General features: G+C 58.2%; 38 protein-coding genes and 2 tRNA genes. 21 read left to right on the forward strand and 19 right to left on the reverse strand.

Features of this window, described 5'->3' with window-relative positions:
• Nucleotides 1-198 (forward strand): hypothetical protein (locus U8U01_RS13680; protein ID WP_322175264.1); only part of this gene is annotated, 198 nt, incomplete at its 5' end.
• 477 nt (nt 199-675) lie between these two features.
• On the opposite strand, the gene U8U01_RS13685 is transcribed toward U8U01_RS13680, so the two are convergent.
• From U8U01_RS13685 to U8U01_RS13710, 6 genes are all read right to left on the reverse strand, one after another.
• Nucleotides 676-2,094: a site-specific integrase gene (locus U8U01_RS13685; protein ID WP_322175267.1), complete on the reverse strand. Its 1,419-nt coding sequence runs from the start codon at nt 2,092-2,094 to the stop codon at nt 676-678.
• A gap of 517 nt (nt 2,095-2,611) precedes the next feature.
• On the reverse strand, nt 2,612-3,658 hold the full coding sequence (locus U8U01_RS13690) for an ABC transporter substrate-binding protein (RefSeq protein ID WP_322175270.1): 1,047 nt from the start codon (nt 3,656-3,658) through the stop codon (nt 2,612-2,614).
• A gap of 43 nt (nt 3,659-3,701) precedes the next feature.
• Nucleotides 3,702-5,153, reverse strand: a complete 1,452-nt coding sequence (locus U8U01_RS13695) for a DUF4340 domain-containing protein (protein ID WP_322175273.1) — start codon at nt 5,151-5,153, stop codon at nt 3,702-3,704.
• Nucleotides 5,154-5,157: 4 nt separating this feature from the next.
• On the reverse strand, nt 5,158-6,783 hold the full coding sequence (locus U8U01_RS13700) for a GldG family protein (RefSeq protein WP_322175276.1): 1,626 nt from the start codon (nt 6,781-6,783) through the stop codon (nt 5,158-5,160).
• 28 nt (nt 6,784-6,811) lie between these two features.
• The gene (locus U8U01_RS13705) at nt 6,812-7,519 is read right to left on the reverse strand and encodes an ABC transporter permease (protein ID WP_322175278.1); all 708 of its coding nucleotides are present in this window, start codon (nt 7,517-7,519) and stop codon (nt 6,812-6,814) included.
• Nucleotides 7,516-8,484 (reverse strand): ABC transporter ATP-binding protein, encoded by a 969-nt coding sequence (locus U8U01_RS13710; protein WP_322175280.1) that lies wholly within the window; start codon nt 8,482-8,484, stop codon nt 7,516-7,518. The genes U8U01_RS13705 and U8U01_RS13710 overlap by 4 nt, the downstream gene beginning before the upstream one ends.
• A gap of 1,096 nt (nt 8,485-9,580) precedes the next feature.
• Between U8U01_RS13710 and U8U01_RS13715 the strand changes: the two genes are divergently transcribed.
• The 3 genes from U8U01_RS13715 to U8U01_RS13725 all read left to right on the forward strand — a co-directional run bounded on the left by U8U01_RS13715 (nt 9,581) and on the right by U8U01_RS13725 (nt 12,224).
• Complete coding sequence (locus U8U01_RS13715) at nt 9,581-10,867, forward strand: DUF1015 domain-containing protein (protein ID WP_322175283.1); 1,287 nt, start codon at nt 9,581-9,583, stop codon at nt 10,865-10,867.
• Nucleotides 10,868-10,966: 99 nt separating this feature from the next.
• Nucleotides 10,967-11,515: an NUDIX hydrolase gene (locus U8U01_RS13720; RefSeq protein ID WP_322175286.1), complete on the forward strand. Its 549-nt coding sequence runs from the start codon at nt 10,967-10,969 to the stop codon at nt 11,513-11,515.
• 49 nt (nt 11,516-11,564) lie between these two features.
• On the forward strand, nt 11,565-12,224 hold the full coding sequence (locus U8U01_RS13725) for a hypothetical protein (protein ID WP_322175289.1): 660 nt from the start codon (nt 11,565-11,567) through the stop codon (nt 12,222-12,224).
• Nucleotides 12,225-12,792: 568 nt separating this feature from the next.
• On the opposite strand, the gene gyrA is transcribed toward U8U01_RS13725, so the two are convergent.
• The 3 genes from gyrA to U8U01_RS13740 form a co-directional block, all read right to left on the reverse strand.
• The gene (gene gyrA, locus U8U01_RS13730) at nt 12,793-15,354 is read right to left on the reverse strand and encodes a DNA gyrase subunit A (RefSeq protein ID WP_322175290.1); all 2,562 of its coding nucleotides are present in this window, start codon (nt 15,352-15,354) and stop codon (nt 12,793-12,795) included.
• A 78-nt stretch (nt 15,355-15,432) separates the two neighbouring features.
• Nucleotides 15,433-17,394 carry a DNA topoisomerase (ATP-hydrolyzing) subunit B gene (gene gyrB / locus U8U01_RS13735; protein WP_322175356.1) on the reverse strand — a complete coding sequence of 654 codons (1,962 nt, stop codon included), beginning with the start codon at nt 17,392-17,394 and terminating at the stop codon, nt 15,433-15,435.
• 287 nt (nt 17,395-17,681) lie between these two features.
• Nucleotides 17,682-18,557, reverse strand: a complete 876-nt coding sequence (locus U8U01_RS13740; RefSeq protein WP_322175292.1) for a hypothetical protein — start codon at nt 18,555-18,557, stop codon at nt 17,682-17,684.
• Between the two features lie 6 nt (nt 18,558-18,563).
• Here U8U01_RS13740 and U8U01_RS13745 point away from each other — a divergent pair, with 6 nt between their 5' ends.
• Nucleotides 18,564-18,719: a hypothetical protein gene (locus U8U01_RS13745; protein ID WP_322175295.1), complete on the forward strand. Its 156-nt coding sequence runs from the start codon at nt 18,564-18,566 to the stop codon at nt 18,717-18,719.
• A 197-nt stretch (nt 18,720-18,916) separates the two neighbouring features.
• On the opposite strand, the gene remB is transcribed toward U8U01_RS13745, so the two are convergent.
• The 5 genes from remB to dnaA form a co-directional block, all read right to left on the reverse strand.
• Nucleotides 18,917-19,171 (reverse strand): extracellular matrix regulator RemB, encoded by a 255-nt coding sequence (remB, locus tag U8U01_RS13750; RefSeq protein WP_322175297.1) that lies wholly within the window; start codon nt 19,169-19,171, stop codon nt 18,917-18,919.
• A 55-nt stretch (nt 19,172-19,226) separates the two neighbouring features.
• Complete coding sequence (gene recF, locus U8U01_RS13755; protein WP_322175300.1) at nt 19,227-20,429, reverse strand: DNA replication/repair protein RecF; 1,203 nt, start codon at nt 20,427-20,429, stop codon at nt 19,227-19,229.
• Nucleotides 20,416-20,646, reverse strand: coding sequence for an RNA-binding S4 domain-containing protein (locus tag U8U01_RS13760; RefSeq protein WP_322175304.1), 231 nt, complete (start codon nt 20,644-20,646; stop codon nt 20,416-20,418). Before U8U01_RS13760 ends, recF begins: the two co-directional genes overlap by 14 nt.
• Nucleotides 20,647-20,695: 49 nt before the next feature.
• Nucleotides 20,696-21,799 carry a DNA polymerase III subunit beta gene (dnaN, locus tag U8U01_RS13765; RefSeq protein WP_322175306.1) on the reverse strand — a complete coding sequence of 368 codons (1,104 nt, stop codon included), beginning with the start codon at nt 21,797-21,799 and terminating at the stop codon, nt 20,696-20,698.
• A 626-nt stretch (nt 21,800-22,425) separates the two neighbouring features.
• Nucleotides 22,426-23,733, reverse strand: coding sequence for a chromosomal replication initiator protein DnaA (gene dnaA / locus U8U01_RS13770; RefSeq protein WP_322175308.1), 1,308 nt, complete (start codon nt 23,731-23,733; stop codon nt 22,426-22,428).
• A 311-nt stretch (nt 23,734-24,044) separates the two neighbouring features.
• On the opposite strand from dnaA, the gene rpmH reads away from it, so the two are divergent.
• The 14 genes from rpmH (at nt 24,045) to U8U01_RS13840 (ending at nt 37,264) form a co-directional block, all read left to right on the forward strand.
• On the forward strand, nt 24,045-24,179 hold the full coding sequence (gene rpmH / locus U8U01_RS13775) for a 50S ribosomal protein L34 (protein WP_009064849.1): 135 nt from the start codon (nt 24,045-24,047) through the stop codon (nt 24,177-24,179).
• Nucleotides 24,180-24,552: 373 nt separating this feature from the next.
• Nucleotides 24,553-24,927: a ribonuclease P protein component gene (gene rnpA / locus U8U01_RS13780; RefSeq protein ID WP_322175312.1), complete on the forward strand. Its 375-nt coding sequence runs from the start codon at nt 24,553-24,555 to the stop codon at nt 24,925-24,927.
• On the forward strand, nt 24,924-25,163 hold the full coding sequence (yidD, locus tag U8U01_RS13785; RefSeq protein ID WP_322175315.1) for a membrane protein insertion efficiency factor YidD: 240 nt from the start codon (nt 24,924-24,926) through the stop codon (nt 25,161-25,163). The genes rnpA and yidD overlap by 4 nt, the downstream gene beginning before the upstream one ends.
• A gap of 276 nt (nt 25,164-25,439) precedes the next feature.
• Nucleotides 25,440-26,540, forward strand: coding sequence for a YidC/Oxa1 family membrane protein insertase (locus U8U01_RS13790; RefSeq protein WP_322175319.1), 1,101 nt, complete (start codon nt 25,440-25,442; stop codon nt 26,538-26,540).
• An 80-nt stretch (nt 26,541-26,620) separates the two neighbouring features.
• Nucleotides 26,621-27,577 carry an RNA-binding cell elongation regulator Jag/EloR gene (jag, locus tag U8U01_RS13795; RefSeq protein WP_322175322.1) on the forward strand — a complete coding sequence of 319 codons (957 nt, stop codon included), beginning with the start codon at nt 26,621-26,623 and terminating at the stop codon, nt 27,575-27,577.
• A 389-nt stretch (nt 27,578-27,966) separates the two neighbouring features.
• Complete coding sequence (gene mnmE / locus U8U01_RS13800; protein WP_322175324.1) at nt 27,967-29,334, forward strand: tRNA uridine-5-carboxymethylaminomethyl(34) synthesis GTPase MnmE; 1,368 nt, start codon at nt 27,967-27,969, stop codon at nt 29,332-29,334.
• Nucleotides 29,335-29,342: 8 nt separating this feature from the next.
• Nucleotides 29,343-31,235 carry a tRNA uridine-5-carboxymethylaminomethyl(34) synthesis enzyme MnmG gene (gene mnmG / locus U8U01_RS13805; protein WP_322175326.1) on the forward strand — a complete coding sequence of 631 codons (1,893 nt, stop codon included), beginning with the start codon at nt 29,343-29,345 and terminating at the stop codon, nt 31,233-31,235.
• A gap of 3 nt (nt 31,236-31,238) precedes the next feature.
• Nucleotides 31,239-31,952, forward strand: coding sequence for a 16S rRNA (guanine(527)-N(7))-methyltransferase RsmG (gene rsmG, locus U8U01_RS13810; RefSeq protein ID WP_322175328.1), 714 nt, complete (start codon nt 31,239-31,241; stop codon nt 31,950-31,952).
• Between the two features lie 290 nt (nt 31,953-32,242).
• Nucleotides 32,243-32,680, forward strand: coding sequence for a GNAT family N-acetyltransferase (locus U8U01_RS13815; RefSeq protein WP_322175330.1), 438 nt, complete (start codon nt 32,243-32,245; stop codon nt 32,678-32,680).
• A gap of 78 nt (nt 32,681-32,758) precedes the next feature.
• On the forward strand, nt 32,759-33,559 hold the full coding sequence (locus tag U8U01_RS13820) for a ParB/RepB/Spo0J family partition protein (RefSeq protein WP_322175333.1): 801 nt from the start codon (nt 32,759-32,761) through the stop codon (nt 33,557-33,559).
• A 370-nt stretch (nt 33,560-33,929) separates the two neighbouring features.
• A complete protein-coding gene (locus U8U01_RS13825) occupies nt 33,930-34,694 on the forward strand; it encodes a ParA family protein (protein WP_322175336.1) in 765 nt (254 codons plus the stop codon).
• A gap of 12 nt (nt 34,695-34,706) precedes the next feature.
• Nucleotides 34,707-35,573 carry a ParB/RepB/Spo0J family partition protein gene (locus U8U01_RS13830; protein ID WP_322175339.1) on the forward strand — a complete coding sequence of 289 codons (867 nt, stop codon included), beginning with the start codon at nt 34,707-34,709 and terminating at the stop codon, nt 35,571-35,573.
• On the forward strand, nt 35,573-36,850 hold the full coding sequence (serS, locus tag U8U01_RS13835; protein WP_322175341.1) for a serine--tRNA ligase: 1,278 nt from the start codon (nt 35,573-35,575) through the stop codon (nt 36,848-36,850). Before U8U01_RS13830 ends, serS begins: the two co-directional genes overlap by 1 nt.
• Before the next feature lie 51 nt (nt 36,851-36,901).
• Nucleotides 36,902-37,264 carry a hypothetical protein gene (locus U8U01_RS13840; RefSeq protein ID WP_322175343.1) on the forward strand — a complete coding sequence of 121 codons (363 nt, stop codon included), beginning with the start codon at nt 36,902-36,904 and terminating at the stop codon, nt 37,262-37,264.
• A 99-nt stretch (nt 37,265-37,363) separates the two neighbouring features.
• Here U8U01_RS13840 and U8U01_RS13845 read toward each other — a convergent pair whose 3' ends face one another.
• The 4 genes from U8U01_RS13845 to guaB all read right to left on the reverse strand — a co-directional run bounded on the left by U8U01_RS13845 (nt 37,364) and on the right by guaB (nt 39,850).
• The gene (locus tag U8U01_RS13845; RefSeq protein ID WP_322175346.1) at nt 37,364-37,867 is read right to left on the reverse strand and encodes a hypothetical protein; all 504 of its coding nucleotides are present in this window, start codon (nt 37,865-37,867) and stop codon (nt 37,364-37,366) included.
• A gap of 118 nt (nt 37,868-37,985) precedes the next feature.
• Nucleotides 37,986-38,060, reverse strand: a tRNA-Glu gene (locus U8U01_RS13850).
• Between the two features lie 3 nt (nt 38,061-38,063).
• Nucleotides 38,064-38,140: transfer RNA gene (locus tag U8U01_RS13855), tRNA-Met, on the reverse strand.
• Between the two features lie 231 nt (nt 38,141-38,371).
• The gene (guaB, locus tag U8U01_RS13860) at nt 38,372-39,850 is read right to left on the reverse strand and encodes an IMP dehydrogenase (RefSeq protein WP_322175358.1); all 1,479 of its coding nucleotides are present in this window, start codon (nt 39,848-39,850) and stop codon (nt 38,372-38,374) included.
• Nucleotides 39,851-40,206: 356 nt separating this feature from the next.
• Here guaB and U8U01_RS13865 point away from each other — a divergent pair, with 356 nt between their 5' ends.
• Together U8U01_RS13865 and U8U01_RS13870 are read left to right on the forward strand one after the other, a co-directional pair.
• Nucleotides 40,207-41,418, forward strand: coding sequence for an MFS transporter (locus U8U01_RS13865; RefSeq protein WP_322175348.1), 1,212 nt, complete (start codon nt 40,207-40,209; stop codon nt 41,416-41,418).
• Nucleotides 41,419-41,673: 255 nt separating this feature from the next.
• Complete coding sequence (locus U8U01_RS13870) at nt 41,674-42,567, forward strand: AraC family transcriptional regulator (RefSeq protein ID WP_322175351.1); 894 nt, start codon at nt 41,674-41,676, stop codon at nt 42,565-42,567.
• A 161-nt stretch (nt 42,568-42,728) separates the two neighbouring features.
• On the opposite strand, the gene sleB is transcribed toward U8U01_RS13870, so the two are convergent.
• A complete protein-coding gene (gene sleB / locus U8U01_RS13875) occupies nt 42,729-43,427 on the reverse strand; it encodes a spore cortex-lytic enzyme (RefSeq protein ID WP_322175354.1) in 699 nt (232 codons plus the stop codon).
• Nucleotides 43,428-43,703 lie beyond the last annotated feature (276 nt).

Consider the following 43,703-nt stretch of genomic DNA (forward strand, 5'->3'; position numbering starts at 1 on the left):
GAGGGAAGGTATGTTGGTGAGGAGAGTATGGAGGGCGTGGAGGACTTGACAAGGAACAGTCGGGGGAAAAGTAGGGAGGTGGGCGTATTGAGGGGAAGGAGAGGAAGGGACGGGGGACATCAGAGGGGAAAAGGAGAAGGAGTGGCGCTTTGGTGGGGGTGGGGTGGGGAGCCTCAAGAGGGAATGGGGGAGGGGTGAGGGACATCAGAAGGAAAAAGGGGGAAGGTGTTTTGGGGGGAGTATTGGGCGGAGAGCATTAAAAGAAAAAATGGGAGAGGAAAAGGACAAGGAATTGGAGAGGGGCGGGGGACACTCAGAAGGAAAAAGGGGGAAGTTGTTTTGGGGGGAGTATTGGGCGGAGAGCATTAAAAGAAAAAATGGGAGAGGAAAAGGACAAGGAAAAGGATTGGGAGAGGGGCGGGGGACACTCAGAAGGAAAAAAGGAGAGAATGCGGGGAAAGAGGAAAGAATTGGGAGAGGGGGATGGATTAAACGGACGAAACATAGAAGTTTCGTCCACCTTTTCAAAGGTGGTGGGGTTTTTAGGGGCAAAGCCCCTAAAACGGTGGGGCATGAGCGAGGGGAGGACAGGGGGAGGGGAATGGAAAAGCGGGCCGGGGAGGGGGACTCCGGGGCTCGCTTTGGGGTGGGGCAGGGTTTGGGGGGTGGGCGGGGTCAGTCGGGCTTTTGGGCGGCGGTGCTTTTGGCGCGGGAGAGGATTTCTTCCATGCGGCCGCTGATTTTATCCTCGGCCTGCTGCATGATGTGGCCGTAGATATTGGTGGTGGTGGCCACGCTGGAGTGGCCCAGCCGGTGGCTGACGCTGATGCTGTCTACCCCGCTGAACAACAGGAGGCTGGTCATGGTGTGGCGGAAGGCGTGGGGGTTCAGGTGGGGCAGGCCGTGGCGCTTTTCAAACCGGGTGAGCCAGTTGCCCAGTTGGGAGGGGTTCATGGGGCCGCCGTGCTCGCCGGTGAACAGGTAGGGGGAGGCTTTCCAGCGCTGGCCCTGGCAGGCGATTTCCTCCTGCTGCCAGAGGCGGTAGCGCCGGAGCAGGGCCATGGTTTCCTCCGGCAGGCGGATGGTGCGCACGGAGTCACGGGTTTTGGGGGGGCCCTCGTACAGGCCCCGGTCCGCGGCGTAGTGCATGGCGCAGTCGATTTTAATGGTGCGGCGTTCCCAATCCACCTTCTCCCATTTCAAGCCCAGCAGTTCCCCCCGGCGGCAGCCGGAGGCCAGGAGCAGGTTGACCGCGGCCTGCCATTTGATGGGCTCGGACTCCAGCGCGTTGAGGATGGCGCCCACCTGCTCCTCTTGAAAATAGTTGGGGTCCATGCCCTCGCCCCGCCGGGGAGGCACGGCTTTGCGGGCCGGGTTGTAGGGGATGAGCAGCTCTTTTTCTGCCTGGCCCAGCACGGTGGACACCAGCAGGTGGCAGTTCATCACTGTGCGGGCGCTGAGGGTGCGCTCTTGCCGGACCGGGGTGAAGAGGGCGCTTACGGGCATATCCAGGGCTTCGGCGATGCGCTGGGCGGTGGCGGGCTTTACCGGGTGGCCCGCCCGAAGCCGGGCCAGGCTGACCCGGCGGCCCCCTTTGGCGGGCAGGTCGCCCATGACCCCGCGCTGCTCCAGGATCTGCCAGAGCAGGGGCTTTTCCTGCTCCATCTCGTTGTCGTTGCGGGCTTCGGGCGCGGAGAGGGCCTGGTAGAGCAGGTTCAGGTGCTGGGGGCGGATGTCGCAGAGTTTCATGGGGCCCAGCACCGGCAGCACCCGCTTGAGGCTTTGGCGGTAGTGGATCTCTGTCAGGTGTTTCATGCCCATGGTGGCTTTGCAGTCCAGCACATACTCGGCGTACTCGGCGAAGGTCTGCCGGCCGTCAGCGGCGCCGCCCTGCCGGCAACGGCGCTCGAACAGGATGGCCTGCTTTTCCGCTTCTTTGCGGGCGCGCTTTTCGCCCCAGCCCTCCGGCACCCGCCAGGTGCAGGTGTAGGGCGTGAGCTGCTTGCCCGTTTGTGGGTCCCGCCCCCGATATACCCGGATGCTGTACGAAATGACTTTCCCTTCTTTGTTCTTCCTTTTTTGTATGTTCGCCATACTGATCGGACTCCCCTTTCCCGCAGGCCGTAGCCCGCCGGTTTTTTTACTAGGATACCAGTTTTTGACGAATTATGTCAAAAGTTGTCACCCTGCTGGGGCGCTGCCCCAGACCCCGCTGGGGGCTGCTCGCCCCCAGGCCCCTCGCTGGGGCGCTGCCCCAGGCCCCGCTGGGGGCTGCTCGCCCCCAGGCCCCTCGCCAGCGCTTAGGCCGCGCTGGACCGGCCTTGCGGGCCCTACCAAGGCTTGGGATATAAGAAAAAGCAGCACCCCTTTTGCGCTTTGGGGGAACTGCTTTTTCTTTTTGTTTTTTTATTTTACTTATTTCTATTTCTTTATTTTTTATTTTCTTTTTTCTTACTTTATTTTTTTACTTTCTTTTTTGGTTTGTTGATTTTTTTGGGGGGCTGTTTTCTTGTTTTTTGCTTTTTTAGGGGGCGAAACCCGGATTTTTGGGGAGTCCGGGTTTCGGAAAAGGGGTAGGGTTGTTGGTGGGGGATTAAGCTAATTAGCCGAATTAGGCTGCGGGGGCCTGGGGCTGGCAGTAGATGGCGGTGCCTAGGATTTCCTCGGGGATTTGGGCGGACAGGGCGGCCATGGTTTCTTGGTTGACGCTGACCTGGCCGGAGCCGAAGGAGTAGACCGGGAGCTCGGAGGCTTTGCGGCCGGCGGCCAGTTGGACGGCCATATCGGCGGCCTTATTACCGGCCTCGGTATAGTCGATGCTGATGCAGGCCATGCCCCCTTGCAGGACGATATCCTGGGTGGAGGCGTACCAGGGCTTGCCGGCATCCCGTGCGGTTTTGGCGGCCTCGGCCGCGGCGGCGGCGACGGTGTTATCCACCGGGGTAAAGACGGCCCCCACCTGGCCGCAGAGATCTGCCATGCACTGGGGGGCCTGGCCGGCGTTGGCGGCCTGGGACTCTACCACAGTGATGTTGCGGCTGGCGCAGTACTCTTTAAAGGCTTTTACATAGGCGGCTCCAAAGGGACAAGCCGGGTCGTAGAGCAGGCCCGCGGCCTTCAGGTTGGGGTCTACTTGCAGGGCCAGATCCACGGCGGCCTGGGCCGCGGTCAGGTCCTCCACGCCGGTCAGGTTGCCCGCGGGCTGCTGGGGGTTTTCCAGGCCCAATTCTGTTTTGGGGTCGCTGACGCCCAGAAAGACCACCTTGGTGTCCCCCCCTGCCGCGGCCTCAACCGCTGCCTTTGCCGCGGGGGTGGAGATGGCCACGATTACATCCACCTTGTTTTTCACGAACTTTTCACAGATACTGGCGGCCTTTTCCGTGCTGCCGCCGGCGTTCTGGTAATCCACCTGCATTTTGCCGTCATCCAGTCCCCACTCGTCCAGACGGCTCATCAGGGCCTGGCGGGCTTCGTCCAGGGGGGCGTACTCGATATACTGGACGATGCCCAGCTTGTAGGGCTGGACCCCCTTGTCCCCCTGTGCCTGGGAACTGGCCTGGGGGGTAGAGGGGCTGTCTGTTTCCTCCTCTTTGGAGCAGCCGGACAGGGCGCCGGCCAGCAGGATAAGCGCCAATAACGCGCAGATAATTTTTTTCATTTTCCTCTCCTTTGCCGAACGGTTTGGGGCCTACCCCATGTGGTTAGGGGACCAGTTCCAGCAGGGCGCTGACCTCGGAGCCGCGCACCTGGCCGTTGAAACCGCCGTTGAGCACGGCCGCGTAACGGTTCTGGTCCTGCATTTTATAGAACTCTACCTGATCCTTGCCGCCGCCGAAATATTCGTACTCCACTTTTATAGCCGGGGTGCCGCTGTAGTCCACCCGGTCCTGCATGAACACGGCCAGGCTGATCAGCTTTTGGTAGAAGGGCTGGTAGGCCTCCTCATAGTCTACGGTCTGGCCGCCGGCATCGGTAATATCCAGGATATACTGGATGTTGTCTTCGGTGGACTTTTCCTCATCTTTGGTGCGGGTGATATGGTACTGGTGCACCTGGTCCCCGTCCAGCGTGAGGGTAAGCTTTTCCACATTTTTGATGTTGGGGATCCAAATATAACTCATGCGCAGGGTGGTGATGGAGGTTTCTGCCCACTTTTCCACCAGGCTGTTACTGACCTGGTAGATCAGGTCCGTGTCGTCGGCGATCAGGTAGCGGTTGCCGTCGGCATCTTTTTTGCTGACAGCCAGGCTGTGCTTGCTGTCGTTCATATCGAATTCCACGGCGGCTTCCGGCTCTTGCAGGCCGTATTCCTCCAGCAGGGCTTCGGTGATGCCCGCCTCTACCACCTTGCCGGCGGTGAGGGTTTTGAGGGAGGTCATCAGCTCCTCGAAGGCGGCATTGCCGGTTTCTACAGTAATGGGGCTGGTCATCAGGTAGCCGCTGATGGTGGAGGAGGTGTAGGTGACCTCCACCGGCTCCGGGAAGTTTTCGCCGGACAGGCGCAGGCTGTAGAGGATATCCAGGGCGGTGGTTTCGCTGGAGGAGCCGTTTTCGTCCTCCGTCACCTCCACCCGGTCGGGGACGGTATAGATGCTGGTGTTGAAGTAATCGAACTTGCTGCCGTACACCTGCTGGGGCACGCTGGACACAATATAGACCTTGCCGTCTTTGCGCACATAGTGGCCCACGGACTCGGGGGCGGTATCGCCCATAAACAGGGTGTCGGTTTGGCCGTCGGTATAGCGGATGGACACCTGGGGGGCGTCGCTGCCCAGGCCGAAGGCGTCCAGGTCCTCCCGCTGGCCCAGGTCTTTGCTATAGAGCAGGCTGAGCAGGGTGTGGGCGGTGGCGGATATCTGGCTGTTGCTGATGTCCCGCTCCTGGTAGCCCTCCAGGGTGAAGTCCTCGCCGGCCGCGCCGCCGGACACGGGCACCAGCGTGAAACTGCCCTGGCTGTTCTCTACCTCAATGGCTTTGACCTGGCCGATGTCCCGGTCCAGCAGGCTTTGGCTGGGGGTGGAGGAGGCCGCGGGCAGGGAGGAGGTATCGTCCCCCTGTGTGGCAGGGGGGGCCTGTAGCAGCAGGAAAGCCGCGCCCCCCAGCACCGCCAGGATGGCGAGCATGATGATGGTATATTTTACGGTCTTTTTCATGGGTTTACAGGTGCCTCCTCTTCAGGAAGATGCACAGGCCGGCTGCCAGGATCAGCAGGGGCAGGCCAATGGTGAACACCCCCAGCCCCAGCATGGTGACGGTGCTTTGGGAGGCGGTTACGTCCATGACGTTGGTCTGGACGCGCTCGGTGCTGACGGTGACTTCGCTGCCGTCGGTATCGGTGGCAAACTGGAGCAGGTCTGTGATGAACCGGCTGTTGTCAAAGGCGGTTTGCAGGAAGGCATCGGTAAACATATAGGAGGAGCCGAACACGATGACGCTGCGGTAGTAGAACTTGTTGCCCTCGAACTGGGCCAGGGTGGAGGACAGGGTGGCCACCGCCTGCTGGGCGGTTTCCGGGTTTTCGGTTTCGCTTTCGGTGGTGGTTTCGGTGACCACGTAGGCACCCTCGGAGGTGGCGAGAAGGGTATCGGTGCTGATATCCCCGTTGCCCTCGAACATACGGGTGAGGGGGACGCTGGCCGGGGCGATAATGCGGCCGTAGGTGTTATCTTTGAGGGAACGGCCGATGTGGTCGACAATCAGGTAGCTGCTGTTGGCGGACACGAACCGGGAGGAGTCGCTTTCTGCCACCACGGCGCCGCTTTGCACGGAGATACCCCATTCCTCCAGGAAACCTGCCAGCTTGGGCAGGGCGGCCTGGCTGGGATGGAAGGTGGCCAGCACGGCGATGGATTCCTCACGGCTTTGGTCGGCCAGCAGGGTGCGCAGCTTGTCCAGCTCGTCGTCGGTGTAGTCGGTGGTGGGGGTGGCCAGCATGAGTAGCTGGGTATTTTCGGGGATATCCCCGGTAAGCAGGTCTACGGTTTGCACCTCGAAGTTCTGGCGCTCCATCATGCTGATAAAGGCGGGCATATTCTCGGCGGTGAGCATTTCCCCGTGGCCAGTGACCAGGGTGAGTACCGGGACTTTATCCATGTTGACCATCTCCAGGGCGGCGGCCAGGGCGCTGTCTACATTGGAGTAGGTTTCGGTGGCACCGGTGGTGGAGTTTTGGGAGCGGGAGAACATATCGTCTACGGTGAGGACCCGGTTGCGCTTTTCGGTATGCACCAGCACCCGGCCGGTGATCAGGGTTTCATCGGCATAATTGCTGATAAACTCCGGGTTGGTGTCCGGGTCGACAAACTCCACGTGGATTTTGCCGTTGGCCTCTGCCAGGCGGTCCGCCAGGTTGGCCACCTGGCTGGACTTGAGGCCGTAGCGGGCATAGGCGTTGTCGTTGCGGAAGGCGTCCTCGGTGCCGATCAGGTAGATGGTGGTTTCCTGCTCCACCTTGCCGGCGACTTCCAGGGCCTGGTCGGACAGGGTGTTCATGCCCTGGGCGGTCAGGTCGATATTCATGGACGGGAACCGCTGGGAGAGCAGGGACACCAGCAGGTTGAGCACCACCACAATGGCGATGAACACAACGGTCATGGCGGTGGCCATGCCCCCGCGCTTGAATTTGCCGCTACGGAAGGGGGAGGGCTTTTTGCCCGGCCGGGGGGCGGCGGGCCCGGTTTCGCCCTGGGGGGCGGGGGACTCTATGGTTTCCAGGTTCTCCGGTTTGCTTTCCTGGTTTTCGGGATTTTCCTGGTTCTCTTGATTCTGCCTGTTTTCATCCATTGCTTAGTACCTCCATTCTCGTTTAGCCTCAGCTCCAGCGTCGGCTTTCGATCCTGCGGGCGGTGAGGAACACGAATACCGCCATAACGCTGAGGAAGAACACCATGCTGGAAACGCTGAAAAGCCCCTGGGTGAAAATATTGTAGCGGCCGCTGAAGGAGAACCAGCTAACCACGGTGGCGATGGCCTGGTTATTGATAGAGGACGCCAGGGCATCCACATACATCAGGAACACGGACACGGCAAAGGTGCCGATGGCGGCGATGATCTGGCTGACGGTCAGGCTGGAGATGAACACGCCGATGGAGATCATGGCCCCGCCGTAGAGCAGGGTGCCGATATAGTTGCCCAGAATCTCGCCCCAACTGGGGCTGGAGAAAAAGCTCATGGCCACTGCCGGCAGCAGCCCGATGGACGTGGCCAGAAGGAACACAAAGAGGCTGGCAAAGAACTTGCCCAGCACAATGGCCGTGACCCCCACCGGGGCGGTGAGCAGGATCTGGTCGGTTTTGTTTTTTTGGTCATCCGTAAGGCAGCGCATGGTGATGATGGGGATGACCAGCATGGAAAAGCTGAACATGGTGCTGTAGACATACCGGGGGATATAGCTGGACGAGCCGGTGGCCATAACCATGAAGTAGAACAGCCCGTAAAGCGCGGCCAGAATGGCCACGCACACATACCCGATGGGCGAGGCGAAATAGGAGCGCAGCTCCCGCTTGAAAATTGCCGTCATTGTTGATCTTCTCCTTTCCCGTGCGCGGTGCCGGCGTCTGTACTGGTAAGCTGTAGGAACAGATCCTCCAGCGTAAGGTCGGTGTTTTTCAGGCCCAGCACCGGCCAGCCGTTACGGGCCATGAGGGCGAACAGGTCCCGGCGCAGGTCTACGTCCGGGGCGGCTTCTACGCTGAAGTCGCAGGCGCCGGGCTCTTTCTCGCCCATGGAGTATACGTCCACCACCCGCTCCATGGCCGCGATGGCGTGGAGGATCTCCCGCTCCGGCCCCTCGGCCCGGAGGATCAGCCGGTGATCTTGCGAGAGGTCGTGGGCCAGGGTGGCGGTGGAACCGTCTGCCACCAGCTTGCCGTTGTTGATGACGATGATGCGCTCGCAGACCGCCTGGACCTCCGGCAGGATGTGAGAACTGAGGATGACGGTGTGGTTGCGGCCCAAGTTTTTGATCAGGGTGCGGATCTCGATGATCTGCTTGGGGTCCAGGCCCACGGTGGGCTCGTCCAGAATGAGCACCGGGGGGTTGCCGATAAGGGCCTGGGCAATGCCTACCCGCTGCTTGTAGCCCTTGGACAGGTTGCCGACCAGCCGGCCGTATACGTTTTCGATTTTGACCAGCCTGCAGATCTCCTCTAGGTGCTGCTGCCGGGGCTGGATGGCTTTTTTCAGCTCGTAGACAAAATTGAGGTATTCTTTTACCGTCATGTCCATGTACAGCGGCGGCTGCTCCGGCAAATAGCCGATTTGCCGCTTTACCTCGTTGGGGTCGTCCAGCGTGTTTTTGCCCGCTACGCTGACCGTGCCCTCGGTGGCCGACAGGTAGCCGGTGATGATGTTCATGGTGGTGGATTTTCCCGCACCATTCGGACCAAGAAAACCTACTATGGAGCCCTCTTCTATCGTAAAGCTCACATGGTCCACCGCCAGGTTCGCACCATAGCGTTTCGTCAGATCCCTGACTTCTACCATTTCCGTGATTCCTCCTGTTTTTTCAAACTCTTTATAGTATGACAAAAAAGCGTCCTTTTGTCAAGCCTATTCCCTGATTTGACGGGCTTTGCCGGGGCACTGCCGGGGCTCCACCGGGGCGCTGCCCCGGACCCCGCTTAAGAACCTTTTTGAAAAAAGGTTCTTAAGAATCTCCAAAAACTTTTAAGGGGGCTGCCGGGGCGTTGCCGGGACTTTGCCGGGGCGCTGCCCCAGACCCCGCTTAAGAACCTTTTTGAAAAAAGGTTCTTAAGGATCTCCAAAAACTTTTAAGGGGGCTGCCGGGGCGTTGCCGGAACTTTGCCGGGGCTCCACCGGGGCGCTGCTCCGGACCCCGCTTAAGAACCTTTTTGAAAAAAGGTTCTTAAGGATCTCCAAAAACTAACTTTTTTCTGTTTTCTTTATTTATGGGCTGAGGGGGAGGGGGATCAAAAAAAGAAAAAGAAGAAAAAGTTTTTTCCCGCGATTGTGACCGGGCGGGGGGCTTTTTTGTAAGAAGGCCCTTGTAGCGGCGTAAAAGTTTTTGGGGGGTCAAGGGGGGATTTTTTCAAAAATCCCCCCTTGGAAAAAGTTTCCTCCAGCGATTGTGACCGGGCGGGGGGCTTTTTTGTAAGAAAGCCCCTGTAGCGGCGTAAAAGTTTTTGGGGGGTCAAGGGGGGATTTTTTCAAAAATCCCCCCTTGGAAAAAGTTTTCTCCGGCGATGGTGACCGGGCCGGGGCTTTTTTGTAAGAAAGCCCCTGTAGCGGCGTAAAAGTTTTTTGGGGGTCAAGGGGGGATTTTTTCAAAAATCCACCCTTGGAAAAAGTTTTCTCCGGCGATGGTGACCGGGCGGGGGCTTTTTTGTAAGAAAGCCCCTGTAGCGGCGTAAAAGTTTTTGGGGGGTCAAGGGGGGATTTTTTCAAAAATCCACCCTTGGCTTACACCCGGCTTGTTTGAACAGTATACAACGGGATTGTGAATATTACGTGAAGACAGGTGAAGAGTTGGTGATTGTTGCTTGACGTAGGGGGGGAATGCGATTACAATAGATGATGCAGGAAAAAGGACGGAGAATTTTGAACATGGAGGAGAAGGCGTATGGCGGATATTCGGGGATTTCGGGGGATGCGGTATGACACCGGGAAGGCGGGGGACATAGAGGCGTTGACCTGCCCGCCCTATGACATTATCAGTGAAGAGCAGCGGGCGGGGTACCTTGCCCGCAACCCCTGCAATGTGATACGCCTGGAACTGCCCAGGGGGGAGGATCCCTACCGGGAGGCCGGGCAGACCCTGGCCCGTTGGTTGGAAGAGGGCATATTGAAGGCCGACATGGATGCGGGGATGTATATTTACGAGCAGGAATTCCTCTCTCAGGTAGACAGGGGGGAGCCCAAGCGTTTGCGGGGGCTGATCTGCCGGGTGCGGCTGGAGGACTTTGACGCGGGGGTTGTTCTGCCCCACGAAGAAACCCTTAGCAAGGCCAAGGCAGACCGGTTGCAGCTTATGCAGGCTACCGGGTGCAACTTCAGCCAGATCTACTCTTTATATGAGGACGAGGGCCATGTGACGCGCCGGCGGCTGGACAACCTGGCCGCCGGGAGCGCCCCCCGGTATGCCTTTTCGGACGGGCTTGTGACCCACCGCCTGTGGGTGGTCAACGACCCGGCGGTTATGGCCGCTTTGCAGGAGGATTTTGCCGGGCGCAAGCTGTACATCGCCGACGGGCATCACCGGTATGAAACGGCCCTGCACTACCGGGACCTTTTGCGGGAACAGGACGCCTGGTGCCCGGGCAGCGACTATGTGATGATGATGCTGGCCGATATGGCCGACCAGGGGCTGGTGGTGTTCCCCACCCACCGGCTGGTGCGGGGGCTGGCAGGCTTTGACAGCGCCGCTTTGCTGGACAACTGCGGGGAGTACTTTGCGGTAGCGGCCCAGCCGGACCGGCAGGCCGCGCAGGCGGCTTTGGACGCTGCCTACCAGGCGGGCCGCCATGCCTTTGCCTACTTTGACGGCCAGAGTTGGCATACCCTTACCCTGGAGGACATGGCTGTGATGGAAACCCTGCTGCCGGAAAAGAGCCCCGCTTACCGGGGTTTGGACGTGAGCATTTTGCACACCCTGGTGCTGGAACGCCTGCTGGGCATTGACCGGGAGAATATGGCCAACCAGCGGAACCTGACCTATACCCGCGACCCCCAGGAGGCTGTGGCTGCCGTGGAGGCCGGGGACGCCTGCTGCTGTTTTTTGCTGAACCCTACCAGGGTGGAGGAAATAGGGGCTGTGGCTGCCTGTGGGGAGAAGATGCCGCAGAAATCTACCTATTTTTACCCGAAACTGATTACCGGGCTGGTGATGAACCAACTGGGGACGGAGTGAGCGGGGCATCGGCCAAGGCCCGGCGCTACCCTGGACGGGCGGTTTTGTTCGGACGGGGTTGGAAAGTGTCGGGTTCCATTTTTGAAAGGAGCGTTTTGTGTGAAACTGTTTGAGAAAACCATCGGCTCCCAGCCGGTTTTTGACGGGCGGATCATCCATGTCCATGTGGATCAGGTGGAGTTGGAAAACGGGCAGACCGCCGGCCGGGAGGTGGTGGACCACCCGGGCGGGGTGAGTGTGGCTGTGCTGACGGAAAAGGACGAGTTGATTTTTGTGCGGCAGTTCCGCTACCCTTACAAAAAGGTTTTGCTAGAGTTGCCGGCCGGGAAACTGGAGCCCGGAGAGGACCCCTTTGCGGCCATGAAACGGGAGCAGCGGGAGGAAACCGGCACCTGCGGGGAGAACTATATCCCGCTGGGGGAGGTGTACCCCACCCCGGGGTATTGCGGGGAGGTGATCCGCCTGTGGGCCTGCCGGGCCGTGGGGGGGCAGGGGGATTTGCACCTGGACGCGGACGAGTTTTTGGACACCCAGCGAATTCCCCTGGAAAAGGCTGTGGAGATGGTGTGCAACAACGAGATCCCGGACGCGAAAACCCAGATCGGGGTACTGAAAACGGCTTATCTGGTGCAAAAGGGCCTGCTGTGACAGAGGCTTTGGATCGGCCGGAAAATAGAGAGAAAGGGATGTTGCCTGTATGAATACCATAAAAAAGAGAATGATGGCTTTGGTGATGGCCGGAACTTTGGGGGCTTTGGCGGCGGTGCTGGCCGGTTGTGAGGGGAAGGACGCCTGGTCTTCCTCGCCTGCCTCGGAGCCCAGCGCTACCACGGCGCCGGCCCCCACGCCTGTGCCTACCCCCACCCCCGCGCCTACCCAGGCGCCTAGCCCCACCCCGGAGGCTACCCAGGCGCCGGTTGCCGTGGACGTGGAGGGGCTGTTCGCCGGGAACCCCATTGACGCCGCGGAGGAGGAGGCCATGAACAATGCCTCTAACGGCAGGGACGTTTACCTGGCGCTGAGCAAGTCTGAGGAGAGCTGGGGCGTGTTTGTGGATAACCTGACCCATGACATCGCCAGCCTGCTAAGCGAGAGTGGCACAGCGGAGGATGGCGATGAGATCTCCGCCTTTGAGCAGGAGGCTACCACGTGGACCCAGGAAAAGGATGAGGCCGTCGCGGAGATCCTGAAGGCGCTGGACGAGGGTGGCGCCGACGAACTGGAAGTGAAAAACCAGGCTGCCGATACCGCTGTTTCCCTGTACCGGCAGCGCGCCTTGGACCTCTGCCGGAAATACGCGGAACTTACCGGCCAGTTCCCTGACTTTGAGGCTATTTTGAACGCTCCTATGGGCTAGGATTTGGTTGGACCAAGGGGCCAAAGGCCCCTTGACCCCATTGTAGCCCCACTGGCGTTTATTTGTAATTGAGGGTACATTACCCTTTGCGGTTGGGCTGGGGTTAACCCAAGGGGCCGAAGGCCCCTTGACCCCATGTGGCCCCACGGACGTTTATTTGTAATTGGGGTACATTACCCTTTTGGAGTTGGGTTGGTTTTACTTTTTTCCTTTTTTAAAAATTTTTTTAAAGGGTTCTTCTAAGTGGGGGCTGAGACAACGCCCCAGTAGTACCCCCTTAAAAGTTTTAGGAGATTCTTAAGAACCTTTTTTCAAAAAGGTTCTTAAGCGGGGTTTGGGGCAGCGCCCCGGCAGTACCCCCCTTAAAAGTTTTGGGAGATTCTTAAGAACCTTTTTTCAAAAAGGTTCTTAAGCGGGGCCTGGGGCAGCGCCCCGGCAACGTTTCGGCAGTTTTGGAAGGATATAAAATCAAAGTAAGCCCGCCTTGTTGCCAAGGGGGCTTACTTCTTTATATATGAGGGTTAAACATAGGTGTTTTCGTCCTTAAACTCTGGCGGTTCCAGAGTGTTTAGTTCTCCTGGCCGGTGGGGATGGCAGGAGGGGCTGGGTCTGGGGGAGCGGGCTCCTCTGGGGCGTCCGGGATATCCGGATCCAGGGGCTCATCCTCCAGGTCGCTTTTGGGGGCGCTGGTCAGGGTGACCAACAGGCTACCCTCGGAAACCTTCATCACCCGCACGCCCTTGCTGGGCCGGGCACACTGGCGTATCTGCCCGGCGGAGATCCGTATAATAATGCCGTCGCTGGAGATGAGGATGATATCCTCTTCCTCCGGGGAGATGACCCGGATGCCGGCGACCGCGCCGTATTTTTCTACATGGTAGTTGAGCAGGCCCTTGCCGCCCCGCTTTTGGACACGGTACTCCTCCGGGGAGGTGAGCCGGCCAAAGCCGGTTTCGGTGACTGTGAGCACCATACTGCCCTCCCGGATCACGTCCATGCCCACGATGCTGTCGCCGGGCTCCAGTTTCATGACCTTGACGCCCCGTGCGTTGCGGCTGAGCTCCCGGACGTCCGCCTCGTGCATACGAAGGGCCATGCCCTGGCGGGTGGCGAAGAGCAGGTCGTCCTGGCCGCCGGTTACTTGCACCCAGGCCAGGTGGTCGCCCTCGTCCAGATCGACGGCAATGAGCCCTGCTTTCCGCACGTTTTGGAAAGCGGACAGCTTGGTGCGCTTTACAACGCCGTGGCGGGTGACCATGACCAGGTATTTGCCGTCATCCAGGCCGTCCAGGCGCAGGACGGAGGTGATGGTTTCCTCCCCCTGCAAGGGCAGCAGGTTGCGGATGTGCATACCCCGGCTGGTGCGGGAGCCTTCGGGCACCTCGTAACACTTGATGCGGTACATACGGCCCAGGTCCGAGAAGAACAGCACGTAATCGTGGCTGCCGGTAACAAAGATATCGGAGGCGGCATCCTCCTCCCGGCGGCTCATGCCAGAAATGCCCCGGCCGCCCCGTTTTTGGGTTTTGTAGGTTTCCATTTTCTGGCGCTTGATGTAGCCGTACTGGGTGAGGGTGAGCACGCATTCCTCTACGGGGATCAGGTCTTCTACATCCACCTCGCCGCTGATGGCGGCGATCTCTGTGCGGCGCTCGTCGCCGAAACGCTTTTTCATATCCAGGGCCTCGTCCTTGATGATACCCCGGCGGCGGCCTTCGCTTTGGAGGATGTCCAGCAGGTCTGCGATCTTCACCCGCAGTTCTTCCAGTTCCTCTTCCACTTTGGTGCGCTCCAGGCCGGTCAACTGGCCCAGGCGCATTTGCACAATGGCCTGTGCCTGGGGGTCGTCCAGGCCGAACCGCTCCATCAGGGCGGCTTTGCCTTCGGGGATGGACTTGGCCTCCCGGAGCATACGCACCACTTCGTCGATGAAGTCCAAGGCGATCATCAGGCCCTCAAGGATATGGGCCCGGTCCTGGGCCTTTTTCAGGTCGTACTGGGTGCGCCGGGTGACGACCTCCATTTGGAACTCCACATATTTTTGCAGGATCTTTGGGAGGTTGAGGATTTCCGGGCGGCCGTCTACCAGGGCCAGCATGATGACGCCAATGGACACCTGTAGCTGGGTGAGGGTAAACAGGTGGTTGAGCACGATCTGGGGGGAGGCGTCCCGCCTGACGTCAATGACGATGCGCATACCCTCCCGGTCGGAGTGGTCGTCTACGTTGGTAATGCCTTCGATGCGCTTTTCCTTGACCAGGTCGGCGATACTTTTGATCAACTCCGCCTTATTGACCTTATAGGGGATTTCGGAAACGATGATTTTGGAGCGGCCGGATTTTTCTTCCTCTTCGATCTCTGCCCGTGCCCGGACCACCACCTTGCCCCGGCCGGTGGCATAGGCGGCCCGGATGCCGCTGCGGCCCATGATAATGCCGCCGGTGGGAAAATCAGGGCCCTTGATGTGCTCCATCAACTCATCCAAGGTGGCCTCGGGGTTATCGATATAGCAGCAGACACCGTCCAGCACCTCGTTGATATTGTGGGGGGGCACATTGGTAGCCATACCCACGGCAATGCCCATGGAGCCATTGACCAGCAGGTTGGGGAAATGGCTGGGCAGGACAACCGGCTCTTTCAGGCGGTCGTCATAGTTGGGCCTAAAGTCTACGGTATCTTTGTTTATGTCATCCAGCATGGCGACGGATAGCTTGGTCATCCGGGCCTCAGTATAACGGGGGGCGGCCGGGGGGTCGCCGTCTACGGAGCCGAAGTTGCCGTGGCCGTCGACCAGCATATAGCGCAGGGAAAAATCCTGGGCCAGGCGCACCATGGCGTCGTACACCGCCGCGTCGCCGTGGGGGTGGAACTCCGCCAGGGTCTTACCTACCGTATCCATACACTTGCGGTAGGGGCCGTCCGGCCATAGGGAGTCCTGATACATTTTGTAGAGGATGCGCCGGTGTACGGGCTTGAGGCCGTCCCGCACGTCCGGCAGGGCGCGCTGCACGATAACGGACATGGAGTAGTCTAAAAATGACTGCTCCATCTCCTTGGTCAGCGCTACATCTATCACACGCCCCCCGCCCTGGTTCTCCGGCGGGGTCATGCTGTTCTCAAATTCCGGCATCTACAACTTCTCCTTACATGGGCTGATGAGGACTCCCAAAAACTTACGTAGGGTGATTTTTTGGTTGCTTTTTTGGGGTTAAATGTCCCAGTTGGCTTTTTGGGCGTTTTCTACGATGAATTCCCGGCGGGGCTCGACTTTGTCACCCATAAGGATGGTGAACACCTGGTCGGCCCGGGCGGCGTCGTCTACTTCTACCCGGCGCATGGTGCGGGCGGCCGGGTCCATGGTGGTTTCCCATAGCTGGATGGGATCCATCTCACCCAAGCCTTTGTAGCGCTGGATGGGGCAGTTGCCCCCCAGCTCGGCCAATATCTTGTCCCTTTGCGGGTCGGAAAAAGCATAGTAATGGCGTTTGTTTTTGGTGATACGGTAAAGGGGCGGCTGGGCCAAATACACATGGCCCTGCTCTACCAGCGGGCGCATAAAGCGGAAGAAGAAGGTGAGCAGCAGGGTGCGGATATGGCTGCCGTCCACGTCGGCATCGGCCATGATGATGACCTTGCCGTAGCGCAGCTTGCTGATGTCAAAATCCTCGCCAATGCCGGTGCCCAGGGCCGTGACCACGGGCAGCAGCTTTTCGTTGGAATAGACTTTATCCAGCCGGGCCTTTTCCACGTTAAGCATTTTGCCCCACAGGGGCAGGATGGCCTGGAACTTCCGGTCCCGCCCGCCTTTGGCCGAGCCGCCGGCGGAGTCGCCCTCCACAATATAGATCTCTGTTTCCTCCGGGTCCCGTGACTGGCAGTCGGAAAGTTTGCCGGGCAGGGAGTTATTTTCCAGGGCGGTTTTCCGGCGGGCCAGCTCGCGGGCCTTACGGGCGGCTTCCCGTGCGCGGGAGGCGGTAAGGGCTTTATCGAAAATAGCCCGGGCCGTGGCGGGGTTTTCCTCCAGATGCTGCATCATTTCCTTATACAGCATGGAACTGACCAGGCTGCTGACCTCTGTGTTGCCTAGCTTTGCCTTAGTCTGGCCCTCGAACTGGGCTTCCTTTAGCTTTACGCTGATGATACAGGTGAGGCCCTCCCGCACATCTTCGCCGGAGAGGTTTTTGTCATTTTCTTTCAATATATTGTATTTGCGGGCATAATCATTCATAGCCCTGGTGAGAGCCCGCTTGAACCCGTCTTCATGGGTGCCGCCGTCTACGGTGCGGATATCATTGGCAAAGGACAGGATCAGTTCGTTGAAACTGTCGGTATACTGCATGGCCACCTCGGCGGTGGCGTTGTTGTCCTCTGCCACAGTGGAGAAATGCATGATCTCCGGGTGGATGACCTCGACGGCTTTCTTTTTGTTCAGATAGTCTACAAACTCTCGGATACCGCCCTTGTAACAATAGCTGTTGGTGACGGGGCGCTCCAACTGGCGCTCTTCGGGGATGCGCTCTTCCGGGTCCCGTTCGTCGATAAGCTGGATATGGATGCCGGCGTTGAGGAAGGCTTGCTCCCGCAGCCGGTCTTGCAGGGTCTGGTAGCTGTAGACGGTGGTTTCTTTGAATATCTCCGGGTCGGCCTGGAAACAGATGACCGAGCCGTTGCTGCTGCCCGCCGGAGCGGGGCCTTTTTCGATCAGGTCCGTAACGGCCTTGCCCCGCTCAAAGCGCTGGTAGTACCGCTCGCCATCGCTGATGATCTCCACCTCCAGCCAGGTGGAAAGGGCGTTTACCACCGAAGCGCCTACGCCATGCAGGCCGCCGGACACCTTGTAGCTTCCGCCGCCGAACTTGCCGCCGGCGTGGAGGATGGTGAACACCACCGTTACCGCAGGCAGGCCCGTTTGGTGCTGGATGCCTACCGGGATGCCCCGGCCGTTATCGGAAACATACACCACATTGCCTGGCAAAAGGCGGACGACGATCTTATCGCAATAACCGGCCAGGGCTTCGTCAATGGCGTTGTCCACGATCTCATACACCAAATGGTGCAGGCCCCGTGGGCCGGTGGAGCCGATATACATACCCGGCCGTTTGCGCACCGCTTCCAGCCCTTCCAGTACCTGGATCTGGTCGCTGTCATATGCCTGTTCAGTTTTTGTCATGTCGTTGATCTCATTGATGTCCAATCGCAACTGACCTCCAAAACCACATTTAAAGCCACACAGCCCGGCGCTGTTTGGGCGGGGATATAAAACCTGTTTGCCGGTATCCCGTACCGTGTTGTTTCTAATATTATAGCAGATTTTTGAAACTTTGTAAAGTACAAGAAAAGGGAGTGGGCAAGGGAAAATTTTCAAAAACGGCACAAGCAGTGGGGGTGCCGGAAAAGTTTTCCACATTTTGTCGCGCCGCGGTGCAAAACCCGCGGGCTATAGGGCGGGCAAGGGGGTTATGACAGGTTCCCCCGCCCGTTGGCGCCGGTAGCACCAGTGCCGCCCCTGGGCTGGGGGGGCCTTGTGGGGCGCACACCCTGCTGGGCCGCCCTGTGCTGTATGGCCGTGCCCTGCTGGGCAAAACCTGCCTGCTGCCGGACGCTGCCGCCAACCGCCGGTGTGCGGGCCGGGGTAGCCTGGGTAGCCGGACGGGCATTTTGCACGCCGGGCACCCCGGTACCCGGCCGGTAGGGGGCGGGCTGCGCCTGCCTGGGAGCCGCCGAGCGGGGCTGGGGCCGGGAAACGGCGGAGGGGGCGGGGCGGGCAGCGGGCAGCCGGACCCGCTGGCTGTTTTCTACCTCCGCCCGCTGCTTGGCACGGCTGAATGCCTGCTGGTTTACCACACCCTGCTGGTCGCTGGGCTCTGCCTGGGGGGAGGGGCCGGGCTTATAGTGGTTGCGGGGCACATAGTCCTCTTCAAAATATTGCTGGTATTCCGAGCCGGGGGGCGGGTTGGTGGCAGGGGCTTCCTTGGATTTGGAGCGGAAAAGCCGCTTTTTTTCGTACTCTGCCCGTGAAACTTTTTTGATGACCGGTTTCTCCAGGTACACCATAAAGAGGCTGAACAGGAAGAACACCGCAAAGGGCAGGAACACGTACAGGGCTGTTTTCAGGGTGACATCGTCCAGGACGAACTTATGGAAGAAGTACATGACCCCCCCGGCAAATACCGCTAACAGGGCCAGCACGTAGATAAGGGGCGACAGGTAGATGTTTGAGATGCCGCCGCAGCGGGGGCACTGGTACTCCCCTTGGCGCTTAAGGGACCAGGTGCGAACCAGGTTTACTCTTTTGCGGCAATAGGGGCAAGTGGGTACTCCAAAATATTTCATACGCTTATGACCATTCCTTTCCGTTTGATGCTTTTCCATCCTGTGGACGGTTATACGATCACCCAAAAATGGGGTTATTGCCCAAATCATAAAGAGATAAAAAATAAAGGGGATGAGGCTAAGAATAATAAGAATGAAAATGAAAACAAGAAACAGAAATAAAAATAATAAAGAAATAATAAAAAATAATAGAAAATAGAAATAAATGTAAAAATGTGAATCAACGGGAACTTGCCTGTTAACGGGGATAGAAAGCCCCCAAAAAGGCCACAAGGCCGATCCAACGCGGCCACAGCGTTGGCGAGGGGTGTGGGGGCGAGGAGCCCCCACGAACGCAGGCGGCCCCCAAAAAAGCCAGCCTACCTAAGCGCGGCGCCTCCTTGCAGGGAGCGGCGCAGGAGGGTAGCGGGGGACATTTGGGAGAGGTAGACGGTTTCGCGGCCGTGGTCTACGCAGACGATGAAGGATTTTGGCAGTTCGGTGGTGACATCCACCACCCGGCCCTCCCGCTGGGCTTTGGCAAGGAACTCTTTGGTGCGGCAGGAGCCAGTGGTATTGTCCAGGTCGAACACGCCTACGATTGTATCGGCTATCACAATGGTATCTTGCCCCAAATGAAGGTACATTAGCAGTTTTTTCCTTTTTTTAGTTTTCTGTAAGCAGCCCCCCTCAGCCGGCAGGTGGGGGGATGGGGCCGGCACCGGCCGTTTCCGCATCTCCCGTATCTTCCGCTTCCTCCGTTTCCATCAACACGAAAACCTCTTCGGGGAACACCTGGCCGTTTTTCATGTTGAACCGCATACCCGTCTGCATGATCTTGACGGCGTCCGGCTCGCAGGAGGTGATGAAGATCTGCTGCCCGTACAGGCGGTTGAGCAGGTAGTCCTGCCGCTGCTTGTCCAGTTCGCTAAGGACATCGTCCAGCAGCACGACCGGCGGCTCGCCCGAAAGGGCACCCAGCACCTGGGCTTCGGCCAGCTTGAGGGCCAGGACGGCGCTTCGCTGCTGCCCCTGGGAGCCGTAGGCCCGGGCCGATACCCCGTTGATGAGGATCTCCAGGTCGTCCCGGTGGGGGCCGGCCATGGTGGCGCCCATGCGGGTTTCTGTTGCGGCGGTACGGGATAACTCTTGCAAAAAAAGCTGTTCGGTTTCCTGTAGGGTTTGGCCGCAGGGGAAGGAGGGGGCGTAGCGCAGGCCAATCTCCTCTTTCCCGTGGGCAATACCCTGGAAAACCTCCTGGACAAAGGGCGTAAGGCTTTGGATGAACTTTTTGCGCTCTTCCATCACCCTGGCCCCCAGGTTGGCTGTTTGGGCGTCCCATACGCTGACGGTATCTGCCAGGCGGGGGTTTTTGGCCACCTCTTTGAGCAGGGCGTTGCGCTGGGCGATGATGCGCCGGTAGGAGGCGGACAGCGCCGCGTAGCTGGGGGCCAGTTGGCACAGGGTGGTGTCCATGAACTTCCGCCGGTGGTGGGGGCCCTCTTTGATCAGCATGAGATGCTCAGGAGAAAAGATGACCGCCCGCACCTTGCCCACCAGGGCGGAACCCGTATTCTTTTTGACCTCGTTGATCCAACTGGTGCGCCGGCCGTTTTCAATACGCAAAACGGCGGACTGCTCCCGGTTTTCGCTGAAAAAGTCCAACTCCAGGGCGGCAAAGCCCGCCTTTTCCCCCTGCCGGCTGAACCGGATGACTTCCGCGTCTTTGGCCCCGCGGAAGGAGTGGCCGCCGGTGAACATCCAGATGGCTTCCAGCAGGTTAGTCTTGCCCTGGGCATTGCCCCCGTAGACCACGTTGATGCCCTCGCAGGGGTATATCTCCTCCAGGGCGATGTTGCGGTAGTTTTTGGCGGCAAACCTAGTGATGTACATGGTTTTCTGCCTTTTCTACCCGGAACTGCCTGCCGGCGGCTTCTACTACGTCGCCCTGCCGCAGCTTTTTGCCCCGCAGGGGGCATGGCTCGCCATTGACCTTTACCATGCCCTGCTGTACCGCGGCTTTGGCCTGCCCGCCGGTATCTACCAGGCCGGTTAGCTTAAGGAAGGCGTCTAACTTGATAAACTCGGTTTCTATCCCTATGCGCTCCATGCTTTCCTCCTCTGTTTGCCCCTGGCAACCCTGGGGCTTAGAGTCTGTTTTACTCGCTTTTCAGGCGGACGGGGAGCACCAGGAACAGGAAACTGTCCCCGTCTTTGGGCTGGATGGTCATGGGGCTGAGGGGGCCGCTGAGCCCTACCCGCACCTCGTCGCTTTCGGTGTTTTTCAGGGCGTCCAGCAGGTAACGGTTGTTAAAGCCGATCTCCACTTCCTCACCCTCCATGCTGACGGCAAACTGGTCCCTGGCCCGGCCGTTGGGGGTGATACAGGAAAGCTTTACCTCGTTCTCCTCAAACACGCAGCGGACCGGGCTCTTCAGCCGGTCGGTAATGGGCACGGACACCCGCTCGACGCTCTCTACCGCGTCCCGCACCCGCATGGTGACAGTGGTTTTACTGGAGGCGGGGATGGTGGCCTTATAGTTGAGGAATTCCCCCTCCAACAGGCTGGAGATCACCGTGTAGTTGGCGATTTTAAAGATAATATGCCGTTGCCCGGCCTGGATCTCCACCTCCTGCTCAGGGTCCTTGAGAAGCTTGGTGATCTCGTTGAGGGTTTTGCCCGGCACCACAAAGGAAAGCTCCCCCTCAAAATCAATGGGCTCGGTGCGCTTGGCCAGGCGGTAGCCATCTACGGCCACTACGTCCAGCAAGCCGCCCTCGATATGAAACAGGCAGCCCTGGTGGATGGGCTTGGTTTCGTTTTCGCCCACCGCATAGACGGTCTGGCGGACAATGCTTTTCAGTATGTCCGCGGTCAGCTTGATATTGACGGAATCTGCCAATTTGGGCAGTTCGGGGAACTCGACAGCCGGGATGCCGATGATGTCATACACGCTGTTGCCGCTTTCAATGCGGGCGGCTTCCTTTTCATCTACCGCCAGGTCCACGGTATCGGCGGGAAGGCGGTGGACGATGTCCGAAAACATTTTGGCGCTGAGGATGGTGCTGCCGGGCTCCTGCACATTGGCAGGGACAACGGTAGAGATGCCCAGTTCCAGGTCATAGGCAGACAACTCCAGCCGGTTATCCCCGGCGTGGATCAGGATGCCCTCCAAAGCGGGGATAGAGGTCTTGGTGGACACAGCCCGCTGTATATTCGACACGGCGTCGGTCATTTCAGCCCGGTTAACGGTAAATTTCATAGTAGCATTCCTTTCGCAAAATAAAGTAGGTTTATAGAGAACAGTATAGGCTATTTCGTTTAAGATATCAAAATCAGGATGACCCTCAAAAAAGTAAACTAAAGTATAATACGGAAAAAGCTGCGCTCTTCGCCAAAGAATGACAGTACAAGGCAGAGTGCTTAAAAAAAGTAAAGCAGAAGAAAAGAGAAAAATAAGATAAAGCAAAGTAAATAAAAGATAGCTAAAGAATAGAGGTAGCTTTAAAAATACTCTGCGCGCAGCGCCCATAAAAGTTTTTGAGGGGTGCAGGGGAACTTTTTTCAAAAAGTTCCCTTGTAATTCCTTACCAGTTCTTGCCAACCCTTGCCAGCCTTTGCCAGCAAATCACAGGCCAAAACAGGTAGGGTATACTTGTTAAGATATAAAAGCAGTAGTAGGGGCGGTTAAAACTGTGGAAAAAACTGGCGCCACTAGAAAACGCTGGAAAAAGCGCCCCAAAAGTTTACACCCCGTCCTGTGAAAGGCTGGGAGGGAAAGTGGAATGTGGGGCAGGCTCTCCACAGGCCGTGGAAAAGGCGGGGGTGGATTGTGGAGGAAAAGTGGAGAACCTGGGGTGGTTTCCCCCTATTACCCGGCGTTTCCTTTTACCTGTCACGGATATTCTTTATAATATCGTTTACGGTATCTTTGGTATGGCTTTCCTTTTCCAGCTTGTCGTCCATCTGCCGCAGGGCGTACACCACCGTGGAGTGGTCCCGGCCCCCAAAGGTCTGGCCGATCTCCACCATGGACATTTGGGTGATCTCCCGCACCACGTACATGGCCACCTGCCGGGCCTTGGACACCGAGGCGTTCCGCTTTTGGGAGCGGATATCTTCCGGCGTGACCTGGTACGTCCTTGCCACCTCTTCGATGATCTTGTCTACCGTGACCGGGGTGGGCTGGGAGTTATTGATAATATCGCTGATAGCCGTTTGGGCTGTGGCGATGTTGACCGGGCGGTTCTCCAATAAATGGAAGGCCCGGAGCTTTTTCACGGCGCCCTCCAGTTGGCGGATATTGTTCTTTAACTTGTTGGCGATATACTCGCACACATTCTCCGGGATATCAAAGTCAAAGCTTTCCGCCTTGCGGCGGATAATGGCCACCCGGGTTTCAAACTCCGGGGCTTGTACGTCGGCGGTAAGGCCCCACTCAAAGCGGGTTTTGAGCCTGTCCTCCAAAGTGGCAATATCCTTGGGGGGGCGGTCGGAGGTCAGGATAATCTGCTTTTTGGCCTCGTACAGGGTATTAAAGGTATGGAAGAATTCCTCCTGGGTGGAGGTTTTTCCGCCGATGAACTGGATATCGTCTACCAGGAACAGGTCCGCGTTGCGGTACTTGCCGCGCAGTGCGGAGGTGGTGCCGCGGGCGATGGCCTCAATGACTTCGTTGGTGAAGTCCTCGCTTTTTACGTAGACCACGCTGCGGTCCGGGAAGTTATGCTTGAACTCTTTGGACACGGCGGAGAGCAGGTGGGTTTTGCCCAGCCCGGAGTTGCCGTAGATGAACAGCGGGTTATACAGGATAGCGGGCTTGCTGGCCACTGCCTGGCAGGCTGCATGGGCAAACCGGTTGGACGGGCCTACCACAAAGGTTTCAAAGGTCAGCTCGTAGCCGTCATCCTGGCTGGTTTCCTTCTCTACAGGGACCGGGTCGTCCTCCTGGATCTGTAGGGAAAAACCGATGCCGCCGCCGAATACGTTTTGCAGGGCGGTTTCCAGCAGGTCGCTGTAGCAGCGCAGCAGGGTCTGCTTGTGGAACTCGTTGGGGGCCTCGATCATGGCCACCCCGTTTTCAAAGTCCATGGAAAGGGGCTTTAGCCTGCTGAACCAGGTTTTGTAAGCTACATCCGTGATTTGCGATTTACAGTATTCACATACGATCTCCCATGCCTGATCAAAAGAATCCAAGTTCTCCAACTCCAATACCCTCCAAAATATTCATTTTGAGCGGATTTCCCTACCGCTCATCCCCAAAAAACAGTTTACAGAAAACAGTATAGCATACTCTTGACGGTTTTTCAAATATTTTTCCACATATCCCCGGACTTTCCTTTGCCGGCCTAAGGCGGCCGTAAGGGGGCGGCCCCGGCCGGTGAGGGGGGGTGGGCGGGGCTTGTCCCCCGGACGGAAAAATAACTTGAAATTTATGTTGACATCCGGGGAGCACTTAGGGTATAATCTAAAATTGCAAGGGAATAGCCCGAAAGGAGGGACTTTTTATGCTGAGAACCTATCAGCCCAAGAAGCTCCACAGAAAAAAGGAGCATGGATTCCGCAAGCGGATGTCCGACAGGAACGGACGCAAGGTATTGGCCCGCCGCCGTGCAAAGGGCAGGGCGCGCCTTTCTTACTGATCTCGTTAACCCGGCAGGGAAGAGGGCGGCGTTTTGCGGGCACCGGCCGCTGGGCGGCGTGCCCTCAGGCAAAGACAAGGCGCAGCGGACCTGTTGGCCCGGCGCTTGAAGGCCACGGAGAGGCTGTATTAAAACCGAAAATTGCTGGAGCTTTATCCGGGGAACGGGGTTTCCAGGAGATGAATACTTCCGTATTTCACGGCCCGTTTAGCAGGTAGGAGCCGCTATGGGGCAGGATTCACAGCTTTTTTGGATTTTAGGACAGGCTCCGGCGTGGCCTTTCTTTGTTGCATCTGTTTTTAGGCGCCAGGGCTTTGTGGCTTATGGTCTTATTGTTATGCGCCAAAATGTACGCTAGGGGAGGAGAAAAAGCTTGGATAAGATCGTTCCCCTGACCAGGAATAATGATTTCCGCCGGGCCTATGCCAGGGGGAAAAGCTATGTTTCTCCCGTAGTGGTGGTATACGTGATCAAGAACCGGTACAAGATGCTGCGGGTGGGGATTACCACCAGCAAGAAGATCGGCAATGCCGTACACCGAAGCCGGGCACGGCGGGTGATACGGGAGGCTTACCGCCAGTTGGCAGGCCGGGTGCGCCCGGGCGTTGACCTGGTTTTTGTGGCGCGGGGCCGTACGCCCTATGTGAAGAGCACAGAGGTACAGCGGCACATGGAAAAGCAACTGAAGGCCGCAGGTGTGCTGCTGGAGGAGGGGCCGGCAGAAAAGCCGGCCCAGCAAACGGGATGAAGGCCGTTTTGTTGTGGATGATCCGGTTTTACCGGGCACATATTTCGCCCAGGACCATGCCCTCTTGTAAATACATCCCCACTTGTTCCCAGTATGGGCTGGAAGCCATTGAGCGGTTTGGCGCTTTGAAAGGCGGTTGCCTGACGCTTTGGCGGATTTTGCGCTGCAACCCCTGGAGCAAAGGCGGCTATGACCCGGTGCCGGAAAAGAAGGCCCGGAGGGAAAACCAGGATTGAGAACCGGCAAGTAAAGGGGCAGGCATATGGGTAAAGGGATTCTATTAGGATTCTATCATAAGGAAACTGGATTTTGTAATTGCTTTACTACAGTATAGGTTTATTTTAAGAGAAGATAACGGGACAGCCGGGGTGGATGGGGTTAGGTACCCAGCCGCCGGTAACAAAGGCTCTGCCGGAAAACGGTGAAAGGGCCGGTATATAAGGAGCAAACAGAGCAGGGCCCCTGCTTTGAGATAGAGCAAGACAAATAACAGGGCGGGTATGCAAAGGCGCATGGCTACCTGGCGAAGAGGGGATTTTGACCTTATCATGGCTATTTTCAATTTTTTTGGCAGCATTTTCGGTTATTTACTGTGGTTCCTCTATTCTATCTTCCGCAACTATGGCGTGGCGATCATCTTGTTTACCGTTATCCTCAAGGTGGTCATGTTCCCGGTTTCGGTGAAACAGCAGCGGAGTATGGCCTCGCAGAGCAAGCTGGCGGACAAGCAGAAGGAACTGCAAAAGAAATACGCCAATAACCAGCAAAAATACAATGACGAGCTGATGAAACTCTACGAGAAGGAAGGGGTCAACCCCGGCAGCGGCTGCCTGACTACCCTGTTGCCCTTCCCGATTATGCTGGGTATCTTCTACAGCGTGATCATGCCCCTTTCCAACACGCTGCATATTGCCGCCGATACCATCCAGCAGGCTACGGATTACATTTCCCGTATACCTGGCGTGGCCTCGGCTACCGGGTTGGGTATGTACTCCGAGTTGCAGATCATCAAGCATTTTGAGGTGCTGCGCCCCAACCTGACCATGTTCTCTCAGGCCGACATTGATAAGATTGAGTTTTTCTCCCAGGGTTTCCGCTTTTTGGGGTTGGATTTGCTCTCGTCACCCCAGGGTTCCGGGTTTATGACCTTTTTGTGGACCATCCCGGTGCTGTCGCTGGTGTTTAGCTTTGCGACCCAGTTCTATACCAATAAATCCTTGGGGCAGGCCACCCAGACCGGCTGCACAAAGGCCATGATGTATGTGTTCCCGCTGATCAGCGTGTACTGGGCCTTTATCATGCCGGCGGCTGTGGGTATGTACAATATCATTTCTATTGTTGCCAGCTTTGTGCAGACACTGGTGATGAACAAGTACTTTAGTGCCAGCCAGTTGGCCGCGACCAGCGAGGCCCGCAGGGCTGTATCTCTGGAACTGGCGGAGGGGAAGGTGCGCCCCTTGCCTGCGGCCCAGCAGAAGTTGATTGCGGATAAGTTGGCCGCTTTGCCGCAACAAAAACAGGTGAAGGAACCCACCAAGCAGAAACAGCAGAAAAAGAGGAAATCCGGCGCCGGTTCCGGCGATACGGCCAGCTATATGGGCAGTAAGAAGTGAAACCCGCATGGCTGATAACGGCCTGTTATGGTAAGCAGGCCAAGGCTATTATTACTTTTCCGGTTTAGGAGGTTTGAACCATGATTAAAGATGCCATTGCCACGGGCGATAGCGTTGAGGTAGCGTTTGCCAATGCCTGCCGCGCTTTGGGCGTGGACACCATCGACGCGGAATGTGAGATTTTGGAAATGCCGCAGAAAAAGACCTTGGGGCTCTTTGGCGGGCGCCCTGCTAAGGTGCGGGCATATATGGAAGTGCCGGATCCTGTGCCGGCCCCGGCGCCCGTGATTGAAAAGCCCGCAGCGCCTGTGGTTGGCAGCCCTGCTGTTGAGGCCCCGGCCCCGGTAGCCAAGACCCAGGCCCAGGAGGCGGCAAAGCCTGTAAGCGGCGCCCCGGCGGAGAAGGCGGCGGAATACCTGAAACAGGTATTGGCCTGTATGGGCCTTGCGGAAGTGACGGTGGATATTACCCCCAATGATGCGGGGGCTGCTTTGACCTTGAACGGCGAGGATGTGGGCTTTGTCATCGGCCACCGGGGAGAAACGCTGGACGCTTTGCAGTACCTTTCCTCATTGGTAGCCAACCACACGGACGGTTCTTATTTCCGGCTGACCCTGGATGTGGGCAATTACCGGGAGAAACGCAAGGTCACTTTGGAGGCTTTGGGCCGTAAAATGGCATACCGCGCGGTGAAAACCGGCAGGAATTCTTCCCTTGAGCCCATGAACCCCTATGAGCGCAGGATCATCCACACCGCTGTGCAGACAGTGGCGGGGGCGAAGTCCTGGAGCGAGGGGGAGGACCAGGCCAGGCACGTGGTGATCGGCCCGGAGAACGGCGAGCGTTTCCAGCCACGGCGGGACAACCGCAAGGGTGGGCGCGGGGGCTATAACGGGAACCGCGGCGGTTTCGACCGGGGCCGGCGGGACGGTAAAGCCCCCCGGAGCAATGCCTCCCACAACGCGCCTTCCAAGGCAGCCCCGAAAGCGGACGATCCGGGTGCACCTATTTATGGAAAAATCGACGTGAAAAAGTAGGTAGTCAAAACCCCATTTTTCTTGCCAAGGCTGGGTAAGCGAAGGAAATGTCCAAAATAAAGAGTTAAAAAACGAGGCTCCGGCGAACAAATAGAAAAAGTTTCGTCCACCTTTTCAAAGGTGGTGGGGTTTTTAAGGGCAAAGCCCCTAAACCGCCGGAGGCTAATATTTCGTCATAGACTTTTCTTTCTGACCACACCAATAAGAGTGTGGCTAGAAAGAAGGAAGTAGATGGGAAGGTTATCTGCCGGGCGAAAAAGGCAGATAACGGCATTGTAATACAGGTGTGTTTGGCGCCTGTCAAACTTCAAAAAAGCCAGCCTGAATGAAGGCCAGCAACCCAGCGGGACGGCGCAAAGCTGTCCCGCTTTTTTTAGGAGGAAGATCATATGGGCACGACAATAGCAGCTATTTCCACCGGGCAGGCGCCGGGGGGGATCGGTGTGGTGCGGATATCCGGGCCGAAAGCAATAGAGGTGGGGGAGCGGCTGTTCCGGCCGGTTTCAGGCAAAAAGCTGAAAGGGATGGCCGGTTACACGGCGGCTTATGGGGGGATATACACCCCGGCAGGGGAGAAACTGGATGACGGCGTGGCGCTGGTGTTCCTTGCCCCCAAGAGTTACACAGGGGAGGATGTGTTGGAGATTTCCTGCCATGGGGGGCTGTATGTGACCCGCCAGGTACTGCACGCGGTGCTGGACGCAGGGGCTGTCCCGGCGGGGCCGGGGGAGTTTACCCGGCGGGCTTTCCTCAACGGCAAGATGGATCTGGCACAGGCAGAGTCGGTGATGGAGTTGATCGGCGCGGGGGGGCGGGAGGCCGCCCGCTTGGCCCGGGCCGGGGGTAGCGGGGCTCTTTCCAGGCGGATTGACGGGATCGCCGGCCGGCTGGAAGGGCTGGCCGCCCATTTGGCGGCTTGGGCGGATTTCCCGGAAGAGGATGTGGAAGAGGCTACGGCGGCCGAAACCGATGGCGTTCTGGCTGCCTGCCAGGACAGTTTGCAGGAACTGCTGGCCGGTTTTGCCAAGGGGAAGATTTACCGGGAGGGCCTGCGTACGGTAATTGCCGGCCGGCCCAATGTGGGCAAGTCCACTTTGATGAACCTGCTGGCCGGGCGGGCGCGCTCGATCGTCACCCCCTATCCGGGCACCACCAGAGATGTGGTGGAGGAAACGGTATCTTTAGGCGGGGTGCCCCTGCTTTTGGCGGATACGGCTGGCCTGCGCGCCACCTGCGACCCGGTGGAGGAGATCGGTGTGGCGGTGGCCAGGGAGAGGATCGCCACGGCCCAGTTGGTGTTGGCTGTGTTTGACGGCTCCCGTCCCCTGGAGGAGGAAGATGTTGCCTTGATGGATTCCCTGGTTTCCCTACCGGCCATTGCGGTGGTCAATAAGGTTGACCTGCCCGGCCGGTTGGACGTGGAACGGCTGCGTGGGGGGTTCCCCCAGGTGGTATGCCTTTCGGCGTCATCCGGGACAGGGTTGGAGGAATTGGGGCAGGCGGTGGCAGCTTTGTTCGGCACTGCCGGCTTTGACCCTTCAGACGGGGAACTGTTTAACGACCGCCAGCGCTTTGCGGCCCAATGGGCCTGGGAGGCCCTGTGCCGGGGGCGGGAGGCGATAGAGGCCGGTATGACCCTGGACGCGGTTACGGTTTGTGTGGAAGAAGCCTTGGGGGCCCTTTTTGAGTTGACTGGCCGGAAGGTTTCGGAGGAAGTGGCAGACGCGGTATTTGCGCAGTTTTGTGTGGGAAAGTAGGGGTGGCTATGAAAACGTATGACGCCGGTACAGTGGATGTGGTGGTTGTTGGCGCAGGCCATGCTGGGATAGAGGCCGGTTTGGCTGCTGCCCGGCTGGGCTGCCGGACGGTGGTGTTCAGTATCAACCTGGACGCGGTGGGGAACTGCCCCTGTAACCCCAGTATCGGGGGCACGGCAAAGGGGCATTTGGTGCGGGAGATCGACGCCTTGGGTGGCGAGATGGGGAAAGCCGCTGACCAGTGCATGATCCAGAGCCGGATGCTGAACCTGGGCAAGGGCCCGGCCGTGCACTCCCTGCGGGCCCAGATCGACCGCAACCAGTATGCCCGGCTGATGAAACACCGCTTGGAGGTACAGCCAAACCTGACCCTGCGCCAGGGGGAAGTGGTGGGGCTGGAGCCCACGGCAGGCGGCTGGCAGGTGCGTACGCGCATGGGGGCCCTGTACCGGGCAGGGGCGGTGATCCTTTGTACGGGCACTTTTTTGGGGGGCAAGGTGTTTGTGGGCGAGGTGGCCTATGAAAGCGGCCCGGACGGGATGTTCCCCGCGGCGTTTTTGCCGGATGCCTTGCGTGAGCTGGGCATCCCCCTGCGGCGGTTTAAGACAGGCACCCCGGCCCGGGTGCTGAAGTCCTCTGTTAACTTTTCCGCCCTGGAGGTACAGCATGGGGACGGGGAGATCGTGCCCTTTTCCTTTGACACGGAAACCCCTTTGGAGAATAAGGCTGTGTGCCATATCAGTTGGACCAATGGGGAAACCCACCGGGTCATTCGGGAGAACATCCAACGTTCACCCCTTTTTGCCGGGTTGATCGAGGGGGTAGGCCCCCGCTACTGCCCAAGCATTGAGGACAAGGTGGTGCGTTTCCCCGACAAGGCCCGGCATCAGTTGTTTTTGGAGCCCTGTGGGTTGGAAACAGAGGAGATGTATTTGCAGGGCATGAGTTCTTCCCTGCCGGAAGAGGTGCAGGTGGCTTTTTACCATACCATTCCGGGGCTGGAAAAGGCGGAGATCATGCGCAGTGCCTACGCTATTGAATACGACTGCTGTGACCCCCTACAGTTGGACGCTACCCTGGAATTCCGGGAGCATCCGGGCCTGTACGGCGCGGGGCAGTTTAACGGCAGTTCCGGCTATGAGGAGGCCGCGGCCCAGGGTCTGGTGGCGGGCATCAACGCGGCCCGGAAGCTGAAGGGCCAGCCTGCCTTTATATTGGACCGCTCAACCTCCTACATTGGCACGCTGATCGACGACCTGATCACCAAGGGGGTGACAGACCCCTACCGGATGATGACCTCCCGTTCGGAATACCGGCTGGTGTTGCGGCAGGACAACGCGGACGAGCGGTTGACCCCCATGGGCCGTGAACTGGGGTTGATCTCTGACAGCCGCTGGGAGAAATTTCAGACAAAGCAGCGGCAGAAGGCGAAAGAGCTGAAACGGGTGAACAGCACGGTTTTACCTCCCAGCGAAAGGTTAAACGAGATTCTTGTTTCACGTGAAACATCTCCGGTAAGTACGGGCGTGCGGCTGTGCGACCTGCTCAAGCGCCCGCAGCTTACCTATGAGGATTTGCAGGAGGTAGATACAGGCCGTCCCCCTCTGCCAAAGGCTGTACGGGAAAGCGTGGAGATACAGTTGAAGTATGAGGGCTACATCCGCCGCCAGTTGGCAGATATTGAAGAGATGCGCCGGGTGGAGGGAAGGCGCCTGCCTGCATCTATAGACTACCGGCAGATAACCGGCCTGCGCCTGGAGGCTGCGGAAAAGCTGGAAAAGGTGCGCCCGGCCAACATCGGCCAGGCAGGGCGGGTGTCGGGGGTAAGCCCGGCGGATATTTCGGTGCTGATGATCTGGCTGTCGGCACATGGTAAGGAAAAACAGGAAGGGGCTGAATAGTAGATGGAGGATATTCGGGAAAAGCTGGGGGCAATGGCAAAAACCTTTGGGATCCGCCTTACACCTGGGCAGTTGGAGCAATTCCAGCAGTACATGGAGTTGCTGTTGGCCTGGAACGAGAAACTAAACCTTACGGCCATTACCCAGCCGGAGGAGGTGGTGGAGAAACACTTTGTTGACAGCCTGACGGTGCTTTTGGCTTGCAAACCCAAAGAGGGAGCCAAGGTGCTGGATGTGGGTACGGGCGCGGGGTTCCCTGGCCTGCCGCTGAAGATAGCCCGGCCTGACCTGCAAGTTACGCTTTTGGACGGGGCCAACAAAAGGCTGCGTTTTTTGGGGGAAGTATGTACCCATCTGGGGCTGGCGTGCAGTTGTGTCCACAAGCGGGCCGAGGAGGCCGGTTTGGACAAAACCATGCGGGAAAGCTTTGACCTGGTGACGGCCCGGGCGGTTGCCCCCCTACAGGTGCTGGCAGAGTACTGCCTCCCGCTGGTAAAGATGAAGGGTTACTTTGTGGCCATGAAGGGCCCCGGCGCGGCCGAGGAGCTGGACGCCGCCCGCCATGCCCTGCAACTATTGGGCGGAGAGGTGGCGGATGTGAAAACCGTCCACCTGCCTACCGCCGGCCAGCGCAACCTGATTGTCATCCGCAAACTGCGCTTTACCCCCAAAACATACCCCCGTCACGGCGGGACGATTGCGAAACATCCCCTTTAAGTGGTTTTGCTTTGGTGGCGAGGGTTTTTGCCTCCGGCGGCCGGGGCTTTGCCCCGGACCCCACCAGGGACTAAGACCGTCCCTGGACCCGGCCATGCTTGCTACTTTTTTCTTTGTCTATTGATGGGACGGCTGTTTCTACGGGAACGTTTCGATAGTTGGGTAAGAACATCACTTATTTTTTGATTGGTGAAGGATGACCATTTTATTTGGAATTAGCTAAATCAAGTGGCGGGGCGTATTGTATGAGTTTTGAAGTATCCGGAAAGCTTAAGGAAGGAGAGAAAAAGATGGAATTGGTTTTGCGCAAGGCAACTGTGGAGGATATAGAGGGTTTAGATCAGGTGATGCAAGTGATCAGTGACGGGCCGGGGGACAGGGAGAAGATGGCGCGTCTGGTTGCCCGCATGGCCCAAGATGAACAAAAGTACCTGATGGTAGCGGTGGACAGGGGAAGCGGGGAGATTGTGGGCAGCCTGCTCGGTGTTGTGTTCGAGGATATCTGCGGCGACTGCCGGCCTATCCTCCTGGTAGAAAACGTAGCCGTATTGGAAAGCTGCCAGGGCCAGGGCATTGGCAAGGCCATGTTTGCCGAAATAGAGGCTTGGGGGCGGCGGCACCAGTGCCACTACGAAATCCTGGTTTCCGGTATGCAGCGCACAGGGGCCCATGGGTTCTACCAGGCGCTGGGTTTTGAGCAGGTAAAGGGTTTCAAAAAATATCTGTAATATTTTTCAGGCCGACAAATTGTAACATTTCCTGCACACCTCGTATAGTATAATAAGCTTGCAAGGGAGGTAAGGCAGATGTTTACAAAGGACAAGCTGAAATTGGTCAAGCTGCCGGCCCATAAGATTTTGCCGAACCCCGCTCAGCCCAGGAAGATCTTCCACGAGGATGAACTGCGCAGCCTATCTCAAAGCATTGTGGAGAACGGCCTGTTGCAGCCGGTCACGGTTCGCCGGGAGGGTGGCCAGTACTACCTGATTGCCGGCGAAAGGCGCCTGCGTGCCTGCAAGCTGGCCGGGCTAAAGGAGATACCAGCTATTATCTCCGACTGTGAGCCGGAGGACAGCGCCGTGCTGGCCCTGCTGGAGAATGTCCAGCGCCGGGATTTGCAAATGTTTGAGCAGGCCAATGCCATCCTCAGCCTGATCCGCGAGTGGCAGATCACCCAGGAAGAAGCCGCCCGCCGGTTGGGCATGAGCCAGTCCTATCTGGCCAACAAGATCCGCCTCTTAAAACTGAGCCCGGACGAGCAGGCGGAGATTATACAGAATAAGCTGACAGAACGCCACGCCCGCGCCCTTTTGCGGGTGGATGATATAGAATTGCGGCAAAGGCTCCTGAAAGCCATTATCAGCCGCGGCCTGAACGTGGCCCAAACCGAGGAGCTTATCGCCGGGAACCTTCGCCCGAAAGAACCGGTCCGTAAAGCCAGAAGGACCTTTGTGGCAAAGGACATCCGCCTCTTTATCAACACCATCGACCACGCCGTGGATGCCATGAAAACCGCCGGCATCCAGGCCCAAACGGAGCGGAAAGAGACGGAGGACTACATTGAATGCGTGGTGCGCATTCCTAAATTATCCAGAGTACAAGTTTAACCCATTCCCTTATTCATTTCCCACAGAAGACGGCCAGGGCGCCCTTTGCCCCGGCCGTCAACTTTTTTGTTTCACGTGAAACAAGCAGCTCCTTCCCGGTAGGCTGAGAATCAACGCCCAAGAGTTGGCGTAGCCAACGCTACACTGCCAGGGGCCAAAATTTCGTCATAAACTCTTCTTTGTGGCCACACCCCACCCAAAAAAGGGCTGGTAATATCCGGGCAACTATGCTATAATACCCACAGGGTATTTCAGTAGAGCCAAAACTTGCGGGGCAAGTTTACAAATCGCCCTGGCGATTTGGCAAGGCGCCGAGCGGCTTGCAGCTATGCTATAATAGCAGAAGATTAAAAAATGGAGCGAATAACGGATGGGAAAGATAATAGCGATAGCAAACCAGAAAGGCGGGGTGGGGAAGACCACCACCGCGGTCAATCTAGCGGCGGCGCTGGGGGACATGGGGAAGAAGGTCCTGCTGGCCGACGCGGACCCCCAGGGGAACTCCACCAGCGGGGTGGGGGTAGACCGGCGCAACTGCCCCATCACCATGTACCAGGTGGTCATCGGGGGGGCCAAGGCCGGGGACGCCATCTTCAAGACCCAATTCAAGCACCTGGATCTGCTTCCGGCCAGTATAGACATGGCGGCGGCGGAGATCGAACTGGTGCAGGTAGAGCACCGGGAAGAGCGGCTGAAAGAGCCCCTTGCCGCCATACGGGAGAACTATGACTACATTTTCATCGACTGCCCGCCCTCCCTGGGGCTTATCACCACCAACTCCCTCAACGCGGCGGATACCATCCTGATCCCCATCCAGTGCGAGTATTACGCCCTGGAGGGCCTCTCCCAGTTGATGAATACCGTGCGCCGGGTAAAGCGCCAGTATAACAGCCTGCTGGACCTGGAGGGGGTGCTCCTTACCATGTATGACGGCCGGCTGAACCTGACCCAGCAGGTGGTAGAGGAAGTAAAAAAGTATTTCCCCCGCAAGGTGTTCAAAACCGTGATCCCCCGGGCTGTGCGGCTCTCCGAGGCCCCAGGCTTTGGGGAACCAGTGATGTATTACGATAAGCTTTCCAAAGGCGCAAAGGCCTACCGGGAGTTGGCGGAGGAAATCTTGAAAAGCAAGGGATAAGGGGGAGAAACGATGAGCGTAAAGAAACGCGGCTTAGGGAAGGGCCTGGATGCCATCTTCGCGGAAAATGTAGCCGAAGGCGGCGAAGGGGCGGTTACCATCCGCATTGAAGAAATAGAGCCCAACCGGGAACAGCCAAGAAAAGAATTTGACAGCGCGGCCCTGTCGGAGTTGGCGGAGTCCATTGCCCAGCATGGGGTACTGCAGCCCCTGCTGCTGCGGCCAATGGTCAGCGGCGGCTACCGCATTGTGGCCGGCGAACGCCGCTGGCGGGCCTCCCGTATGGCAGGGCTCTCCGAGGTGCCCGCTGTGGTGCGGGAGATGACCGACGGCGAGGAAATGCTCTTCGCCCTGATCGAGAACCTGCAACGGGAGGACCTGAGCCCCCTGGAAGAGGCGCGGGGTTTCCAGCAGCTTATCGATGTACAGGGCCTTACCCAGGAGGAAGCTGCCGGCGCGGTGGGAAAATCCCGCCCCGCGGTAGCCAATGCCCTGCGCCTGCTCACCCTGCCGGAGGATATCCAGCAAATGGTAGAGAAGGGGGAGATCACCGCCGGGCACGCCCGCACGCTGCTGGCCTTCAAAGACGAGGACGCCATGCGCGCCGCTGCCCAGCGGGCCAAAGAGGGGGCCTCTGTCCGGGAGTTGGAGGCCATGGCCAAAAAGTCTGCCCAAGGGGAGAAAAAGGCGGCGCCCCGATCTAGCCTGCCCAGCCAGTTTTACGCCGAGGCCCAGTTGGCGGTGGGGGATTATCTGGGCCGCAAGGTAAAGGTGGCGGGCACCACAAAAAAAGGCGTGCTGCAAATCGAGTTCTACGGCGAGGAGGACTTGCAAAACCTGCTCAGCGACTTGAAATTAACCAATGAGGAGAATGTATAATGCTGGACATTAAATTGGTACGGACAAACCCGGAACTGGTGAAGGAGAACATCAAAAAGAAATTCCAGGAAGAGAAACTGCCCCTGGTGGACCAGGTGCTGGAACTGGATAGCCAGTTCCGGGCCAGCAAAGCCCGTGGGGACGAGTTGCGCCAGCAGCGGAACCTGGTGAGCAAAGAGATCGGCAAGCTGATGAAAGAGGGCAAAAAAGCCGAGGCCGAGGAAATTAAAAAAAAGGTAGCCGCCATTGCCGATGAACTGGCCGAGATGGAGCGCAAAGAGGCGGAGATGACCGAGGAGATCAAAAAGCGGATGATGGTGATCCCCAACATCATTGACAGCTCGGTGCCCATTGGCCGGGACGACAGCGAGAACGTGGAGTTGGAGCGCTTTGGCGAACCCCTTGTGCCTGATTTTGAAGTGCCCTACCACACGGATATTATGGAGCGCCTCCACGGCATTGACCTGGACAGCGCCCGGCGCACCAGCGGCAACGGTTTCTACTACCTGATGGGGGATATTGCCCGGCTGCACGAGGGCATCTTAGCCTTTGCACGGGATTTTATGATCGATAAGGGCTTTACCTACTGCATCCCGCCCTTTATGATCCGCAGCGAGGTAGTCACCGGCGTCATGAGTTTTGCCGAGATGGAAAACATGATGTACAAGATCGAAGGAGAAGACCTGTACCTCATCGGCACCAGCGAGCACAGCATGATCGGCAAGTACGCCGGAAACCTGCTGACCGAGGACCAGTTGCCTCAGACCATGACCAGCTATTCCCCCTGTTTCCGCAAAGAGGTGGGGGCCCACGGCATCGAGGAGCGGGGGGTGTACCGTATCCACCAGTTCGAAAAGCAGGAGATGATCGTGGTCTGTAAGCCTGAGGACAGCATGGACTGGTACCACAAGATGTGGCGGTACTCGGTGGAGCTTTTCCGGGCGCTGGATATCCCCGTGCGCACCCTGGAGTGCTGTTCCGGGGATCTGGCCGATCTGAAGGTGAAAAGCGTAGACCTGGAGGCCTGGTCGCCCCGGCAGAAAAAGTACTTCGAGGTGTGTAGCTGCACCAACATGGGCGACGCCCAGGCCCGCCGGTTGGGCATCCGGGTAAAGCACAGCGAGGGCAATTACTTCCCCCATACCCTGAATAATACCGTAGTAGCCCCGCCCCGTATGCTCATCGCCTTCCTGGAAAACAACCTGCAAGCCGACGGCAGCGTTAAGATCCCGGAAGCCCTGCGCCCCTACATGGGCGGCAAGGACAAGATCGGCTAAAAGCCCACCCCTGGGCCCCCAGCGGTACCCACAAAAAGGAGCGATGTCACCATGAAAAAACCGGCCCTTATCTGGCTGCTGTCTACCGCCGTGCTGATGCTGCTGTTCCCCTGGGCCGCCACCCTGTTCAAGGGTATGGCAGGGTTTGCCATCGCCGTGCTCCTGCTATACGTAGTAGACCCCATGTTCTGCTTTGCCACCGGCATATTTACGGGGCGGGCCTGGCGGCAGCGCTGGTGGCTGATCCTGGTCGCGCCCGCCCTGTACCTGGTAGGGGCATGGGGCTTTGTAGCGCCCTTTGAAACCGTATTCCTGGTTTACGCCATAGGCTGCCTGCTCATCGGCTTGCTGGCCATGACGGGTACCGCCGCGTTCCTGCTCAAAAGGTCCCAAAAAGAGAAGGAAAAGCGGTAAGAGAGAGCAGCCGGCCAGTAAGCAGTAAGCACAGCTAAAAAGAACAAACAAAAAAGCCGCCCCGTTTCCGGGCGGCTTTTCGCGTCAATATATGTCCGTTCAGTCCTTGAACGCCTCAAACAGCTTAGCCACCTTCTCCCGGTGGGCACTGTTCGTTTCGTCCGTATCAGTGTCGGTATAGATCATCAGGTACTTCCCGTTCAAGGTGGCAGGCACCTCGTTGCCCAACAGGCTAAAGGAACCCTTCTCCTGCACCGAGCCCAAACACGCCTTGGCCTTTTCGTCCTGATTCTCCAGGTCAAATTCATAGAACTCCGCCTGCACCGTGCCCCCGTCAAACTTAAACAGGTAGCGGTACCCGCCCACGGCGCCGATCTCCTTGTAGGACATCTCCACCCGCTCGCCGGTCACAGCCTGGTTGGCCTCCATGTACTTGCACAGGCCGTCCAGATTACCGTCAAAACCGTCGGCAGCCACACTGCTCTGGGTAATGCCAGAGGAAGGGGCCTCCAAAGTTTCCAGTTGCTCCATCGGCCCGCCACAGGCCGCCAGCGTTACCATCAAAAGCCCGGCCGCAGCCAGCCCCGCCATCCGTTTCAACATCAACAGCACCTCAATTCTTGGGATAAAAGAAAAACGCCGTAGCTTACGCCCAGCGCCTTCCTGTAAATGTCTGCCGGGTTTTGCCAAGCCGATCAGCTAAGCCAAAACCCGCCTGCTTTGGTGACCCGGACGAGAATCGAACTCGTGTTACCGCCGTGAAAGGGCGGTGTCTTAGCCCCTTGACCACCGGGCCGTTTGGTAGCGGTAAATGGATTTGAACCATCGACACATCGGGTATGAACCGATTGCTCTAGCCAACTGAGCTATACCGCCATATCTGCGCCCCTTGCGGGACGCATTTAATTATACTGGATTGGAAAGGGATTGTCAATAGGTTTTTTAGGAAAATATCAGAAAAATTACGTTTCTGGCAAATCCACAGATTTTAAGGCCTGTTTGAACATAGAGAAAGTGCCGGGTTTTGTCCTGGCCGGGGTGGTTTTCGCCTCGAAACCGTCCGCCCTGAACAAAAACACTGGCATTTCTCTGGTTTTAAAACAGACTCTAGAGGGTGACAGAGTAGTTGGGGGCCTCTTTTGTAATCTGGATGTCATGGGGGTGGCTCTCCTTCAGCCCGGCCCCGGTAATGCGCACAAACTGGGCCTTATCGTGCAGTTCCTGTATGGTGCCGCAGCCCGTGTAGCCCATGCCGGAGCGCAAGCCCCCCAGCAGTTGGAACACCGTGTCCGCCAGGGGCCCCTTGTAGGGCACCCGGCCCTCTACGCCCTCCGGTACAAACTTCTTCTGCTCCCCCTGGAAGTACCGGTCGCTGCTGCCCCGGCCCATGGCCCCCAGGCTGCCCATGCCCCGGTACACCTTAAACTGCCTGCCCTGGTACAGCTCGTAATCGCCGGGCGCCTCCTTGCAGCCTGCCACCATAGAGCCCAGCATCACCGCGTCGGCCCCTGCCGCCAGGGCCTTCACAATGTCCCCGCTGTACTTAATGCCCCCGTCCGCAATCACCGGGATGCCATGCTTGCCCGCTTCGCTGGCCGCGTCGAATACCGCGGTAATCTGGGGCACCCCAATGCCCGCCACCACCCGGGTGGTGCAGATGGACCCCGGCCCAATGCCCACCTTAATGCAGTCCGCGCCCGCGTCGATAAGGGCTTTGGCCCCTTCGGCGGTGGCAATGTTCCCGGCAATCACCTGCAAGTCCGGGTAAGCGGCCTTTACCTTGCTTACCGCCTTGATCACCCCGTCGTTGTGCCCGTGGGCCGAGTCTAAAGCCACCACGTCCACCTGGGCCTCCACCAAAGCGGCCACCCGCTCCAGCACGTCCGCGGTAGCGCCAATGGCCGCGCCGCACAGCAGCCGCCCGCTCTGGTCCCTGGCCGAGTTGGGGTACCGTACCGCCTTCTCAATGTCCTTAATGGTGATCAGCCCCTTCAGGCGCATCTTGTCGTCCACCAGGGGCAGCTTTTCAATGCGGTGCCGCCGCAAAATCTCCTGGGCGTCTTTCAGGGTGGTGCCCACCGGGGCCGTAACCAGGGGCTCCCTGGTCATCACGTTCTTGACCGGCTGGTTAAAGTCGTCCCCCTCCATAAAACGCAGGTCCCGGTTGGTGATGATCCCCACCAGCACCCCGTCCTCGCAAATGGGCACCCCGGAAATTTTAAAACGGCCCATCAGGTCCTCCGCTTCCCGCACCAGACTGTCCGGGGAGAGGAAAAAGGGGTTCGCGATCACGCCATTCTCTGAGCGCTTTACCCTGTCAACCTGATCGGCCTGTTTCTCAATGGTCATATTCTTGTGGATGATCCCTACGCCGCCCTCCCTGGCTATGGCAATCGCCATGTCCGATTCGGTTACAGTGTCCATCGCGGCAGTAAGGATGGGCGCGTTGAGCCGGATGCTCTTGGTCAGGCGCGCGGAAAAATCCACCTCGTTGGGCAGCACATGGGACTCGGCGGGGATCAGCAGCACGTCGTCAAAGGTCAGCCCCTCTTTGGCAAATTTCTGTTGAAAATCCATTTTCAGCATACTCACACTCTCTTTCCTCAAAATTATTCTACCCGGCCCGCGGCATAGCAAAACGGGTGTTATTAAACGTAAATTATAGCATAAGCCCCTCCCTTTTTCAACCCAAATCTTCCCCCGCAAAACAACGAAAAAAAGCGCGAAATCCGCCGCCGGCTTGGCAAATTTGCGTAGTCCAACACAGCCGCCACAGGCAGCCGGACCCCTACGCAGAATGGGCAAAAAAGCCGGGGCAAAGGGGGGCTTTTTCTCTGAAAAGGAGAAGTTCGTTTATTTCACAAAAGCGCCTTGACAACCCCGCCCGGAAAGCTATAATCTACTTAATCGCGCAAAATAAGGTCGTAAAGGAGCAGCAACATATGTCATACATGAAAAAAGCCCTTTCCCGGCTGGGGGACAGCGGCAGGCAGGCCCTGGTCCTGGTGGGGGTCAACGGTATCTTCTGGTTTGCCTGGGCCTTTGGCTGCTACCAGACCGTCTATCTGCAAAACATCGGTTTTTCCGCCTCCTCCATTGGGGTACTCAATGCCATAGCCTCGGCGGTGGGCATTGCCTCGGTCACGTTCTGGGGCATGGTCAGCGACCGCACCGGTTCTTTGCGCCGGGTGCTGTGCATCGTGCTGGCGGGGGGCGCCCTGTTTTACGGCCTGATCCCGGCGGTCCCCACCGGGCTGGCGGCCTCCCATATGCTGCTGATGTGCCTGGTACCGGCCATCAACTTTTTCCGGGCCTCCATGTCCCCCTACGCAGAAAACATCCTGGTGCGCAACTGCAACGAGCTCCGGCTGAACTTCGGGGTGTTGCGCAGCACCGGCTCCTTCCTGTTCACGGTTGGCAGCCTGATCATCGCCGCCTGGCTGCCCAGCCTGGGGGTGCAAAACACCTTTTGGGTGTCCGGCCTGCTGATGCTCATCCCCATCATCCTCACCTGCTTTGCCCGTGAGCCGGACGCCCGCCCGGCCCCCGCAAAAGGCGGGGAGGGGAAAAAATCCCTAAACTTGGGGGAACTCTTTCAGAACCGGGCCTACACGGCCTTCCTGGTATTTGGTTTCCTCTACTATACCGCCTCCGCCTGCGACTGCAACTTTATCACCTATTTTATGGAGGGCATTGGGGTCGACGCCCAGCAGTACGGGGTCATCCTGGCCTACCGGGCCCTTTTGGAGATCCCCTTCCTGCTGCTGATGGTGCGGCTGCGCAAGCGCTTTTCCCTCAAGTTCATGGTGCTGGGGGCCGTGCTGCTCATCAGCTTGGAGAGCGTAGGTTTTGGCCTCTTTGCCAACTCCCTGCCGGCCATGCTGTTCTTCTGCACCTTTTTCGGCTTGGGCAACGGCCTTTTTCTGGGCTCCACCCTCAACTATGTTTACGAGTTGGCCCCCAGCCACCTGCGGGCCAGTGCCCAGGCATTTTTCACCTCCGTGGCCTCGGTGGCGGGCATTTTGGGCAACCTGGCCGGGGGCGTGCTCTTTGACGCCATCGGTGCCAAGCCTTTCTACCTGACCGTAAGCGCCCTGTACCTGCTTAGCTTCGCCGTGTTCGCCCTGTCCTCCCGGCAGCGGGCCGGCGCCTGAGGCCATAACCGCACCCGGACAAAACCGCGCAGGAAAAGACAGGACGCACCGCCGTGGGTATGCTATACTATCCGTAGGATATTTTAGTAGAGCTAAAACTCGCAGGGCAAGTTTTAGAAATCGCCCTGGCGATTTGGCAAGACGCAAAGCGGCTTGTAGCTATGCTATCAATATCTCTATCAAGCTACGGAAAGACGTAGACAGATGGAAGCAGGCGTGGGCAAGGCCCACCCGTGCAAAAGGAGGGTTACAAACATGGACTGGCTCAAAAGCTTACGGGGGGCCATCGACTATATGGAACAGCATATGCAGGAGCCTGTCACCCCTGCCCAGGTGGCCCAGGCGGTGTACCTGTCCCCCTTCTACCTGCAAAAAGGTTTCCAAATCATAACCGGCTACAGCCTGGGGGAGTACCTGCGCTGCCGCCGGCTGTACCTGGCCGCCCTGGACCTGCTGGCCGGCGAGGGCAAGGTCATTGACATTGCCTACCGCTACTGCTACCAGACCCCCGAAAGCTTTACCAAAGCCTTCACCCGATTCCACGGGTTCTCCCCGGCCCAGGTAAAGCGGGAGCGCCTGTCCATCCGGCCCTTCCTGCCCCTCAAACTGAAAATCAGCATACAAGGAGGAAAAGACGTGGACTACACCATAGAGAAAAAGGAAAATTTCCAACTGATCGGTTTCAAGCGGGAGATCCCCATGGACCAGGGCTACCGGCTGTGCCCGGCGTTCTGGGAGGAGGTCACCCAAAAGCATCTGGGCCCCCTGTGTAAGGGCAAGCCCCCGGAAACAGAGCTGGAACAGGCCATCGCCCAGTGTAAGATCGGTATGTTCGCCGCCTGCATAGAGGGGACAACCAACCCCGATACCTTCTCCTACCTGGTGGCGGGCTACTACGACGGCCGCCCGGTGCCAGATGGCCTGGAGGTTGTGGAGATACCCGCCGCCACCTGGGCCATGTTCCGGGCCGTGGGCCCCATGCCCGGCGCCCTGCAAAGCCTCAATACCCAAATCTTCCAGGAGTGGCTGCCGGGCAACGCCCGCTACGAGGTGGCTTTCCCCATCAACCTGGAAATGTATAGCGAAGGGGAGAGCGGCCCGGACTACGAAAGTTTCATCTGGCTCCCCGTAACCGAGAAAGGGGCGTAACGTCCCGGCCGCCGGGTAAGCCCCGCCCTAGGTAAAAAACCATGCAGCCCCCCTTCCCGGCCGGAAGGAGGGCTGCATCTTTTACTATTTCCCTTTTGTATTGTATACCTGATGAAAAACGCGCCGCGTGCATTCTCTCCGGTTCCGCCTCCCCGGCCGCCTTAAATGGCAAACCGGTGGGCCCCAATCACCGCCACCACCTGCCGGGACCAGATCCACTTGTTGGTGGTTTTGGCAGGATTATAGTAGTACACCGCACCGCCGGTAGGGTCGCTGCCGTTCATGGCTTCGCGGGCGGCGGTATAGGCCGAGTCGGCCACCGGCGCGTTGATGCCCCCGTCATATAGGCAGGAGAAGGCCCCCTGCTGGTAGATCACTCCGGAAAGGGTATTGGGGAAAGAGGGGTGGGCAATCCGGTTCATCACCACCGCGCCCACAGCCACCTGCCCCTGGTAGGGCTCGCCCCTGGCCTCGGCAGAGATAATAGAAGCCAGCAGTTGCACGTCCCCCTCAGAAAACCCATTGCACCCGCCCCCGCCGGAACCCCCGCCGCCGGTAAGGCCCAGGGTCTCCAGGGTCTTAGGCCCCACAATGCCGTCGTCGTCCAGCCCATAGTCCCGCTGAAAAGCAATCACCGCGTTCTTGGTGCGGGTGCCGAATATCCCGTCGGCGGTACCGGCCTGGTAGCCCAGTTCGTTCAGCCGCTGCTGTATCTGGGTAACTTCCCCGCCCGTAGAACCATATTTAGAAAGCGCCTGGGCCCCCGGGTCGCTGAGCATGGCAATCACCATGATGTTCACCAGCACTAGTACCGCAATGCGCCAAAGTTCAGTCAAAAAATCTTTCCTGCTGATTTTCATTGGGCTCGTCCCCCTTCCTCTAATAAAGTGTACGCGCCCGTCGGTAAAGTATGCCTGGCAATAGTAGGAAGTGGATCCCTATCATGTGCCAAAGAGCCAAATATACACAATATGTAGGACAAGCCAGCGGACAGAAGGGAAAATTTGAAAAAAGTTCAAAAAACTTCAAAAAAGGAGTTGACAAAAGAGTAAGAGTGTGGTAAGATAGTCGAGCGCTCAAGAGAGCGGGCCGAAAGGCAAAGGCGGACGAAAAAGATTCGAAAGAGTCGAAAAAAG

This window comes from Acutalibacter caecimuris, from assembly GCF_034335085.1.
Taxonomy (GTDB): Bacteria; Bacillota; Clostridia; order Oscillospirales; family Acutalibacteraceae; genus Acutalibacter; species Acutalibacter caecimuris.

Excerpts from the sequence above, each read along its gene's own strand:
- U8U01_RS13685 (WP_322175267.1), bottom strand. The coding sequence starts at position 2,094 with ATGGCGAACATACAAAAAAGGAAGAACAAAGAAGGGAAAGTCATTTCG.
- U8U01_RS13690 (WP_322175270.1), bottom strand. The coding sequence starts at position 3,658 with ATGAAAAAAATTATCTGCGCGTTATTGGCGCTTATCCTGCTGGCCGGC.
- U8U01_RS13695 (WP_322175273.1), bottom strand. The coding sequence starts at position 5,153 with ATGAAAAAGACCGTAAAATATACCATCATCATGCTCGCCATCCTGGCG.
- U8U01_RS13700 (WP_322175276.1), bottom strand. The coding sequence starts at position 6,783 with ATGGATGAAAACAGGCAGAATCAAGAGAACCAGGAAAATCCCGAAAAC.
- U8U01_RS13705 (WP_322175278.1), bottom strand. The coding sequence starts at position 7,519 with ATGACGGCAATTTTCAAGCGGGAGCTGCGCTCCTATTTCGCCTCGCCC.
- U8U01_RS13710 (WP_322175280.1), bottom strand. The coding sequence starts at position 8,484 with ATGGTAGAAGTCAGGGATCTGACGAAACGCTATGGTGCGAACCTGGCG.
- U8U01_RS13715 (WP_322175283.1), top strand. The coding sequence starts at position 9,581 with ATGGCGGATATTCGGGGATTTCGGGGGATGCGGTATGACACCGGGAAG.
- U8U01_RS13725 (WP_322175289.1), top strand. The coding sequence starts at position 11,565 with ATGAATACCATAAAAAAGAGAATGATGGCTTTGGTGATGGCCGGAACT.
- gyrA (WP_322175290.1), bottom strand. The coding sequence starts at position 15,354 with ATGCCGGAATTTGAGAACAGCATGACCCCGCCGGAGAACCAGGGCGGG.
- gyrB (WP_322175356.1), bottom strand. The coding sequence starts at position 17,394 with ATGACAAAAACTGAACAGGCATATGACAGCGACCAGATCCAGGTACTG.
- U8U01_RS13740 (WP_322175292.1), bottom strand. The coding sequence starts at position 18,557 with ATGAAATATTTTGGAGTACCCACTTGCCCCTATTGCCGCAAAAGAGTA.
- U8U01_RS13745 (WP_322175295.1), top strand. The coding sequence starts at position 18,564 with ATGACCATTCCTTTCCGTTTGATGCTTTTCCATCCTGTGGACGGTTAT.
- recF (WP_322175300.1), bottom strand. The coding sequence starts at position 20,429 with ATGTACATCACTAGGTTTGCCGCCAAAAACTACCGCAACATCGCCCTG.
- U8U01_RS13760 (WP_322175304.1), bottom strand. The coding sequence starts at position 20,646 with ATGGAGCGCATAGGGATAGAAACCGAGTTTATCAAGTTAGACGCCTTC.
- dnaN (WP_322175306.1), bottom strand. The coding sequence starts at position 21,799 with ATGAAATTTACCGTTAACCGGGCTGAAATGACCGACGCCGTGTCGAAT.
- rpmH (WP_009064849.1), top strand. The coding sequence starts at position 24,045 with ATGCTGAGAACCTATCAGCCCAAGAAGCTCCACAGAAAAAAGGAGCAT.
- yidD (WP_322175315.1), top strand. The coding sequence starts at position 24,924 with ATGAAGGCCGTTTTGTTGTGGATGATCCGGTTTTACCGGGCACATATT.
- U8U01_RS13790 (WP_322175319.1), top strand. The coding sequence starts at position 25,440 with ATGGCTACCTGGCGAAGAGGGGATTTTGACCTTATCATGGCTATTTTC.
- jag (WP_322175322.1), top strand. The coding sequence starts at position 26,621 with ATGATTAAAGATGCCATTGCCACGGGCGATAGCGTTGAGGTAGCGTTT.
- mnmE (WP_322175324.1), top strand. The coding sequence starts at position 27,967 with ATGGGCACGACAATAGCAGCTATTTCCACCGGGCAGGCGCCGGGGGGG.
- mnmG (WP_322175326.1), top strand. The coding sequence starts at position 29,343 with ATGAAAACGTATGACGCCGGTACAGTGGATGTGGTGGTTGTTGGCGCA.
- rsmG (WP_322175328.1), top strand. The coding sequence starts at position 31,239 with ATGGAGGATATTCGGGAAAAGCTGGGGGCAATGGCAAAAACCTTTGGG.
- U8U01_RS13815 (WP_322175330.1), top strand. The coding sequence starts at position 32,243 with ATGGAATTGGTTTTGCGCAAGGCAACTGTGGAGGATATAGAGGGTTTA.
- U8U01_RS13820 (WP_322175333.1), top strand. The coding sequence starts at position 32,759 with ATGTTTACAAAGGACAAGCTGAAATTGGTCAAGCTGCCGGCCCATAAG.
- U8U01_RS13825 (WP_322175336.1), top strand. The coding sequence starts at position 33,930 with ATGGGAAAGATAATAGCGATAGCAAACCAGAAAGGCGGGGTGGGGAAG.
- U8U01_RS13830 (WP_322175339.1), top strand. The coding sequence starts at position 34,707 with ATGAGCGTAAAGAAACGCGGCTTAGGGAAGGGCCTGGATGCCATCTTC.
- serS (WP_322175341.1), top strand. The coding sequence starts at position 35,573 with ATGCTGGACATTAAATTGGTACGGACAAACCCGGAACTGGTGAAGGAG.
- U8U01_RS13840 (WP_322175343.1), top strand. The coding sequence starts at position 36,902 with ATGAAAAAACCGGCCCTTATCTGGCTGCTGTCTACCGCCGTGCTGATG.
- U8U01_RS13845 (WP_322175346.1), bottom strand. The coding sequence starts at position 37,867 with ATGTTGAAACGGATGGCGGGGCTGGCTGCGGCCGGGCTTTTGATGGTA.
- guaB (WP_322175358.1), bottom strand. The coding sequence starts at position 39,850 with ATGCTGAAAATGGATTTTCAACAGAAATTTGCCAAAGAGGGGCTGACC.
- U8U01_RS13865 (WP_322175348.1), top strand. The coding sequence starts at position 40,207 with ATGTCATACATGAAAAAAGCCCTTTCCCGGCTGGGGGACAGCGGCAGG.
- U8U01_RS13870 (WP_322175351.1), top strand. The coding sequence starts at position 41,674 with ATGGACTGGCTCAAAAGCTTACGGGGGGCCATCGACTATATGGAACAG.
- sleB (WP_322175354.1), bottom strand. The coding sequence starts at position 43,427 with ATGAAAATCAGCAGGAAAGATTTTTTGACTGAACTTTGGCGCATTGCG.